This is a genomic window from Caulobacter sp. Root1472 (assembly GCF_001426985.1).
Taxonomy (GTDB): domain Bacteria; phylum Pseudomonadota; class Alphaproteobacteria; order Caulobacterales; family Caulobacteraceae; genus Caulobacter; species Caulobacter rhizosphaerae.
In genome coordinates this window covers 1-55,326 of the sequence record NZ_LMFX01000017.1, presented here as the reverse complement: position 1 = coordinate 55,326, position 55,326 = coordinate 1, and the positions used below count along the sequence as shown (strand labels likewise).

Below are 55,326 nucleotides of genomic sequence, written 5' to 3'. Positions count from 1 at the left end.
GGCGTAGAGGCGGGCGGCCTCGGCGAACGACACTCCGAACTTGTTCTCGGACTTGCCGGTGGCGATCTTGGCGTGGCCGCCGGCCGCGACGTCGGGATTGACCCGGAACGCCACCTTGGCCTTGACGCCCAACTCGGCGGCGACTTCGGCGATCAGGTTCAGCTCGGGCTCGGACTCGACGTTGATCTCGGCCACGCCGGCCCGCAGCGCGAAGGCGATCTCGCCGCGCTTCTTGCCCACGCCCGAAAATACGATCCGCTCGCCGGGGATGCCGGCGGCCAGGGCGCGGCGCACCTCGCCCTCCGACACCGTGTCGGCCCCGGCCCCCAGTTCGCCCAGCACCTTCAGCACCGCGACATTGGAATTGGCCTTCACCGCATAGGCGACCAGCGGATCGACGATCCCGGCGCCGACCAGGGCGTCGCGGAACACCGTGAAGTGCCGCTCCAGCGTGGCGCGGGAATAGACATAGACCGGCGTGCCGACCTCGGCCGCGATGCGCGCCAGCGGGACGCCTTCGCAGGCCAGGCCCTCGGGGCCGTATTCGAAATGGTTCACGTTGAATGCTTTCTAGGCGGCTGTTCGCCGATGCGCCTTGAGTCCTTCGAGGCCCTCCTGCGGAGGGCGCCCAGGATGAGGAACGCTGTACTGAATTCCTCATCCTGAGGTGCGAGCCTCAGGCGAGCCTCGAAGGACGCATGCGGTGGTCAGTTGCCCTGGGCGCTGGGGAAGCCGGCGCCGGAGGGGCCGCCGAACGGGTCGTGCGTGCCGGCCAGCGGCGCGGCCCGGGTCGTGCGGTTGCTCGAGGCCGGGTCGATGTTCTCCTGCGTGCCGTTGGCGCGGGCGGGCTGGTTGGCGGTGGCCGAGCCCTTGCGCCGTTCGGCCTCGTAGGCGGCCTTCTTCTGAGCGTTCCACAGTGGCGCGGGGCGTTCCAGCTCGGCCTGCTTGCCGCAGGCGGCCGCCGACAGGGCCACGGCGGCCAGGACGACGAGGGTGAGAGGGCGACGGATCATCCGAGCAGTTCCTTCCAACGCGCGATCTGGGCGCGAACCTGGGCGGGAGCGGTCCCGCCATAACTCATCCGGCTGGCCGCCGAGGCGGCCGGGGTCAGCACGGCGTAGACCGCGTCGGTGATCCGCGGCTCGATGGCCTGGAACTCCGCCAGCGACAGCTGCGCCAGGTCGAGACCCCGCGTCTCCGCCGCCTTGACGGCCGAGCCTGTCACGTGGTGGGCGTCACGGAAAGGCATGTTCAGCTCGCGGACCAGCCAGTCGGCCAGGTCCGTGGCCGTCGAGAAGCCCGCGCCGGCGGCGGCGGCCATCTTCTCGGTGTTCGGCGTCAGGTCCGACACCATGCCGGCCATGGCCAGCAAGCTCAGTTCGAGCGCGTCGAAGGCCTCGAAGGTCGGGACCTTGTCCTCCTGCATGTCCTTGGAATAGGCCAGCGGCAGGCCCTTCATCACCACGGTCAGGGTGGTCAGGCTGCCCAGGATCCGGCCGACCTTGGCGCGGATCAGCTCGGCGGCGTCGGGGTTCTTCTTCTGCGGCATGATCGAACTGCCGGTGGTGAAGGCGTCGGTCAGCTTGATGAAGCCGAACATCGGCGTCGTCCACAGCACGATCTCCTCGGCCAGGCGCGACAGGTGGGTGGCGGTGATCGAGGCGGCCGACAGGGCCTCCAGGGCGAAGTCGCGGGCCGAGACGCTGTCCAGCGAATTGGCGGTCGGCCGATCGAAGCCCAGCGATGCGGCGGTGGCGTGACGGTCGATCGGGAATGGCGAACCGGCCAGGGCCGCGGCGCCCAGCGGGCACTCGTTCATCCGGGCGCGCGCGTCGCGGAAGCGGCCGGCGTCGCGGCCGAACATCTCGACATAGGCCATCAGGTGGTGGCCGAAGGTCACCGGCTGGGCCGGCTGCAGGTGGGTGAAGCCCGGCATCAGGGCGTCGGCGTGGGCCTCGGCCTGGGCGACCAGCGCCTTTTGCAAAGCTTCCAGCTGGGCTGCAGAACGATCGCAGGCCTCGCGCACCCACAGGCGGAAGTCGACGGCCACCTGGTCGTTGCGCGAGCGGGCGGTGTGCAGCCGGCCGGCCGTCGGGCCGATCAGCTCGCGCAGCCGCGCCTCGATGTTCATGTGGATGTCTTCGTATTCGTCGCGGAACGGGAAGGGCCCGGCGATGATCTCGCCCTCGACCGCGTCGAGCCCCTTGAGGATTTCCTCGCCGTCCTCCCTTGCAATCACGCCTTGGCTGATCAACATCCGCGCATGGGCGCGGGAGCCCGCCAAGTCCTGCGCCCACAGGCGCTTGTCGAAGCCGATGCTGACATTGATCGCCTGCATCAGCTCCGCCGGCTTGGCCGAGAACCTGCCGCCCCACATGGCTTGGCCCTGGCCGTTCGCGGCGGGCTTATCAGAGGCGTTGTCGGTCATATGAGCGAATTCCAGTCGGACAGGGAAGAAGCCGCGCGCAAGCTCGGCCCGCTGAAGTGGGTGATCGGCGCCGTTCTGCTGATCGGCGTCGCGGCGGTTCTATACGTCATCGCTCAGGCTTCGTTCAAACCCGCAGGCGTGGTCGACCTCAAGGAATTCAAGAAAGCGTCCTTAGAGAAGCTGGACGTGCCGGCCCAGCCGCGCGCCGCGCCGCTGACGGTGTTCACCGATGGGGCTGGCAAGGAACTGACCCTGGCCGATTTCAAGGGCCAGGTGGTGGTCATGAACCTGTGGGCCACCTGGTGCGCGCCCTGCAAGAAGGAGATGCCCACCCTGGGCAAGCTGCAGGCCGCCTACGCCACCCAGCCGCTGAAGGTGCTGCCGATCAGCGTCGACAAGGACGTCGACCTGAACCTCGTCCAGGCCGAGATGGCCGCCAACCCGCCGCTGCAGGTCTATCGCGACAAGAACTACAAGATGTCGTTCGACCTGGAGCCGCGCGCCGCCGGCTATCCGACCACGGTCGTCTACGACAAGCAGGGCCGCGAGCGGGCGCGGATGTCGGGCGAGGCCGACTGGTCCAGCCCCGAGGCCCGCGGCCTGGTCGAGGCCCTCCTGCGCGAGCATTGAGGTCCCGGGCTGAAAAGAAACGCGGCGCACGTCGAAGGATATCGCTGTTTTTTGAATTGACCCCTCAACGATCGCGTGTCCACTCTGGCCTGCAATCCTGGATTTGGGCTGCCAACGCTACCCGGACGACTGAGATTGTTACCCGCCCGTTTGTCCGGGCATTGGCTCGGCATCTCTAGGAGACACGCCATGGCGACCGGCGTAGTGAAATGGTTCAACGGCACCAAGGGCTTCGGCTTCATCCAGCCCGATGACGGCGGCAAGGACGTGTTCGTCCACATCAGCGCCGTCGAACGCGCGGGCCTGCGCAGCCTGGACGAAGGCCAGAAGGTCAGCTTCGACACCGCCGAGGAGCGCGGCAAGATCGCGGCGAACAATCTGAAGCCGCTCTAGGCGCGCGGCCTTTCGTTCGATAGGCGAGCTTCGCGGGCGCCGGTTCCAACGAGCCGGCGCCCGTCCGCTATGGAAGATCTATGACCGTCGATCCCCGCCTTCTCGAAATCGTCGCCGACCGCGCCTGGCCGGCCCGCCAGAGCGGGGCGCTGGGCGGCTGGCGGCTGAACGCCTCGGACGGCTGGTCGCTGCGGATCAACGCCTGCTGGCCGCTGGGCGAGCCCGACCGGCCGATCGACGAGGCCATCGACGCGGCCGAGGCCTTCTACGCCGGGCGCGGCCTGCCCGCCCGCTTCAAGCTGTCGGACGGGGCGGTGGTCCCGGCCAACCTGTCCGAGCACCTGCGGGCCCGCGGCTACCGGCCCACCCACGGCACGGTGGTGATGGTGGGCGAGGCCTCCGGCGTGATCGCGGGCGCGACGGACGCGGCCGTGACCCTGTCCGACACGCCGGATCCGGCCTTCGAGGCGGTGCTGACCGCCAGCGCCGCCGGCAACGCCGCCGACGCCCGCGAGCGCCTGGACGCCCTGGGCCGCATCCCCGCGCCGGCCCGCTTCGCGCGGCTGGAGGTCGACGGCGAGGTCGCGTGCCTGGGGGCGACGGCGGTCGATGGCGAGTGGGCGGGGATCTTCGGCATGCGCACCTTGCCTGGTCATCGCCGCAAAGGCCTGGCCCGCCGGATCCTGGCGGCCCTGCTGGGCGAGGCCCAGGCGCTGGGCGCTCGCCGCGCCTACCTTCAGGTCGAGGCTGACAACGCTCCGGCCATCGGGCTCTACAGCGGCCTGGGGTTCGTGCCGGCCTATGGCTATCGGTATTGGGTGGTGGAGTAGGAGGGCCGGGACGCGCGTTCCTTCCGGATAGCTCAGTCGCGCCAATCAGATCCTGCCCTGTGGGGGAGGTGTCGGCGAAGCCGACGGTGGGGGGAGTGATCGGCAGGCGACCACAATCCGGATCGTCGATCCCAACACTCCCCCCACCCGCCTTCGGCCGCCTCCCCCACGGGGGAAGGACCATCCAACGGCGTCCGTAGGAGGCAAGTGATCCTGCTAGTTCAGGTCGAACTCGAACCGGTCGTGCTCGGGATGCAGGCAGCTCTGGTCGATCGGGGCGGTCGGGTCGGCCAGGAAGCCGCGGATCATCTTGCGGGCGCAGGCGCTGCCGCGCGAGACGCCGTGGGTGGTGTTGGGGACGATGCTCAGCTGGCCCTTGGGGAAGCGGCCGACGGCGGCCTTGGCCACGGCGGGCGGGCAGCCGGGGTCGATCTCGGCGGCCAGGAACAGGGTGGGGATCGGGCTGGAGATCGGCTGGGCCTCGACGGGATCCGGCGCGCCGACCGGATAGGCCTGGCAGACCTGGAACAGGCGGTCGAACGACTTCTCGGCCAGACGGCTGACCGGGTCGCGCTGGGCGCCCTTGCGGGTCGCCTCCCGGCTCTCGAACGGCAGTTCCTCCTTGCACAGGTGGGTGAAGAACTGGGCCTCGCGATAGCCCGCCCCGGCCCGGGTGTCGTCCAGGGCCGACAGGTCGCCGGCCGCGAACCTGGCCGCGGTGGCGGGCAGGGCGCGGGCGTCGGGGCCGCTGTAGGCGGCGTCCATCAGGAAACCACCCAGCAGGTCGGCGGTGTAGGTCTGGCCGTTCTGGACCACCGGCCCGGCCAGCAGCTTGGCCGCCACGCCATCCAGGTCGGCGCCGGGGTGCGGATATTTGGCGTTGCAGGCGGCGTCCTCGGCGCAGCGTTTGAAGATCACCTTCACCGCGTCCGAAATCATCTCCGGTCCGCCCTGCGCCCACTTGGCCTCCGGCGTCCAGGGCGAGTCCAGCACCACGGCGCGCACGCCGGTCGGGTCGTGCCTGACCACGTCCAGGGCGATGCGGGTGCCGTAGGAAACGCCGAACAGGTCGACCTGCTTGAGGCCCAGGGTCTTGCGCAGGTCCTGGATGTCCTTGACCACCTCCTCGGCGTTATAGCGCGACAGGTCGACGCCGGAGGCCTTCAGGCGCCGGCCGCAGGCGATCAGCTGCTGGGCGGCCGCGTCGCTCAGCGGACCCGCGTCGTTCAGGGCCACGCCGCCGCAGTCGAGGGTCGGCGAGGCCACCCCGCCGCCGCGCTGGTCGAAATAGATCCAGTCCTGGTCGACGGCGATCAATTCGCGGCCGGGCACGCCGCGCAGGGAGCGGCCGAGGGTCTCGACCACCCCGCCGCCGGGGCCGCCGTGCAGATAGATCACCGGGACCGCGCCGGGCCGGGGGGCGCTGGCCTTGACGATGGTCACCGGCAGGGCGACGCGGCGCGGGCTCGGCCCGCCCCGGGTCTCGTCGACGGTGAGCGTTCCGCACTGGATCTGGTTGGCCACGCCCGAATAGTCGCCCGCGCACGGGCCGGGCGTGAACTTCGGCTCGGCGGCCTGGGCGGCGCCGACGGCCAGGGCGAGGGCGGCGAGGGCGCCGGAAACGGCGGCGCCCCAGATCATCTTACGCATGTGAGTCCCATGGTGCTGAGGCTGGCAGTGAGCACGGCGGCGGGGAGGGGGCAAGGGCGGCCGAGGAGCGCGGCGCCGCCGCCTCAGTGGAAAGGATGGCGGGACACCCGGTCATAGGCCTGGCGCTTTACGGCGGCCCGGATGGCGCACCAAATCCCCGCCAGCAGACAAACGCCCCCGATGATCGCGCCGTTGACCCAGAACTGGATCGAAAAGCCGTCGCTTCCCCCGCGGGATGCGACCAGGAGGTGGACCAGGACGGGCGCGCCCATCACGCCGGCCGCGCCGCCCACGCCCTTGAGGAAGGCGACCCACGGGGCGTCCGGTTCCTTGAGTATCCGCCCCAACGCCCTTGTCCCGTAGCGGCCTTCCAGAGCCCGACCTTAGGCGGCGGAGAGCGGCCAGGCAACGCCACGCGCCTCCGGAACGGCGCCGGCCTGAAAAAGACGCGGGGCTATCAACAAGTTTACAAAACAAACAAGTTGATCCATGGTGCGGCCATCGCAACGGAGCCCGGCCATGCACGCGCCTCTGAAGTCCCTTCAAACCGTCATCCCGGCGGACGTCTCGGCCCGCAACGCGCCGATCGGCGCCGTGCGCGCCTTCCTGACCCTGCTGGTCGTCGCCCACCACGCGGTGCTGACCTACCACCCGTACGCGCCGGCCCCGAAGGCCTTCGCGGCCCCGCCGATCCTGTGGACCGCCTTTCCGGTGGTGGACCCGCAGCGGTTCGGAGGCTTCAGCCTGCTGACCCTGGTCAACGACCTGTTCTTCATGTCGCTGATGTTCCTGGTCTCGGGCCTGTTCGTCGCCGGCAGCCTCCGGGCCAAGGGCGCGGGCGGGTTCCTGCGGGGACGGGCGCTGCGGCTGGGCGCGCCGTTCGTGGTCGGGGCCGGGCTGCTGGCGCCCCTGGCCTATTATCCCGCCTGGCTGCAGTCGGGCGGCGCGCCGTCCCTGGCCGCCTATGCCAAGGCCTGGACCCACCTGCCGTTCTGGCCCAGCGGCCCGGCCTGGTTCCTGTGGGTGCTGCTGGCCTTCGCCGCGGTCGCCGCGGCGCTGGACCGCCTGTTTCCGGCTCTGGTCCCGGCGCTGGGCCGCTGGACCCAGGGCGCCGCCCGGCGGCCCGGCCGCGCTTTCCTGGTCCTGATCGCCGCCAGCGCCCTGGCCTATGTCCCGCTGAACATGGCGCTGCCGTTCGGCCACTGGACGATGGCGGGGCCGTTCCTGGTCCAGACCGGCCGCATCGGCCACTACCTGGTCTATTTCCTGGCCGGCCTGGCGTGCGGCGCGGCGGGCGTCGGCCAGGGCCTGACCGATCCGCAAGGGGCCCTGGCCCGCCGCTGGTGGGTTTGGCAGATCCTGCCGCTGCCGGCGGTGGCCGCGGCGGTCGCCACGTTCATCATCGCCTTCTCGCCCAACCCGCCGCCCAAGCCGGTGCTGGACGTGGCCGGCGGCCTGGCCTTCGTCCTGGCCTGCGCCAGCCTGTCGTTCGCGGTGCTGGCGGTGTTCCTGCGCTTCGTCCGCAAGACCGGTCCGGTCGGCGCCAGCCTGCAGGCCAACGCCTACGGCGTTTACCTGACCCACTACGTCTTCACCGCCTGGCTCTCGTGGCTGCTGCTGCCCCAGGTCTGGGGCGGGCTGGCCAAGGGGCTTGCGGTGTTCGGCGGGGCGATGGCGCTCAGCTGGCTGACGACCATGGCGCTGCGCCGCATGCCGCTGTTGGGACGAATCCTATGACCGGCCATGATGCCGCAACGAAGGGGGCCTTGCCCGTGAACCACGAGATCAAGTCGGTCCAGGACGACCTGGCGTTCCTGCGGACCATCGCCGAAGGCCGGTCGGGCGGCGGGATGGGCGTCGCGGGCGGCGCGCTCTACGGCTCGGCCGGGGTGCTCTACGGGATCCAGTGCCTGAGCTACTACCTCCAGGAGGCCGGGATCGTCCGCCTGTCGCCGACCGCCAACATCGTCATGGCCTGGGCGCCGACCTTGATCTTCCTGGTGCTGATGACGATCGTGATCATCATCGACCGCAAGCGGCCGGCGGTCGGGGTGACCAGCCGAGCCGTCAATTCCGCCTTCGCGGGCGCGGGGATCGCCAACCTGGCCCTGGTGCTGGTCTTCGCCAGCGCCGCCGAGCGCCACCACGACTTCCACTACTGGCTGTTCCACCCGGCCGTGGTCTTCGTGCTGCAGGGCGCGGTCTGGTACGTGATCTTCATGCTGCGCAGGCGCTGGTGGACGGCGCTGGTGGCCGCCGGCTGGCTGGTCTCGGGCGTGGCCCTGGGCATGCTGATCGAGCGCGCGGACCTCTATCTGCTGATCGCCGCCGCCAGCCTCTTCCTGCTGATGGCGGTCCCGGGCTTCGGGATGATGCGCCAGGCCCTGCGGGCCTCGGCGGCCTGACGAGCGTGACCGGCAAGTTCGACATCAGCGGATTGGACGACGTCATCCACGGCCGCGTGCGGCTGGGGATCGTCGCCTACCTGGCCAGCGCCGAGGTCGCCGACTTCACCGAGCTGAAGGCCCTGCTGGAGGTCACCCAGGGCAACCTGTCGGTCCACCTGCGCAAGCTGGAGGACGCCGGCTACGTGGCCATCGACAAGAGCTTCGTGGGCCGCAAGCCCCTGACCCGCGTGCGCCTGACCGACCTGGGCCGCGCGGCGTTCGCCGCCTATCTGAAGGCCATGGGTCAGCTGGTCGAGCAGGCGCGGGGCGGCGGGGCCTAGGGCCTTTGGGCATTGACGGTTCTGGGGCCGAATTCCTCGTCCTTCGACAGGCTCAGGATGAGGAATTCTACTGAACCGCCTCGCCAGCAGCCCTCATCTTGCCATTGGCCCTCATCCTGAGCCTGTCGAAGGACGAGGGCGGCGCACCGGCGCTAAACGCTTACTGTCCAGAGCGCCTAAAGCCCCATCTCCGCCCGCAACTGGGCCGGCGTCACGCCCGCCGCGCGCAGCTCGCGCAGCGTCTGGGCCCGGTCGCGCTTGGCGTAGCGCTTGCCGTCCGGACCGACCAGCAGGCGGTGGTGGCGGTAGGTCGGGGTCGGCAGGTCCAGCAGGGCCTGCAGCAGGCGCTGGATGTGGGCGGCCTCGAACAGGTCCTGGCCGCGGATCACGTGGGTGATCCCCTGCAGGGCGTCGTCCAGCACGACCGCCAGGTGATAGGCCACCCCGACATCCTTGCGGGCCAGGACGATGTCGCCGGCGGTTTCGGGACGGGCCCGCACCTGGCCGGTCTCGCCGTCTGGTCCGGCGCCCTCCTCGACGAAGCCCAGGCGGTCGAAGCCGCCCAGCGCGCGGCGGGCCGCGTCCAGCGACAGGCGCCAGGCGAAGGCCTCGCCCCGCGCCAGCCGCGCGGCCTCCTCGGCGGGCGCCAACGGACCGCCGGCGAAAGGCCGGGCCGGCTCGTGCGGCGCCCGGCCGATGTCCAGCTCCTTGCGGGTGCGGAAGCAGCGATAGACCAGGCCCCTGTCGCGCAAGGCGTCGATGGCCTGGTGATAGTCGGCCAGGTGCTCGGACTGGCGGCGGACGGGCTGTTCCCAGGCCAGGCCCAGCCAGGCCAGGTCCTCCAGGATCGCGGCCTCGAACTCCGGCCGGCTGCGGGTGGCGTCGATGTCCTCGATCCGCAGCACGAACCGGCCGCCGGCGGCCCGGGCGGCGTCGAAGGCGGTCAGGGCCGAGAAGGCGTGGCCGCGATGCAGATGGCCGGTCGGGGAGGGGGCGAAGCGGGTGGCGAAGCGCAAGCGGACCTAGGCCTGGTCGAGCTTGGCGAACATGCCCAGATGTTCGAACACCGCGCGCAGGAAGGCCTCCTCGCCGCCCAGGGCCTCCTTCAGGGCATCGAACTGCTTGAAGCTGGCCATCTCGGCCAGGCCGTGGGCGGCGCACCAGGCGGCGATGGTCGCCAGCTCCAGGTCGATCGGCGAGACCGTCCCGCCGCTGCGCTCGCCGATGGTGTTGCGCACCTGGCAATAGGCGCCTTCTTCCTTCATCTGCTCGGGCAAGGCGTCCTTGTCGCGCGAGCAGTCGTACATCACCCGATAGAGGGCGGGGTTCTCGCGGGCGAAGCGGACATAGGCCACGCCCAGGCCGGTCATCCGCTCCTTGCTGTCGACCGCCTTGCAGCGCGCCTCGGTCAGGGCCGTGTCCAGCGCCGCCCAGCCCTCGTGGGCGACGGCGTCCAGCAGTTCGCCCTTGTCCTTGAAGTGATGATAGGGCGCGGCCGGGCTGACGCCCGCCTCCCGCGCCACCGCCCGCAGCGACAGCGCCGCCGGGCCCTCGGTCTCGAGGATGCGGCGCGCCGCCTCGACCAGGGCGCGGCTGAGGTCGCCGTGGTGGTAGGGGCGGGCTTCGGAGGCGGCGGTCTGTGTCATCTCGGACACTGTAACCGTTCCCGTTCAAAAATCCATCCTAACGGCGTCAAGATTATCTTGACGCCGTTAGGATTGGTGTTATCTAAGCATCGTCCAGATCGAAACGGATCGGACCGGGGCGGCCTTCCCAATCGCCGCGCCCGCAACAAACTCAAGGATGTGTGTGATGACCAATACCTTCTTCGCCTTCGAAACCGTTCTCGACCGCATGGCCGTGGGCTTCTTCCTGGCCGCCGCCGTCGGCGTCGCGGGCGCCCTGATCGGCATGGGCTTCTAGGCCTCGGCAGCTTTCGTGGCCGACGGGACTTGCGGATCCCCCCGCTGTCCCGCGGACATGATCGCCGCCAACGCCTTTGCCGAAGTGTTCGAAGCCGCCCGCGCTTTTTCGCCGGCGGCTTTTGCATGTCTTGATCCAGGCGGGCCGCGCGCCTAGGTCGGATGCTCCCGAGGCGGAACATCCCGCGCCGGGCCGGATTTTCCAGACATGACCTTTTCGCCCTCCATCGTCGAGATGCGCGCCGAGACGTACGCATGAGCGTGGCCTTCACCAAGGAAGGCGACAGCGAGGCCTTTGCCGCCGACCTGCTGGACCGCCCGATCTCGCCGCATCCGAACCTGGTGACGCCGGAGGGGCTGGCCCAGATCGAGGCGGCCCTGGCCCAGGCCCGCGCCGCCTACAGCGCCGCCCAGGCCGGCGGCGACGTCGCCCAGGACCGCACGGCCATGGCCCGCGCCACCCGCGACCTGCGCTACTGGTCCGCCCGCCGGGCCAGCGCCCAGCTGCGCGAGCGCGATCCGGCCGTCGAGGGCCTGCAGTTCGGCGGGACCGTCACCTTCGACCGCGAGGACGGCCGCCGCCAGACCTTCCGCATCATCGGCGAGGACGAGGCCGACCCGGCCCAGGGCTCGGTGTCCTATGTCTCGCCCGTGGCGCGGGCCCTGCTGGGCAAGGGCGTGGGCGACACGGCCGTCGTGGCCGGCGGCGAGGTCGAGGTCGTCGCGATAGGCTGAGCCTCAGGGCGTCGGCGCGGGGACCTCGAAGATGTCCATCCGCCCCGGACCCAGGGCCGGGCAATAGGCCGAATAGTACAGCGCCTCCGGTCGTTTCGGATCAATAGCGGGGCCGTTGTTGATCGCCTCCGAACAGTTGACCGGCGCCGCCAGCACGTGGCGCGGGCCAAAGCGCCCGTCGTCGCTGCGCCGCGCGCTGTGCAGGGCCACCCGGGTCTCGGCCTTCAGGTCGCCCGAGGCGAACACCAGGGTGCGGCCGTCGGCCAGGAGAGTGGCGTCGAAGTCGTCCAGCGGTCCGTTGACGCCCGGGCCCAGGCCGCGCACCGGGGCGTCGCCCGCCAGGTCGCCCTCGAACAGGTCCTGCCGGCCCAGGCCGCCATGGCCGTCGGACGAGAAGATCAGCTTGCCGTCGACGGTCGGGGCGGGCGCCCACTCGTCGCCGGGGGTGTTGAAGCGCGGGCCCAGATTGCGCGGGACGCCGAACGCCCCGGTCGCCGGATCGCGATCCACCGCGTAGAGGTCGTCGCCGCCCTGGCCGCCCGGGCGGTTTGAGAAGAAGTACACCGTGCGGCCGTCCGGCGAGAACGCCGGGTCGAAGTCGTTGTCGGGACCGTCGAACGACACCGCCGCCGGCTTGGACCAGCCTGCGCCGGCGCGGCAGGTCTGCAGGATGCGCCAGGCGGTCTTCGGCGCGCCGATCGAGCCCCACAGCACGCAGCGGCCGTCGGGGCTGAAAGCGGGACGGACCTCGGTGTCGGGCGAGTCGATCACGCCCGGCAGCAGCGGCGCGGGCGATCCGGCTCCTGGCGAGCCCGCCGCCAGGGCCTGGGCCAGGGCGATCGCGACGAGGGCGGGGGACGGCATGGCGAAAGGCTCCCGAATGTCGGTCGCCGACCATAGCCGCGATCCACCGCGCGCCAAATGCAACGGATGTCTTGGTTCTGTCGCCGAGTTGGCTCATCCTTTCCCTGCGTTCGGGAATGAATGGCGATTCCTGAGAATGCGTAGGAAGGAGGCCCGTCTTCAGTCCGATCGCGTACCCGCTTCATAGGAGCCCATCCGGCTCCCAAGTTCGCTGGAGCCCTCCGGGCTCCTCCCAAATTGACTGGAGCCCTCCGGGCTCCGGGGGGAGGCCCTGATGCAGGTGCTGTCCCGCCCACCGTCCGGCATGCCGGCGCTCGTGCTCAACGCCGACTACCGGCCCCTGAGCTACTACCCGCTGTCCCTCTGGCCCTGGCAGGAGGTGATCAAGGCGGTGTTCCTGGAACGGGTCGACGTGGTCTCGACCTATGACCACGTGGTGCATTCGCCCTCGTTCGAGATGAAGCTGCCCAGCGTGGTGTCGCTGAAGCAGTACGTGCCGCAGGATCGTCCCCCGGCCTTCACCCGCTTCAACCTGTTCCTGCGCGACGCGTTCAGCTGCCAGTATTGCGGCTCGCCCGACGACCTGACCTTCGACCACGTGATTCCCCGCTCGCGCGGCGGCCGAACCACCTGGGAGAACATTGTCACCGCCTGCGCGCCTTGCAACCTGCACAAGGGCGGCCGCACGCCGCGCGAGGCCGGCATGCAGCCCTTCCACGCCGCGCGCCGCCCCAGCATGCACGAACTGCAGGACCGCGGCCGCCGCTTCCCCCCGGGACACCTGCACGCCAGCTGGCTGGACTATCTGTACTGGGACATCGAGCTGGAGGCGTAGCGGCCAATCGATACTCGACCCCGTGCATGGTCCTCGTCCTTCGGCAGGCTCAGGATGAGGTCCATTCACAGGGCCAGGCCGTAGAAACCTCATCCTGAGCTTGCCGAAGGACGAGGTTTTCGGCCCTGGGGAGCTGGATATCGATCCACCGGAGGCCGCGCCGCCGAGTCGCGAAAAATGTCCAGGAAACAAAGCCTTCCGGCTCCGCTTGCTTCGACTCATCGCTGAGCAGACCCCAGGATAGGGGGCTCTCGACGGGAGGGTTCGATGCTTGCCAGTCCTTCAGCGCCTGCCGGCCCGACGCTGCACGAGCACGGGCGGGCGCTGTGCGTCAGGCGACGGTTGCGGTGGCTTTTGGCGGCCCTGGCGGTGGCCAATCTCGCGCTCTGGTCGGTGGTGTTCGGGCTGTCGGGCGCAACCTAGGCGCCGCTTCACGGGTTCTTCTTTCCAACGCCTCCGGGCGAAATTCGGGAGAGACCCCATGAACTTTGGCCGCAAGAAGGAAGAAGGCGGTCGCCACTTCACCCATGGCACCAGCGTCTCGACGGCCGACATGGCCAGCGACGGCAAGGTTCGCCACGAGGACAAGCATTTCGATGCGCCGCACGCTCGCGAGGCCGAGACCCCGCTGGCCGAAGGCGAGAAGCACGATCAGCTGGCCGAGAAGGTCGAGTGCTCGGAAAGCCGTCAGGAAGCCCTGCTGGACGAGGGGCTGGAGGAAAGCTTCCCGGGCAGCGACCCGGTCAGCGTCAAGCGCATCACCTGACGGCGAGGCTTTCAGGCCTGTCGCGGAAAGCGCCGCGCCGCCCGGCTGGCGAAGGTGGTCGAACCCTCGGCCTGCGGCTCGCCGGCCGGCGGCGGGAACGCGGCCTGGATCACCGGCGCCAGGCGGCGTCCGCCCCGGCGGCGGTCCTGGGCGGCGATCTCGGCGAAGCTGGCCCGGCCGCGCTGGCGGGCCAGGGACCGCAGGCTCTCGATATGGCTGGCCAGGTAGACCACGGCCACGCCGGCGGTGTCGGCCAGCAGGTCGCTGATCGAGGCGCTGCGGTCGGCGGTGAACATCTGGGCCACCTCGACGCTGGCGCCCAGCAGGACGGCGGCCAGGGCCAGGTCGTTGCGGCGCATCCGGGGGAAGGCCAGGAACGAGACGGCGACCAGGCCGCCGAAGGCGATGGCGTGGGCCGTCTTGTCGCTCAGGCCGAACACCTGCTCCAGGCCCGGCCAGGGGCCCAGCATCAGCACCGCGGCGGTCAGGGCGCCGGCGATCAGGACGGCGCGGGCGGTGGTCACGACATGGTTGGGCGTCAGCATCGGCTTCCTGGCTCGCAATGAGCCCAAAGCCTTAGGGCGCCTTGGCGTACAAGCCGTGAAGGAACAGGGTCAACGGAAGATGACCGGGCGCCGCCGCCATTCCGGGCGAGGCCCGGGCGCTTCGCACCCTTCCCATCACGTTCGGCGGGTTCCGCGTGAGGACGAGATGTCGTGCATCCAAGATCCTCCCCCTGTGGGGGAGGTGTCGGCGAAGCCGACGGAGGGGGGAGTGATCGGACGATGACTGTAACCCCGGATCGACGTCCCTAAAACTCCCCCCACCGATCGCTGCGCGATCGCCTCCCCCACRGGGGSAGGGGCTGGATTAGCCGGGTCTCGGCCAAATCGGATGACGTCCCGCCTCCTCAGCCGCTAGGGTCGCGGCGCCCCTGAAGGAGAATCCCATGCGTCCTGGACTGGTGCTGGCCGTGGTCGCCGTGCTCGCCGCCTCTTCGGCCTTCGCTCAGGACAAGTCCGCCGCCCCCACGCCCTATGACGCGGTCGACCCGTTCATCGGCACGGGCGGCGACGGCCACACCTTCCCCGGCGCGGTCGCCCCGTTCGGCATGGTCCAGCTCAGCCCCGACACCGACATCCTGCCGTTCAAGCAGAGCTATGCCCGCGCCGCCGGCTATCGCTACAGCGACCCGACGATCCTGGGCTTCTCGCACACCCACTTCTCCGGCTCGGGCCACTCCGACCTCGGCGACGTCCTGCTGGCCCCGGTCAGCGGCGAGGCGAAGCTGGAGCCCGGCGAGGCCGACAAGCCCGGCTCGGGCTACCGCTCGCGCTTCAGCCACGACGGCGAGGTGGCCCAGCCCGGCTACTACGCCGTGACCCTGACCGACAGCCAGGTGCGGGCCGAGCTGACGGCCGGCCTGCGCACCGGCCTGCACCGCTACACCTTCCAGAAGGGCGCGCGAGCCCAGGTGCTGCTGGACCTGCGCACCTCGATCTACAACTACCCGGGCAAGGTCAGCTGGTCGCGGATCCGCGTCGCCGAGGACGGCACGATCACCGGTTTTCGCGAGACCCGCGGCTGGGCGCCGGGCCGCCAGCTCTATTTCGCGATCCGCTTCAGCAAGCCGCTGGTCGGCAAGGCGCTGTACAACAAGGAAGCGGACGTCCCCTACAAGGGCTTCGCCCAGCCGGGCCGCACGCCGGGCGACCGCGCCCAGGTGGAAGGCCGGGCCCTGGTCGGCGTCTTCGACTTCGGGACGATCGACAGGCCGCTGGTGGCCAAGGTGGCGATCTCGTCGGTCAGCGAAGCCAACGCCGTGCTGAACCTTTCCAGCGACGAGAAGGCTTTCGACTTCGACGGCCTGCGGGCCCGGACCCGGGCCGACTGGGAAAAGGCCCTGGGGGCGGTCGAGATCTCAGCCCCGGCCGACACGCGAACCAATGTCTACACCGCCCTCTACCACGCCCTGCTGGCCCCCAGCGTGTTCAGCGACGTCGACGGCCGCTATCGCGGGCCCGATAACGAGGTGCATGAGACCAAAGGCTTCACCTTCCACTCGACCTTTTCGCTGTGGGACACCTTCCGGGCCGAGCACCCGCTGCTGACCCTGGTCCAGCCGGAGCGGCGCACCAGCGACGTGGTCAATTCGCTGATCGCCTCGCAGCAGGAGAGCCCTTACGGCATCCTGCCGGTCTGGCAGTTCCACGGCCAGGAGACCTGGACGATGATCGGCTATCACGCCGTGCCGGTGATCGCCGACGCCTGGCTAAAGGGCATCCGGGGCTTTGACGAGAAGGCGGCGCTGGACGCCATGGTCAAGAGCGCCACCTACGCCCCCTATGGCGGCCTGGGCGACTACATGACCCTCGGCTACGTGCCGATCGACAAGGAGCCGGAGGCCGCCTCCAAGACCGTCGAATACGCCTATGACGACTGGACCATCGCCCGCATGGCCAAGGCCATGGGCCGAAGCGACGTCGCCGCGACCTTCGAGAAGCGGGCGGGGAACTGGCGCAACAGCTTCGACGTCAAGACCGGCTTCCTGCGGGCCCGCAAGAGCGACGGGACCTTCCGCACGCCGTTCGACCCGACCGCGATCAACTATGGCTCGGACTACACCGAGGGCAACGCCTGGCAATATTCGTGGTTCGCGCCGCAGGACCTGGGCGGGCTGGTGGGGCTGATGGGCGGCGACGCGGCTACGGTGAAGAAGCTGGACGCCATGTTCGACTTCGACAATTCCAAGCTCGACTATTCGCACGCCGAGGACATCGCCGGCCTGATCGGCCAGTACATCCACGGCAACGAGCCCAGCCACCACGTGGCCTATCTGTACGACTACGCCGGCGCCCCGTGGCGCACCCAGGCCCGGCTGACCCAGATCGTGAAGTCGCAGTACCGGCCCGCGCCGGACGGCCTGTCGGGCAATGACGACCTGGGGCAGATGTCGGCTTGGCTGGTGTTCACGAGCCTGGGCTTCTACCCGGTGGCGCCGGGCTCGAACGAGTACGTGATCGGCCGGCCGTTCGTGGAGCGGGCGGTGCTGAACCTGCCGAACGGCAAGCGCTTCACGGTGCGGGCCGTGGGGCTTTCGGACGCCGCGCCCTATGTCGCCGCCGTGACCCTGAACGGCAAGCCGCTGCCCAGGAGCTTCCTCCGCGACGCCGAGATCCGGGCCGGCGGCGAGTTGGTCTTCACCATGGGCGCCACGCCGAACAAGGCCTGGGCGACAGGGGTGAAGGACCGGCCGATGTCGATGACGGGGTATGAGAAATAGGGCGGGGTCACGGAGCCTTGAAGTTGGCGCAGGCGGTTGCGCCATGCGCCTGGTATTCCGCTATGGGCGGCAGGGCCACGGCCGCGCGCCGGGCGTCCAGGCCGTCAGGGTCCTTGACCGGGAGCGGCTCCCAGCGACCGGGCGCGACGCAGTCGCCCTGGGTGCCGTAGGTCTGCAGCGCCTTGGCGTTCACCGCCACCCGGTCGGTGAGATAGGCGTAGTTGATCCGCGCCCCCACACCGGTCTCCCCGGCCAGGAGGGGGAGGACGGCGCGCTGGAAGGCGGGGTCGCGGTCGGCGTGCTGCAGGATCAGCCAGGCGCGCTGGTTGGCGACTTCACCGTCGCGGGCGGTGGTGAACCAGCCGGAGGTGCGCCACTCGGCCTTCAACCAGGCGGTGTTTTCGGCGTCGACGCCGCAGGTCTTGGCCGACAGGGGGCGGATGACCATCTGACGCCGCGGTCCCTGGGGCATGGCCTCGACGTCGTGGAAGGTATGACGCCAGGCCTGGTCCCGGGCGACGCGGGCGAAGAGCTGGCGATGGCGGGGATCGCTGGCGGCGACGGCCGCCTTGGCGTCGGCGCGCACGCCGTCATAAGCCCGGCCGACGTCCTCGCCGTTCAGGGCCTTGGCGACGCGGGCGTAGATCTGGTCAAGCTGGTCGTTGGCGGCCTTCCAGTCGGCCCGCCAGGCGGCGGCGTCGCGGGCCTGGAGGGCGCTGGCCAGGCCACCGCGCACGAAGGCCTCGGCCTCGGTCTCGCAAGCGTCGGGCGCGGCGGCCAGGCGCGCCGCGAACGCTTCGTCCAAGGTCTTGCTCAGGGCCGCCGTCTGCTCGTCGCCCAGTCGTTCACGCAGGGCGGCGTAGTCGAAGGCGCGGGCCGCGGCCGGGTCCTCCAGCAGGGACGCCACCGGCGAGGGGGCCGCGGTCGCCGCGACCAGGACCAGGGCGCCGGCCGCACCGGCCAGACGAAGAAACGCAGTCACCGTCACGCCCTCATCCTCGATCAACTCTCGGTGGCAGGCTCCCTCACGGCGCGATCCAGGTCAAGCTTCGGCCGCTCAGCGGGGCTTGAAGGCCAGGGCGTCGACCAGGACGCCCGGCTCGCGGGCGGTCAGCACCACCCGGTGGGGACCGCCGGCCAGGCTCAGGCCGCTGGCGGCGCCCAGACGCCCGTCCAGCACGCCCTGGGCCCAGACCGCGTCGCCGGGTTCGCGCCGGACGGCGATCTCGACGGGGGCCCCGCCGTCGACGGCGACCGCCAGGCGCAGGGCGCCGCCGGCCGTCAGCGGGAAGGTGGGGATCAGATCGACCGACAGGCTCCAGTCGCCGGGCGGCAGGGTCACCGCGCAAGCCAGGGACGAAGCCGCCGCGCCCGACTGCATCGCGCCCTGGCCGCGGCCCAGGCCGTCGACGCGCGTCCAGCCGGCGCCGGCCGCGACGGACTCGGCCTGGATGACGATCGGAGCGGCGGCGTCGGTCTTGGCCGAAGGGGGCGGTGCGGCCGGTTCCGGCCCGGCCCCGACCAGAGACGCGGCGGGCAGCACCGGCGGGGTCAGGCGGAACGACTTCCACTGGCCGTCGGCCGGCTCCACGGCCATCAGCCCGCGCCACTTGCCGCCGGCGATTTCGGCGTTGTAGCGCTCGGTCAGGGCGGCCAGCTCCGCGTCGGCCCGACGGGCCAGGGCTCCGCGTCGCCGCGCCTCCAGCGGGGCGGCGTCGGCCAGGCGGTCGTGGGCCTCGGCGTCGAAGAAACGGTGGTTGGCCGCCGCCGCGGCCTTCACGGGATAGGCGACCAGCTCGAAGAAGGCGTCCTGCTGGTCCGGCTTCAGCCGCGCGGCGACGGCGTCGACCCGGGCGGACAGGGCGTCGAAGGCGGCCAGGCGCGCCGCCGCGGCCTCCAGCGACAGGTCGCTCATTCGCGGCTTTTGGCCGGGCAGCTGCCATTGCAGGTGCTCGGGCTTGCGCTCGAAATTGAGGCCGTACCAGCGGGCCATGAGGTCGGCGACCTCCGGCCCGGCCTCGGCCCCGAACTCCCGCGCCGCCCAATCGGCCAGGAACCCCCGCCAGCCGGCCTTGCGGAAGCCGTCGACGTCCCAGGCCAGGGCCAGGAACAGCTCCGTATTGATCTCGGCCGGCTTGAGGTCACCGACATTGGCCACCCACAGCCGCCGGGCGCCCAGGTCGTAGGCCTGGCCCATCTGCTGCTGGATCAGGGCCGGCGGCGTGGTCGACAGCCAGATGTAGGACAGCGGCGCGCCCAGATAGGACAGGTGATAATAGACGCCCGAGCCGCCGGCCCGCTTCCGCTCGGCCGCGTCCGGGAACTGGCGGATGTAGCCGAAATTGTCGTCCGGCCAGACCAGGGTGACGTCGTCGGGAACCTTGAGCCCGCCGCGATGGACGTCCAGCACCTCCTTGTAAGGGGTGAACACCTGCGGCGCGCCCTCGAGGTCACGCTCGGTCAGCAGTCGGCGCTGGTCGGCGAAGATCTTTTCCAGCAGCGCCTTGCGGCCCTCCAGACTGTCGGCTCCGACCATGCCGCTGTCGTGGATGCCGCGCATACCCAGGGTGTAGAGGTTCTCGTACCCGCCATTGGCCTGAACCCGCTCGCGCCAGTAGCCCAGCACGCCACCGCGATTGCGCGCGTAGTCATAGTCGGCGGCCGGGGCCTTCCACTCGCCGACATTGTTGCGCAGCATCGGCTCGGCGTGGGACGAGCCCATGACGATGGCGTAGCGATCGGCCAACCTGGCGTTGGCCGGGTCGCCGTTGAACGGCGCGGTGGTCGGATGCATGGCCGGCCACAGGGTGTTGGCCTTCAGCCGCAGCAACAGGTCGAAGACCTTGGCGTAGGTCTTGGGCCCGATATTGCCGGTCTCAGGCTCGAAGGTGTGGGCGGCCCAGGGCTGCAGGCCCCAGTCCTCGTCGTTGAGGAAGACGCCGCGATACTTGACCGAGGGCGGACCAAAGCGGCGGGTCCCGGCCGCCACGTACAGGCGATCGCGGCGCGGCGGCGCCACGTCGGCCCACCAGCGCCAGGGCGAGACGCCGATCGCCTGGGACAGCTCGTAGACGCCATAGGCCGTGCCCCGCCGGTCGGACCCGACGATGAGCAGGGCGCGGGGCACGCCCGGCGCGGGCCTGTCCACGACGGCGATGACGAAGCTTTCCCAGGCGCCCTTCAGGTGGCGGACGTCGAGACGGCGGTCGGCGACCAGGCGGTCGATGGCGGGGTTGCGGCCCAGCGTCCCGATCCAGACCTGGGGGCGGCCCGGGGCGCCGCCGTCGGCGCGGACCTGGGCCGACTGCCCGCTTACGGCGGCTAGGTCGTCGGCGAAGCCCTGGGCGGCGAGGCCGGCAACCGGGGCGTCGTCCGGGCTAACGACCAAGTCGGCGACGGCGTCGGGCGCCAGCAGCGGAAAGGCGCCGGCCGCCGGACGGTCCAGGATCCAGGGCGAGGGCGGAGCGGCCAAGGCGGCGGAGGCCCAGAGGCCGGAGATCAGGAGCGTCGCGATCCGGGCGATCGATGCCAGCAAGTCTGCCTCCCAGGCCGCCTACGCGAACTGTTCACAAAATGAGAGGAAAGTTCACATCATGCAATGAAGTCGCGGGGAAGGGCCGCTTAGAGCGGGACCTAGAACCCCAGACAGACCGGCTGCGTGACGATCATCACCGCCTCCTGGGAGAAGCGGGCCTTGTACGCCGCCCGCACCGCCTCCAGCCGGTCCTCGCCGCCGGTGCGGCCGGGCAAGGCGAGGATCACCACCTTCGACGGCTCGCGGACGATCGGCCCGGCCTTGGAGCGCCACTGGCCGGCGGCGTCCAAAATGGTCAGGCCGTCGGGGAAACGCGGGGTCAGCTCCTCGTCGACGAAGCGGGCGAAGTCGGCGTCCGACACGCCGACCTGGTCGCCGATGTCGCGGCCGAAGAATAGCTGGGCGGTGCGGCCGTGACTCTGGCCGGCCGGGCAGGCCGCCGGCGCCAGGCTGGCGCAGCCGCAGAGCAGCGTCGCGCCGGCCAGCAGGAGCGCCAGCGCGGTCCGCATCTAGCCCCCTACCGCCAGGTCGTCGGCGTGGATCATCGGACCTTCGGTGAAGCCCAGCTCGGCCTCGATGGCGTCGGAGCGCAGGCCGGCGATGCGGTGGGCGTCGGCGCTGTCGTAGCGGACCAGGCCCCGGGCCACTTCGCGGCCGGTTTCGTCGCGGACCCGGACGGCGTCGCCCTTGTCGAACGGCCCCTCCACAGCGCGGACCCCGGCGCAGAGCAGGCTCTTGCCGCTGGCCAGGGCGACGGCCGCGCCGGCGTCGACGGTCAGCCAGCCCTGGGGCGCCAGCGAACCGGCGATCCAGGCCTTGTAGGCGGCGGCGGGCGAGGCGCCGGCCTCGATCACCGTGGCCGGGGCCCCGTCCTCGATGGCCTGCAGCGGCGCCGGGCGCGAGCCCAGGGTGATCACGGTGGCGCAGCCGGCGGCCCGGGCGATGCGGGCGGCGGCGATCTTGGTGGCCATCCCGCCGGTGCCGACCCCGGCCGAGGCGTTGGCCCCCTCGGCCATGCCGGCGATCTCGGGGGTGATCTCGGAAACGCGGTCGATATGGGTGGCCGACGGGTCGCGGCGCGGATCGGCGGTGTAGAGGCCGTCGATGTCGGACAGCAGCACCAGCAGGTCGGCGCCGACCATCTGGGCGACCCGGGCGGCCAGGCGGTCGTTGTCGCCGTAGCGGATCTCCTCGGTCACCACGGTGTCGTTCTCGTTGACCACGGGCACGACATTCAGGGCGATAAGGGTCTCGGCCGTGGCGCGGGCGTTCAGCCAGCGGCGGCGAACCTCGGTGTCGTCGCGGGTCAGCAGGATCTGGGCGGCGCCGATCCCGTGCGGCTCCAGCGCCTCCTCCCAGGCCCGCATCAGCACCGACTGGCCGGCGGCGGCGGCGGCCTGCTTCTCAGGCAGGGTCAGGGACTTGCGTCCCGTCAGGCCCAGGCGCCGACGGCCCAGGGCCACGGCCCCGGACGACACCACCACCACCTGCTGGCCTCGGGCCCGCAGCCGGGCCACGTCGGCGCAGAAGGCCGTCAGCCAGGCGCGGTCCGGCGCGCCGGTGGCGGCGTCGACCAGCAGGGCGGAGCCGACCTTGAACACCACGCGCCGAGCCCTGGCGAGCGCCTCCCCCGAAACGCTCATCTAAGGCTTCCAGCCCCCGGGGGTTTCCTCGACATGGTCCTCGTCGTCCTCGATCTCCTCGATCGCGTCGCCGCGGCGGATGCGCACCTGGGTGTAGGCGGCGCGCAGCAGTTCGGTGACGCCCTCGCCGGACACGCCGGAGACCAGCATCGGCTTCGTGCCGGCCACGGCCTCAAGCTCGGCGGCCTTGGCCGCGCGGGTCTCGTCGTCCAGGGCGTCGATCTTGTTGAGGGCCAGGATCTCGGACTTGTCGGCCAGCTCGTCGCCATAGGCTTCCAGCTCGCCGCGGATCGTGGTCCAGGCCCCGGCGATGTCGTCCTGGGTGGCGTCGACCAGGTGGATCAGCACGGCCGAGCGTTCGACGTGGCCCAGGAAGCGGGTGCCCAGGCCCGCGCCTTCGCTGGCGCCCTCGATCAAGCCGGGGATGTCGGCCATCACGAAGCGTTCGCTGGTGGAAAGGTCCACCATGCCCAGGTTGGGGGTCAGGGTGGTGAACGGGTAGTCGGCGATCTTGGGCTTGGCGGCGCTGGCGGCGGCCAGGAAGGTCGACTTGCCGGCGTTGGGCAGGCCCACCAGGCCGACGTCGGCGATCAGCTTCAGCCGCAGCCAGACCCACAGCTCCTCGCCCTCCTGGCCGGGATTGGCGTACTTCGGCGCCTGGTTGACCGGGCCCTTGAAGTGCAGGTTGCCCCAGCCGCCGTTGCCGCCCTTGGCCAGGCGCAGGGTCATGCCGGCGGTGTCGAGGTCGGCGATCAGGGTCTCCTTGTCCTCCTCCAGCACCTGGGTGCCGACGGGGACCTTCAGGATCACGTCCTCGCCGGCCGCGCCATGGCGCGCCCGACCCATGCCGTGGACGCCCGTCCCGGCCTTGAAGTGTTGCTGGTAGCGGTAGTCGATCAGGGTGTTGAGGCCCTCGACCGCCTCGATCCACACGTCGCCGCCTCGCCCGCCGTCCCCGCCGTCGGGACCGCCGTATTCGATGTACTTCTCGCGTCGGAACGAGACCGCGCCGCCGCCGCCGTTGCCGGAGCGGACATAGATTTTGCACTGGTCCAAGAATTTCATGAGCGTCTTTTGTCCCAAGGCGGCTTTCGCGTCGAGCCGAAACCCGCCTACGGCCAAGCCAGGAAGGGTCTTGGGCGGTCGATTCGGGCCGCGAAGCGTCGCTTTGCCGCGCCGAACCGTGTTCGCCATCGTGACGAAATGTTAAAACTGATCATGCGACAAACGGTCCTATGAACACGGTGACAGGACTATTGCGCGGGGAGGGCTGGCGTTGACGACGATTTCGGACGCCGAGTTTGCGCATGACCTCCAGGATCTGACGCTGCCGACCCTGTGTCGCAAGTACACCCACGAGGCGTCGCTTCATCGCAACATGCTGATGAGCCGGGGCACGGGCCTGGCGCCGGAATGGCGCGATTTCCGCGCCTTCCTGATCGCCGTCGGCCGTCGCCCGAGCGACGAGCACAACTTCATCCTGCTCAATCGCAATGAACGCACCTACGGCCCGGGCCGGGCGCGATGGATGACGCCAGACGAGCAGGCGGTCCACGAGGAAGAATTCGACCGCCAGCAGGCCGCCAAGAGCCGCGAGGCCCATCAGTTGGTGCACCAGGCCGCGGCGATGAAGCGGGCCAGCGCTCCCAACGCCCCGAACTTCGGCCAGTGGACGCCGATGGCCGGCCGGCAGGTGGCCTATACCGACGTGGCCAAGCGCCTGGCGATCCCGATCAACGCGCTGAACAAGACCATGGCCGACGGCCGCACGGCCGACGAGCTGGTCAAGCGCTCGGGCTCGGCCCAGGAACTGATCAATCCGGACCTGCAGTGGCTGCCGCCGGACCCGACCCGCAAGGCCAACTTCTTCGAGGCCTTCCGCATCTGGCACATGCAGGTGCAGCCGCAGTTCGCCCGCGCCGCCACCCCCACCTTCCTGTTCCTCTACATCGCCCTGCCGGTGATGAAGGAGTGCCGGGACGAGCTGATGGGCCTGAACCTGTGGAACCCGCTGGGCCAGCGGGCCATGAACGCCCGCGACACCCACGTGGCGTGGAAGAAGTACTGCGAGTTCATGCCCCGCGCCCAGGTGGCGATGATGGAAATTCCCATCTACGCCACCTATTCGCTGCTCAGCGACCTGGACGCCCTGTGCGAGCGGATCGTGGTCGCCGAGAAGCGCTTCCGCGAAGGCCCGCAGAAGGTCGTCGCGACGCACCGGGCCGCTTAGGGCTCACGCCAGCCAGACCATCATCCGCGTCGGCACGGGCTGGCCCCGGGCCGTCGACGGCTTGTGCTCGACGACGCCCGTATACAGGAAGCCGGTCTTGATCAGCACCTGGCCCGAGGCGGGGTTGTCGGCGAAGTGGCCGGCGACGACCAGCTTCTTGCGCCAGTCCTGCCGGGCCCAGGCCAGGGCGCCGTGGGCGGCCTCGGTCGCCAGGCCGCGGCCCCAGTAGGGCCGGCCGATCCAGTAGCCCACCTCCAGGTGGCCGACCGGCGGCGTGAAGAAGCCCAGCACCCCGACCACGCCCTCGTCTTCGTGATCGATCACGAAGGTGGCGTCCTTGCGCGGGTCCTGGACCTGGCAGCGGGCCACGAAGCCGTCGGCGTCGCCCTGGCTGTAGGGCCACGGCATGCGGGTGGTCATCTTGGCGATCGCATAGTCGTCGCACAGCGCCGCGATCCGCGGCGCGTCCTGGCCGCCAGGAGTCCGCAGCCTCAGGCGCGGCGTCTGAATGATCGGAGCTTTCTCGATCACGCACATGGCGCGTCTCCCGTTCTCGGTCCTTCTAGGTGGGGACCGTGTCGCTCGGATTTCAGGCCTGAGGTCCTTTTGCGGCCAAGAAATTTCAAGCGCGGACAAAACAAAAGCGGGGAGTCCGGCGTCCGGACTCCCCGCTTGGGTTTCGTCTGTCCGGATCGTCTTTCTTTTGGAAAGCGCGACCCGGTTTCTACGCGGTTCGCGCTATTCGGCGGCCTGGGCCGGAGCAGCTACGTTCACGTAGGTACGGTTGTTGCGCTTGGTGACAAAGCCCACCGCGCCCTCGATGAGGGCGAACAGGGTGTGGTCCTTGCCCATGCCGACATTGGCGCCCGGGTAGAACTTGGTGCCGCGTTGACGGATGATGATGTTGCCGGCGGCGACCTTCTGGCCACCGAACTTCTTCACGCCAAGGCGGCGACCGGCCGAGTCGCGGCCGTTGCTGGACGAACCGCCAGATTTCTTGTGAGCCATGGTGGCCTCCTAGTTCCTTTGATCTGGTATCTCGAAAGAGACCTGGATCAAGCTAATCGTTCATCGAGCCCCGTGAGGGTCTCAGGCTTCGGCTTCCGGAGCGGTCTCGGCGGCGGCCTTCTTCGGCGCGGCCTTCTTCTTCGGAGCGGGGGCGGCTTCGGCCTTCACCGGAGCGGTCGGGATCGTCGCCGGAACGGCGGCGTCACCCAGGCCGCGGGCGCGGGCGTTCAGGATCACCTTGGGGGTCAGGTCGATGGCGCCGTCCCACTTGGTTTCCTTGCCGCCGCCGGCGACCGAGGTCACGCGGATGACCGACTCGGTCTGGCGGTGGCCGCGGGTGCGGCGATAGCCCTGGCGACGGATCTTCTTGAAGATCTTCACCTTCTCGCCCTTGCGGGTTTCGAGCAGGGCGCCGGTAACGACAGCCCCTTCAACGAGGGGGGCGCCGACCGTCACGGCCTCGCCTTCGCCAAGCATCAGGACTTCGCCGAAAGCGACTTCCGCGCCCGGTTCACCGTCGAGCTTTTCGACAACCAGCAGGTCGCCGGCTTGGACCCGGTACTGCTTGCCGCCGGTTTTGATCACCGCGTACATAGGTTAGCGCCTTAAGAAACGTGCGTTCGCAAAATAGGGAACGCCCGCGAGGAAACCCTGCGGGCGAGAGGGGCGCACTTATACCGTCGAAAGTCGTTGAGTCAACGGCAACGGGACAGGCGGCTTGACTAAAATCGCGGCGCAACCCTAGCCCCGCCAAACCTCGGGATAGGGCGGCATCGGACCATCCAGGGCCTGTCGCAAGCGCCAGGCTTCCTCGTCGTCGTCGATCTCGCTAGCCAGGCACTCCAAACGCTCCCGTACAGAGGGGCCGGCTAGCCAGGCGGAATAGGCTTCGTACGGGACATATTCATCGCTCGACCCGAACGGTGGCCGGGCGTCTTTCCGCCTGAGGATTTCCGAGCAGACAGCATCGGCCAGATGCAGCCCCGCCAGCGGAGCGCTGGTCTCCAGCCAGGCGGTCAAACGCGTCTGGATCGGTTCACCCAGCGTGATCAGGCCGCGCAGCCAGTCCTCGGCTTCTTCTTCCTCCAGCGAGGTGCGCAGCGCCTGGCGCCAGGCCGCGTCAAACGCTGTGACGATCGCGGCGCGCTCATCCGCCGGCCAATCGGAGAATTCACCGTAGGCGATCTTCCCCGCCAGGCTCTCGGGATCGCCGCCCACATGAACCCGCCCGGTTCCTTGCACCGCCAGTTCCAGAATGCGCGGCAGGAAATGCTTGTAGTCGTTCACGCCGCCGATCGTCGTCATGGCCCAGCCCATGTAGCCATTGATGTCGTCGCTGGTCAGTTCGGCCAAGTTCCTGGCGGAAAGCCGGGCCAGCACGCGCTTGGGATCACGGGTGGGCGCCGCTTCGAGAGTCCCTGGGCGGGAATAGTGGCGGAAGGCGGCGTAGACCGCGTCCAGCGCGGTTTGCAGATCGGGTTCCGGCGTCATGGCCGCGCTTCATAACATGACGGACGAGATGCCGCGCGCGAAGCGAAGAGAGATGCTGGCGTGTTATTTTATAACAGTATATAGCCGGTGGCGTGAACACGACCTTCTTCGCCTCCGTCGCCGCCACCGGTTTCGCCGTGGCCTTCCTGCACGCCGCCCTGCCCACGCACTGGCTGCCGTTCGTGCTGGTCGGACGCGCCCAGAGGTGGACCACCGGTCGCACCCTGGGCGTCACCCTGCTGGCGGGGCTGGGTCATGTGGGCCTGACCATCCTGCTGGGTCTGGCCGTCGTGGCCGCGGGCCTGGTGGCTCAGCCGCACCTGGGCGACTCCTTCCACTGGATCGTCGGAGCGCTGATGGCGGCGATCGGCGTCTTCTATCTGGTGCGCGGCCGCCATCGGCACGCGACGATGGACGGAACCCGCAAGTTCGCCTCTGACAAGGCGGCGATCACCGCTCTGGTCGTGCTGCTGACCCTGTCGCCGTGCGAGGCCTTCCTGCCTTACTACCTGGCGGGGATGGAGCACGGCGTGGTCGGCTTCGTCGTGCTGAGCGCGGTGCTGATGACGGCCACGGCGGCGGGCATGCTGGTGTTCACGGGCCTGAGCCTGGCGGGCTTCAACCGCCTGGGCCTGGAGCGTCTGGAGCAATATGAGGAACTCATCCTCGGCGCCGCCCTGATCGTGATCGGCGCGGCCGTGGCGTTCCTGAAGACCTGAGGGCGTTTCCGTCCGCCGGGATGAGCGGTTTACAGGATGGAATAGAGCCCCGCTTCCCCCGACGCCTCTTCGCTCCTAAATAGCGCGCATGACCCAGACCTCCGCGCAAACCGGCAAGATCCCCGTCACCGTGCTGACCGGCTATCTCGGCGCCGGCAAGACCACCCTGCTCAACCGCATTCTCACCGAGGAGCACGGCAAGCGCTACGCCGTGATCGTCAACGAGTTTGGCGAGGTCGGCATCGACAACGACCTGGTGGTCGGGGCCGACGAGGAAGTGTTCGAGATGAACAACGGCTGCGTCTGCTGCACGGTGCGCGGCGACCTGATCCGGGTGCTGCAAGGCCTGATGAAAAGGAAGGGCGGTTTCGACGCCATCGTCGTCGAGACCACCGGACTGGCCGATCCGGGGCCGGTGGCCCAGACCTTCTTCGTCGACGGCGACGTCAAGGCTCGCACCTATCTGGACTCGGTCACCGCCGTGGTCGACGCCAAGCACATCCTGCTGCGCCTGGGCGACAGCAAGGAGGCCGTCGAGCAGATCGCCTTCGCCGACCAGATCGTGCTGAACAAGACCGATCTGGTCTCGGAAGACGACCTGCGCCATGTCGAGGCCCGCATCAAGCGGATCAACCCGCTGGCCCCGATCCACCGCGCCCAGCGCTCGAACGTCCCGCTGGACGCCATCATCGGCAAGCACAGCTTCGACCTGGAGCGGATCACCGAGCTGGAGCCGGAGTTCCTGAACCCGGCCCATGGCGAGGACGGCCACGTGCACGACGAGCACTGCGGCCACGACCATCACCATCACGATCATGACCATCATCATCATCATGGCCACGACCACCATCACCACGACGCCAAGAGCGACATCCACGACGACGGGGTGAAGGGAATCTCCCTGACGCTGAACAAGCCCGTCGACGGCCAGAAGATCACCACCTGGCTGAACGAGCTGCTGGCCCGTCGCGGCCCCGACATCCTGCGGGCCAAGGGCATCATCGATGTGCGGGGCGAGGAGCGCCGCCTGGTGTTCCAGGCCGTGCACATGATCCTGGAAGGCGACTTCCAGCGCCCGTGGACCGACAAGGACAAGCGCTACAGCCGCATGGTGTTCATCGGCCGCGACCTGGACGAGGCCGAACTGAGAGCGGGGTTCGAGGCGACGGCGGCTTGATCCGCAACTTGCCCGCACCTGACCGCTCCGCGGTTTGTCGCGGGGAGGGGGCGGAACCTTCGCTTAAGGCTCTTCCCCTATGGGGGAAGACGGCCGAAGGCCCGTAGGGGGCAAGTGATCGCGCTTCCACGTCGATCTTTAATGCAGGTCCTCGTTGACGATCCCGATCTGGGTCCAGCCTTCGGTGTGGACCCGGTCGATCACCCCCATCAGCGCCTCGTAGGGCACGTCCGCCTGGGCGCTGACCATCAGGCGCTGATCCTTGCGCGGGCCCTGTTGGCCGCTCGCGGCGAAGCTGGCGCTCAGGTCCTGGGCCAGGGTCCCCAGGCTGGTGGGCCGCCCCGCCAGATAGAGGGCGCCGGAGTTCTGGATGGTGATCAGAACGGGCGGCTTGGGCGGGATGGCGGTGTCCCTGGCCGGCGGCATGTCCAGCTTGATGGAGGTCGTCGCCATCGGCACGGCGACCATGAAGATGATCAGCAGCACCAGCAGGATGTCGACGAACGGCGTGACATTGATGTCCGCGTTCTGCCGGATCGCATAGGCTCCGCCGCCGCCGCCCGCGAGTTTCGCCGCCATGACCTGTCTCCTCCTTTTGCCCAAGTGTTGGGGACCGATTGAAGTTACAGGTGTAGTTTCTCTGCTTTCTTACATTTGTAAAGCGCCGACGCGACGGGCCTGAAACGACGGGCATGAAAAAGGGGCCGGACGCTTGGCGTCCGGCCCCTGATTTCTCGCCGATCGGCGAAGACCTAGTGGATGTCTTCGTTGATCAGGCCGACCTTGTACCAGCCGGCGGTCTGCAGGGCGTTCAGCACGCCCATGAAGTCGGCGTAGGTCACGTCGGCGTCGGCGCGGACCATGACGCGCTGGTCGTCCTTCGGGCCGGCTTGGCCGGTGGCCGTGAACTTGGCGTCCAAGTCGAATTGCAGGTTGTCGAGGCTGGTCTGCTTTTCAGCGACGTACAGCGCGCCCGATTTCTGGATCGAGATGAACACCGGCTCCTTCGGCTTCGGAGCGTTCGGCGGCGGCGGGGTCGCGGGGGGCAGGTCGACCTTGATCGCCACGGTCGCCATCGGCACGGCGACCATGAAGATGATCAGCAGCACCAGCAGGATGTCGACGAAGGGCGTGACGTTGATTTCGGAGTTCTGGCCGAGCGAATAACGACCGCCCCCACCGCCAGCAAGTTTAGCCGCCATAGCCTGACTGTCTCCCAAGGGCCGCGTCTGTCGCGGTCCCGAAAAATGTTAGATCGCCACGTCTGGCGCAGACGGGCGCGGAAGTAAAGCCCGACGACGCGGCGCAATGGCAACCCCTTTTGTGAGTCTTTTTGGCGGAACGGCGTTCAAATGCCGGGTTCTCCGCACCCTGCTCGCGCCCAACGCGCATTGACGCGCGACTAGGCGCCCGGAGCGCGGCGCGGTATGGCGCGCGGATGATCTATTCCTTCGACGCCTATGTCACCGCCGCCCTGTTCGACCGCGCCGGCCGCGCCGCCTTCGCTCTGGGCGACGGCACGGTCAGATTCGAATCCGAAGGCGGTTTCGTCACCGTGGAAGCCCATGCCGGCGCCATCCTGGCCGCCGCCGTCCACCCGTCGGGCCGGGGGATCGTCACTGGCGGCGACGACGGCAAGGTTGTCTGGAGCCGGGTCGAGGGCGACGAGGTGGCCGCCACCCTGGTGGCCGAGGTCAAGGGCCGCTGGATCGAGCACGTGGCCGCCAGCGCCGCCTCGGGCCTGATCGCCTTCACGGCCGGCAAGGAGGCCCACGTCCGCGACTCGGCCGATCCGACGTTCCTGCGCGTCTTCCCGCACGAGCGGACCGTCTCAGGCCTAGCCTTCGACCCGAAGGGCCGGCGCCTGGCCACGGCCGGCTATGGCGGCGTCTCGCTGTGGTGGGCCAGGATCGAGGGCCAGAAGCCGCAGGTGATGAAATGGGCCGGCAGCCACATCGCCGCGGTGTTCAGCCCCGACGGCAAGTTCCTGGTCTCGTCGATGCAGGAGAACCAACTGCACGGCTGGCGCCTGTCCGACGCCAAGGACATGCGGATGGGCGGCTATCCGGCCAAGATCAAGAGCCTGGCCTTCTTCGACAAGGGCAACCTGATGGTCACGGCCGGCGCCAACGGCGCGGTGGTCTGGCCGTTCGCCGGCGCCAACGGCCCGATGGGCAAGGAAGCCGCCGAGATCGGCTTCTCGCGCGATTCGATGGTCGTGCGGGTGGCCGGCGTTGAGGCCCTGCCCGTGGCCATCGCCGGCCAGGACAACGGCAAGATCTGGGGCGCCCACATGCGCTCCGGCCGGATCGAGACCCTGAAGGCCGAGAAGGGCGCGGCGATCAGCGCCCTGTCGGTCTCGGCCGACGGCGGCCGCCTGGTGTGGGGCGACGAGGACGGCGAGGCGGGAATCATCGCGATTCCGGCGATGGACACGCGGTTCTAGGGATCAAATCCGCTCATCCCGGCGAATACCGGGACCCAGATCCCATAGCGGTGTGGCGGGCTGGATGCGCTCGGAGCTTATGGAACTCACCTCAAAGCCATTCCATCTGGGTCCCGGCATTCGCCGGGATGAGCGGAATTATTGTATCCCTGCCAGCGCTTTCACCACCGCCGCCACCGTCTCCTGGTCTGTGTCCCGCAGCCCGTCCTGTACGAAGCCCAGCTTGTAGGCGCGGTCTTCGTGCCCCTGGCCCAAGCCGTAGGTCATCGGTCCGCTGCACGAGCCGTGCACCTCGCCCACGCCGGTCCGCGCCACCAGCTCGGCGACGTTCGACGGATTGACCCCGCCGCCGGCCAGGATGGCGATGCGGCCGGCCGCGCGTTCGACCAGCAAGGCGATCGTCTCGGCCCCGGCCATGGCGTTCAGGGCGCAGCCCGACGTCAGGATCCGCTCGAAGCCCAGGTCGATGGCGGTCTCCAGCGCCGCGAACGGGTCCGGCGTCAGGTCGAAGGCGCGGTGCAGGGTCACGCCCAGGCCCTCCGCGTGGGCGACCAGCATGGCCAGGGCGTCGACGTCCAGCTCGCCCGATGGGGCGTTGGCGCCGATCACCACGCCCGCCAGGCCGGCGTCCCGAGCGGCGTCGATGTCCCGCAGGATGGCGTCGAGGTCCTCGCCGCCGTAGACGAAGTCGCCGTTGCGCGGCCGGATCATCGGATAGATCGGGATTTCCGCCTCCGCCGCGATCGCCATCAGCCCCGGCGCCGGGGTCAGGCCCTGCAGGGCTAGGGCCGAGCACAGTTCGATCCGATCCGCGCCACCCGCGATCGCCGCCGCCAATCCGGCGGGCGTATCGACACAGACTTCCAGGATAATGCGGTCGGGCATCTTCGCCTCTTCCAGGCTCGTGCTAGGGGATTCGCGGACAAGGTTGTCGGCAGCGTTCTTGGAGCACACCCATGCTGAATCGCAGAGGCCTAATCGGCGCGTCCTTGATCGGATCGGGGCTGGTGGGCGCCCGTGCGGCGTCCGCCGCCGAGCCGACCGGCGGCGCGGGGATCCAGCTGACCCGGCCCTGCGTGATCTCCACCTGGGACTTCGGCGTGCCGGCCAACCAGGCGGCCTGGGCGATCCTGAGCAAGGGCGGGCGGGCGCTGGACGCCGTCGAGGCCGGGGCCCGGGTCCCCGAGCAGGACCTTAAGAACCACAGCGTCGGTCGCGCCGGATATCCCGACCGCGACGGCCACGTGTCGCTGGACGCCAGCATCATGGACGAGCAGGGCAATTGCGGCGCCGTCGCCGCCCTGGAGCACATCGCCCACCCGATCTCGGTGGCCCGGGCGGTGATGGAGAAGACTCCGCACGTCCTGCTGGTCGGGGCCGGCGCCCTGCAGTTCGCCCAGGAGCAGGGCTTCCCGCGCGAGGAGCTGCTGACCCCCGAGTCGCGGGCCGCCTGGGAGGCGTGGAAGAAGGACGCCAAGTACGCCCCCAAGGCCAACAGCGAGGTCGGCGACTACGGCAAGACCTCGGGCCAACTCGGCACGCCGGGCGGAGCGGGCAATCACGACACCATCGGCATGCTGGCCCTCGACGCCCAGGGGAACCTGTCGGGCGCCTGCACCACCAGCGGCATGGCCTGGAAGCTGCGCGGCCGGGTCGGCGATTCGCCCATCGTCGGGGCCGGGCTCTATGTCGACAACGACGTCGGCGGGGCCACCTCGACCGGGGTGGGCGAGGAGGTGATCCGCAACGTCGGCAGCTTCCTGGTGGTCGAGCTGATGCGCCAGGGCCGCTCGCCCCAGGACGCCTGCAAGGAAGCCGTCGCCCGGATCCTGAAGAAGAAGCCGCAGGCCAAGGACATCCAGGTGGGCTTCCTGGCCGTGAACAAGCAGGGCCAGGTCGGGGCCTGGGCGATCCAGAAGGGCTTTACCTACGCCCTGTGCGACGGGGCGCGGCAGGACCGGCTGGTCGCGGGCCAGAGCTTCTATTGAGGAGGCTGCTGAGCGGCGGGCCGTTCCGATCCGCCGCTCAGTACCAGCCGGCCTCGCGCAGCACGCGGGCGTAGGCGCGGCTGACCGGCGCCTCGACGCCGTTGGCCAGGATCAGGGTGGCGCGGCCGTCGCCTCGCCGGGCGTCGCGGACCGCCGCCTTGGCCACCCACCAGGAGCGATGGGTCTGGGCGCCTTCGATGCCCTCCAGTTCGGCCACGGCGTCGGACAGGCGCAGCAGGATCAGGTCCTGGCCCTTGGAGGTGTGCAGGCGCAGATAGTGGTCCTCGGCCTCGACGGCGTAGATCTCGCCGCCGCGCAGGCGAGGGGGCAGGCGCTCGAGGAAGCGGGGCGGCGGCGCTTCCGGCGGCGCGGCGTGGGTCTCCACCGGGCGGCGCGTGGCCAGGGTCATCAGGGCGGTCATGCCGCTGGTCATCAGCAGGGTGACGCCGAAATAGGTCGCCGCGACCCGCGGGGTCAGGGGCGAGCGGCCCCCGGCCAGCCAGACCAGCACCGTGAACAGCGGGGTCAGCACCACGACGATGATCAGGGCGCGCCACCAGGTCGAGGCCAGGCCCGGCCACAGTCCGCCCACCGCCTGGGCCACGGTGGTGCCCAGCACAGCGCCCAGCGTGGACAGGCCGATCCAGTAGCCCAGGCGCGGTACCAGGGGCGTGTCGCTGGTGCCGAGCGCGCCGACCAGGGCCAGGAAGACGCCGGCGATCACGGCCACCGCCAGCGGCCGCAGGTAGCTGCGCAGGACGGCCGGGATGGGCGTGTCCGTTGGCGCTTCGCCAATGGCGGCGGCCCGCCGTTCACGAACTGCCGACGCTTTCTCACGCACCTTCGGATGACCCCCGTCGCCGCCGATCCTAAGCCGGATCCGACCTTGATCGCCCCGGTACGGCGCGATCGCTTCGGGAGAAACAAGATGTCCGACACCAGCCTGTCAATCGGCCCCGCCCGCTTTATCCGCGTGGTCGCCATCGGCCTGGCCGTCACCGTGGGGCTGATCCTGGCGACCGGCGCCACCCAGGGGCATGGGCCGGGCGCGGTGCTGGGCGGCCTGGCGCACCTCAAGGGTCACCTGCATGCGCCCCATCTGGGCCTGCTGGCGTCCGCGCCGATCCAGATCCAGGTCCACGTGGCGGCCGTGACCACCGCCCTGGCGATCGGCGTCGTCCTGATGCTGGGCCTGAAGGGAACCACCGTGCACCGCACGCTGGGCTGGGCCTGGGTGATCGCCATGGCGACGGCCGCGGTCTCATCGCTGTTCATCCACCGGTCCAATCCCGGCGGCTACAGCTTCCTGCACCTGTTCGCCGGCTGGACCCTGATCGCCCTGCCCATGGGCGTGTTCGCCGCCCGCAAGCACAATGTCCGCCTGCACGGCCGGACGATGACGGGCCTGTTCGTCGGCGGCCTGCTGATCGCCGGGGCCTTCGCCTTCCTGCCCGGCCGGCTGATGTGGCAGATGGTGTTCGGCTGAGAGCCTCCCGCTTGCCAGATCCGCGCCCGCAGGCCTACGAACGGTCAAGCAAAGCGCGGACCACGGAACATGACGCAAGTTCGAGCCTCTCGCGCCCAGCCCGCCCCCCGCGCCAAGCCGGCCGGACGCGGCCGACCGTCCAAGGCCGCGGGGCGGGACCTGAAGGAGACCATCCTCGACGCCGCCGAGGGGCTGTTCGCACGTCACGGCTTCCACGGCGTCACGATCCGCCAGGTGGCCGCCGAGGCCGGCGTCGACACCGCCCTGATCCACTACTATTTCGGCGCCAAGCGCGAGCTGTTCGACTCGGTGTTCCTGCGCCGGGCCGAGATCCTCAACACCGCCCGCAGCGTCTCCATGGACGCCTACGAGAAGAGCCATGCCGGGACCATGACGGTCGAGGGGGTGATCGAGGCCTTCATCGAGCCTCTGCTGCGCATCTCCCAGGACGGCGGCCAGGGCTGGAAGAGCTATTTCGCCCTGGTGGCCCAGGTGAACAACACCCCGGCCTGGGGCGGCGAGACCATGGCGCGGTTCTTCGATCCCGTCGTCCATCGCCTGGTCGAGACCCTGAAGGTGGTTCGTCCGGACGCGGCCTATCGCGACCTCTACTGGAGCTACCAGTTCCTGACCGGCTCGATGATGCTGGCCCTGTCGGAGACCGGCCGTATCGATTCCCTGTCCAACGGCGAATGCCATTCCAGCGACCTGGGCGCGGTGCGGGCGCGATTGTTCGCCTACTGCGCCGCCGGCTTCGAGGCCGTGATCGCCCGCGCCCCCCAGGGCTGATTTCCCAGCCTTTCCCAAGCCTTGCGGCGCCGGACGCCTTCATTTCATCAGGTGATGAAAAAAGGCTGGCGCAAACCGCAACTCTGGGTGACAGTGTTTTCCAATTCGCGAACGCATGAATTCGCGAAAGCCGGGAAATGCGTCCGTTCAACGGAGCTGTCCGGCACGGGACGGAACGCATAGGGGAAGGGGAAAACCCATGAAGACGATGCTCAAGCTCGCGCTGCTAGCCGGCGCGGCCTGGTCGGCGGCCGCGACGACCGCGATCGCCCAGGACGCCGCGCCCGCCGGCGCTGACGCCGCTTCCGGCCAAGTGGCGGTCGACGAACTGGTCGTCACCGCCCGTCGGCGGGAGGAAACCCTCAAGGACGTGCCGATCGCCGTCTCGGCCTTCAGCGCCGAGACCCTGGAGCGCCAGGCCGCCAACGACATCACCACCCTGTCGCAGACCACGCCGAATATCACCGTGCAGACCGCGCGGGGCTCGAACTCGACCCTGATCTCCTACATCCGCGGCATCGGCCAGCAGGACCCGCTTTGGGGCTACGAGCCCGGCGTCGGCCTCTATGTCGACGACGTCTACGTCTATCGTCCGCAGGGCGCGGTGCTGGACGTGTTCGACGTCTCGCGGATCGAGGTGCTGCGCGGTCCGCAGGGTACGCTGTATGGCCGCAACACCATCGGCGGGGCGATCAAGTACGTGACCAACCGCCTGGGCGACGAGGCCGGCGGCAAGATCCGCGGGACCTACGGCAGCTACAACCAGACCGACCTGCTGGTCGAGGGCCACGCCCCGGTGGGCGGTGGCCTGTCGGTGGGCGGCGCCTACGCCCTCTACAAGCGCGACGGCTACGGCAAGAACCTGACCACGGGCGCCGAGCACTATGACAAGGACGTCCAGGCCTATCGCCTGAGCGCCGAGTACAAGCCGAACGACGACCTGTTCTTCCGCCTGGCCTACGACAGGGTGGAGGACGACTCCAACCCCCGCCACGGTCACCGCGAACTGCCGGCCCTGGTCGGCGGCTACAAGGTGCTGGACGCCTACGACACCCAGGCGGGCCTGGGCGACAAGAACGCGGTCAAGACCGAGGGGCTGTCGCTGACCGGCGAATATCACGCCAGCGAGTTCCTGACCTTCAAGTCGATCACCGCCGGCCGCAAGGGCCACACCCAGACCCTGATCGACTTCGACGGCACGCCGCTGCCGACCCTGGACGTACCGGCCACCTATGACGACCGCTCGTTCTCGCAGGAACTGCAGGCGGTCTATTCGGACGACACCGTCCAGGGCGTGTTCGGCCTCTACTACATGAACAGCCAGGCCTCCGGTGAGTTCGACACCATCGCCGGCAATCTGGGCGTCTCGATCGCCGACGGCGGCAAGGTCAGCACCCAGAGCTTCGCGGCCTTCTTCGACGTCTCCGCCAACTTCACCGACCGCTTCAAGGTCTCGCTGGGCGCGCGGGCCACCCGAGACCACAAGCGCAGCAACACCTTCCGGTTCTTCTATCTCGGCGCCACGCGCTCGCCCTACCAGGGCGGGACGCCGCGGCCGATCCTGCAGGTGCGCACCAACTACAGCGCCGAGAAGACCTTCGAGGAGTTCACGCCGCGCCTGTCGGCGTCGTACGAGCTGACCGACGACCTGAACACCTACGTCTCCTATTCGAAGGGCTACAAGTCCGGCGGCTGGGACATGCGCGGCGACGCCTTCCTGACGCCCCAGACGGTCGAGGGCTACGATCCCGAGACGGTCAACGCCTACGAGGTGGGCCTGAAGGGGAACCTGTTCGACCGCCGAGTGTCGTTCGCCACGGCCGCGTTCCTGTCCAAGTACAAGGACCAGCAGGTCACCACCCAGGTGGTCGTGCCCTCGGGCATCGCCAGCTCGGTCGACAACGCCGGCGCCTCCACCCTGTACGGCGTCGAGTTCGAGGCCAACGCCCGGTTCAGCCAACACCTGTCGGGCACGGTGGCCGTGGGCTACATCCACGCCAAGTACGACACCTTCAGCCGCTTCGTGCCAGGCGGCGCGCCGAACCCGGTGAACCCGTCGCAGACCATTCCGGCGGGCGGCCAGGTCGTCAACGTGGCCGATCTCTACGGCTTCCAAAACACCCCGGAATGGACGGGCAACGCCAGCCTGACCTGGCGCGGGACCGTCGCCGGCGGAGAGCTGCAGGTCACCCCGATGGTTAGCTATCGCGACGACTACCAGCAGTTCGAGCAGCCCCTGCCGCTGCTGGACCAGAAGGCCTTCACCCTGGTGGACCTGACCGCCAGCTGGGCCCCGGAAGGCGGCCGCTACAAGATCTCGGTGGCCGGCAAGAACCTGACCGACGAGCGCTATCGCACCGGCGGCTACAACTTCGGCGTCGCGACCTACAACAACTCGGTGATCGGCTTCTACGGCCCGCCGCGCACCTATTCGGCCTCGATCGAGGTCAAGTTCTAGGCCTTTTCGACCTTCGCCCTGACCGGCGACGGCTTGTTGCAACAGGCCGTCGCCGTTTCCTTGTCCACCTTGACGATTCGCGGCGGGAACGATGAGCAACCTACAGATCCAGAAAGCCCAACCCGGCCCGCGCTACCGCTATGTCGTGCTGGCCATGCTGATCCTGGTCTACACGCTCAACTTCCTGGACCGGCAGATCCTCGGCATCCTGGCCAAGCCCATCAAGGAGGAGTTCGGCCTGACCGACGGCCAGTTCGGCCTGATGAGCGGTCTGGCCTTCGCCCTGCTGTATACGACCCTGGCCATTCCGATCGCCTGGCTGGCCGATCGCTTCAGCCGGGTGTGGATCATGACCGCCGCCCTGACCCTGTGGAGCGGCTTCACCGCCCTGTGCGGCTTCACCGGCGGGTTCTCGCAGCTGTTCCTGGCTCGGATGGGCGTGGGCGTCGGCGAGGCGGGCGGAGTGGCGCCGGCCTATTCGATGCTGGCCGACTATTTCCCCAAGTCCCAGCGAGCCCGCGCCCTGGCGGCCTATGCGTTCGGCATTCCGCTGGGCACGGCGGCCGGCGCCCTGGTGGGCGGCCTGCTGGCGGTGCATTTCGGCTGGCGAACCGCGTTCATCGCCGTGGGCGCGGTCGGGGTGCTGCTGGCCCCGGTCTTCCGGCTGGTGGTCCGCGATCCGCGCCGCGGCGGCGCCGACATGGCGCCGGGCGACACCACCACGGTCCAGGCGCCGGCCGCGCCGCTGGGCGAGGTCGTGCGGGTGCTGGCCGCCAAGCCCAGCTTCTGGCTGCTGTCATTCGGCGCGGCGTCGTCCTCGGTCTGCGGCTATGGCGTGGCCCTGTGGCTGCCGTCGTTCTTCATGCGCAGCCTGGGCCTGACCCTGCGCGAGACGGCCTGGTACTATTCCGGCATCGCCTTTTTCGGCGGCCTGTTGGGTATCTGGCTGGGCGGGGTGGTGGCCGACCGGCTGGGCGCGAAGTCCAAGGCCGGCTACCCGCTGACCCCGGCGGTGGCGTTCCTGATCTCGGTGCCCTGCTTCCTGCTGGCCATGAACAGCGGCTCGCTGGTCGGGGGGATGGGCGGCGGCGCGGCCCTGGCCCTGGCCTTCGCGATCTTCCTGATCCCCACGGGCCTGAACCTGGCCTGGCTCGGCCCCATCACCGCCGCCGTCCAGCACCTGGCCCCCGCACCGATGCGCACCACGGCCTCGGCCCTGTTCCTGCTGATCAACAACCTGCTGGGGATCGCGGTCGGCACCTATTATTTCGGCCTGGTCTCGGATCTGCTGAAGCCGGCGTTCGGCCAGGAATCCCTGCGCTGGTCGATCTATACCGGCATGGGCTTCTACCTGGTCGCGGCCCTGCTGTTCTTCCTGGCCTCGCGCCGTCTGGCCCGTGACTGGGTCGACTAGGCGGAACGCCAGGCAAGGAACCGGATGGGGCGATTGACCGCACCTGAAGAAGCGCCACTGTTCCGACACGTTCAGGTTACAAGAGCCGGCTGACGAACGCGGGACTGCGACCATGGGCGGCGACGACCGGCATATCTTCCACGACCCCACCGGCCGGCGGGACAGGAGGATGCGACTGATCCTGGGGATCACCCTGTCCGCCCTGGCCGCGATCGTGGCGGCGTTCCTGGCCACCCTGGCCTTCGCGCCGCGCCTGCCGGCCGTGACCCTGAAGGACCCGCACGTCCTGTCGTCGCTGCACAAGGAGACGGCGCACCGGCTGAAGCCGAACCTGGACTGGCGCAAGGTGCCGCGCCCCACGGCGACGCGCGGCGCCGGCGGGGCCGCGGTCCAGTCGCGGCCCATCAGCGTCGGCTTCTATGTCAGCTGGGACGAGGATTCCCGCGAGTCCCTGCGCCGCAATATCGACAAGCTGGACGTGGTCTCGCCGCAATGGGTGGCCTTGCGGGGGCCCGGCGGCGACATCGCCGTCGACGACGACCCGCAGGGCGTGGCCCGGATCGCGGCCGCGCCCAACCATCCGGCCGTGCTGCCCCTGGTCCACAACTCGGCCAACGCGGCCTTCAACGGGCCCCTGGCCGACGCCCTGCTGGCCAATCCGCAGGCCCGGGCCAAGCTGGTCGCCGGCCTGGCCGACCTGGCGGTCAAGCGCGGCTACGGCGGCTATGTCTTCGACCTGGAGAACCTGTCGCCCGCGGGCCTGGCCAACTATCCCAAGCTGCTGGCGGAGGCGCGCGCGGCCTTCAAGCCGCAGGGCCGCGAGGTGTGGGTCACTGCGCCGTTCGACGGCCAGGGCTGGCCGCTGAAGGCGCTGCAGGATGCGTCCGACACCCTGGTGCTGATGGCCTACGACCAGCACTACGGCGGCGGCGACCCGGGGCCCAACGCCGGCCAGGACTGGTACGAGGGCGAGCTGGCCAAGCGCTTCGCCAAGCTGGACCCGGCCCGCACGGTCATGGCCTTGGGGGCCTATGGCTACGACTGGACCCTGAACAAGGCGGGCAAGACCGTGGCCGGCTCGCCGGCCACCTTCCACGAGGCGATCCGCAACGCCCAGGACGCCGGCGCCAATATCGACATGGACGACGACGCCCTGAACCCGACCTACGACTATGTCGACGACAACGGCGACAGCCACGAGGTCTGGTTCCTGGACGCTGCCACCCTGTTCAACCAGGTCAAGGTCACCGACGGATGGAAGCCGCGGGGCTATGGCCTGTGGCGGATGGGCATGGAGGATCCGGGCGTCTGGAGCGTGCTGGGCAAGCCTTACGGCCAGGCCTCGGCCGCCGGCCTGACCCGGATCCCGGCCGGAACCAGCGTCGACTTCGATGGCGGCGGCGAGGTGCTGCGGGTGGCCAACCTGCCGACCCCGGGCAAGCGCAGCGTGACGTTCGATCCGGACACCGGCCTGATCTCGGACCAGACCTACGACGTCCTGCCCAGCTCGTACGTGATCGAGCGCTACGGCCAGAAGCCGGGCCTGGTGGCCCTGACCTTCGACGACGGTCCCGACGCGCGCTGGACGCCGAAGATCCTCGACATCCTCAAGGCGAAGAAGGCTCCGGCCACCTTCTTCGTGATCGGCGAGAACATGCAGACCCGGCCCGACCTGGTGAAGCGCGAGGTCGCCGAGGGCCACGAGGTGGGCGGCCACACCTGGACCCACCCCAATATCGGCGAGATTCCGATCGCCCAGACGGACGTCGAGCTGAACGCCACCCAGCGCCTGTTCGAGGTGATCACCGGCCGCTCCATGCGCCTGTTCAGGCCGCCGTTCTTCGGCGACGCCGAGCCGTCGACCCCGCATGAGGTGGCCCCGCTGGTGATCGCCCAGGAGCTGGGCTACCTGATCGTCGGCCTGCGGATCGACACGGACGACTGGCAGAAGCCCGCGCCGCAGACGATCATCGATCGCACCCTGGAGCGCCTGGACCATCCGGGCGACCGGCCGGGCCAGGTGGTGTTGCTGCACGACGCCGGCGGCAACCGCTCGCGCACCGTGGAGGCCTTGCCGGGCCTGATCGACGCCATCCGGGCGCGAGGCTATCGCCTGGTCACCGTCGGCGAGCTGGCCGGCCTGACCCCGGCCCAGGCCATGCCGGTCAGCGATCGCGATCCCGTGGCCCTGGCCCTGGACCGCGTGGGCTTTGGCCTGTTCCGCGGCCTGAAGTTCATGCTCAGCGCGCTGTTCATCACCGCCATCGCCCTGGGCCTGGCCCGGCTGGTGTTCCTGGCCGGCCTGGCCCTGGTCCATCGCTGGACGCACCAGAGCCCCGCCAACCTGGATCCGGAGTCTGGTCCGCTGGTCAGCGTGCTGATCCCCTGCTTCAACGAGGAGAAGGTGATCGCCGCCTCGGTGTCGCGGATCCTGGAGTCGGAGTGGAAGAACATCGAGGTCCTGGTCCTCGACGACGGCTCCAAGGACGGCACCGCCGAAGCGGTGCGCCGGGCCCACGGCGCCGACCCGCGCGTGACCCTGTTGAGCTTCGAGAACGGCGGCAAGGCGCGGGCGGTCAATCGCGGCCTGGCCGTGGCCAAGGGCGACTACGTGGTGGCGCTGGACGCCGACACCCTGTTCCCTCCGAAGACGATCGGCCGGTTGGTGCGCTGGTTCCAGGACCCGACGATCGGGGCGGTGGCCGGCAACGCCATCGTCGGCAACCGCCTGAACATCGTCACCCGCTGGCAGGCCCTGGAATATGTCACCGCCCAGAACCTGGAGCGCCGCGCTCTGGCCGCCCTGGGGGCGGTCACCGTGGTGCCGGGCGCCGTGGGCGCCTGGCGCAAGAGCGTGCTCGACGCCCTGGGCGGCTATCCGGCCGACACCCTGGCCGAGGACCAGGACCTGACCATCGCCTGCCAGCGCGCGGGCTGGAAGGTGGCCTTCGATCCCGCGGCCCAGGCCTTCACCGAGGCTCCCGACACGGTCGGCGGCCTGCTCAAGCAACGGTTCCGATGGTCGTTCGGCACCCTGCAATGCGTCTGGAAACACCGCGCGGCCCTGTTCAACCCGAAGAACCCGGCGCTCGGCTTCGTGGCCCTGCCGCAGATCTGGCTGTTCCAGATCCTGTTGGCCGTCGCCGCGCCGCTGGTCGACCTGGCGGTGGTCTGGAGCCTGGTCTCCGGCCTCTACGGCGCGCTGGCCCACCCGGTGGAGTGGTCGCCCGACGACACGATCCGGGGCCTGCTCTATTGGGGCGTGTTCATCCTGGTCGACCTGTCGGCGGGCGCCCTGGGCATGGCCCTGGAGAAGCGCGCGCCCTGGGCCGACCTGCCGTACCTGCCGGTCCAGCGCTTCGGCTACCGACAGCTGATGTACTATGTGGTGGTCAAGTCGGTGCTGACCGCAGCGCGGGGCGGACGCGTGGGCTGGGGCAAGCTCGAGCGGCGCGCCACCGCCACGCTTAAGTAATGAGCAGATGGTGGGCAACGGATGAGCAGGCGGGCCGCGTGGCGTCGGCGTGACAAGGCTGTCATTCGCCCTGGGCAGTGGTAGCGGTACCTTTTTTCGGCCGGTCGGGGGTTGGCCTGACCCCCTTGAAGCCCCGCGTTCGGTGAAAAAGTCCAATGGGTTCCGGGCTCGCGTGAGTCCGCCCCACTTTTTCGCCTGAGCGGAACAATCGGGCCCAGCGCGGTTGCGCCTGCGAAATCACGCTCCTATAACCCGGCCACAATTTTCAGAAGCCGTCGTCGAGACCGGTCCCTCATGAACATCCACGAACACCAAGCCAAAGCCGTCCTCGCAGAGTTCGGCGCTCCCGTTCCGCGCGGCTATCCCGCCTTTACCGTCGAGGAGGCCGTCGCCGCCGCTGAAAAGCTGGGCGGACCGGTGTTCGTCGTGAAGTCCCAGATCCACGCCGGCGGGCGCGGCAAGGGCAAGTTCGAGGGCCTGGGCCCCGACGCCAAGGGCGGCGTCCGCGTCGTCAAGTCGGTGGAAGACGTCAAGACCAACGCCGCCGAGATGCTCGGCCGCGTGCTGGTGACCCACCAGACCGGCCCCAAGGGCAAGCAGGTCAACCGCCTCTACATCGAAGAGGGCGCGGCGATCGCCAAGGAATTCTACCTGTCGCTGCTGGTCGACCGCGAGACCTCGATGGTCTCGGTGGTCGCCTCGACCGAAGGCGGCATGGACATCGAGGACGTGGCCCACGCCACCCCCGAGAAGATCCATAGCTTCTCGATCGACCCGGCGACCGGCGTGTGGCCCACCCACACCCGCGCCCTGGCCAAGGCCCTGGGCCTGACCGGCGGCCTGGCCAAGGAAGCCGCGACCCTCCTGGGTCAGCTCTATACGGCGTTCCTGGCCAAGGACATGGCCATGCTGGAGATCAACCCGTTGATCGTCACGGGAGACGAGCACCTGCGGGTCCTGGACGCCAAGCTGTCGTTCGACGGCAACTCGCTGTTCCGCCACCCGGACATCCGGGCCCTGCGCGACGAGAGCGAGGAAGACCCCAAGGAAATCGAAGCCAGCAAGTACGACCTGGCCTACATCGCCCTGGACGGCGAGATCGGCTGCATGGTCAACGGCGCCGGCCTGGCCATGGCCACCATGGACATCATCAAGCTGTACGGCGCCGAGCCGGCCAACTTCCTCGACGTCGGCGGCGGCGCCAGCAAGGAGAAGGTCACCGCGGCCTTCAAGATCATCACCGCCGACCCGGCCGTCAAAGGCATCCTGGTCAACATCTTCGGTGGCATCATGCGCTGCGACATCATCGCGGAAGGCGTCATCGCCGCCGTCAAGGAAGTCGGCCTGAAGGTTCCGCTCGTCGTCCGCCTGGAAGGCACCAACGTCGAGCTCGGCAAGAAAATCATTTCGGAAAGCGGCCTGAACGTCATCGCCGCCAACGACCTGTCGGACGGGGCCGAGAAGATCGTCGCCGCTGTCAAAGGGGCTGCGTAACTCTCATGTCCATCCTCATCGGTTCTGAAACCAAGGTCATCTGCCAGGGCATCACCGGCGCCCAGGGCACGTTCCACTCGGAACAGGCGATCGCCTACGGCACCAAGATGGTCGGCGGCGTGACCCCCGGCAAAGGCGGCCAGACCCATATCGGCCTGCCGGTGTTCGACACGGTCGGCGAAGCCAAGGAAGCCACCGGCGCCGACGCCTCGGTGATCTATGTCCCGCCGCCCTTCGCGGCCGACTCGATCCTGGAGGCCATCGACGCGGAAATCCCGCTGATCGTCTGCATCACCGAAGGCATCCCGGTGCTGGACATGGTGCGCGTGAAGAAGGCCCTGCAAGGCAGCAAGTCGCGCCTGATCGGCCCGAACTGCCCCGGCGTCCTGACCCCGAACCAGTGCAAGATCGGCATCATGCCGGGTTCGATCTTCTCGAACGGCTCGGTTGGCGTCGTCTCGCGCTCAGGCACCCTGACCTATGAAGCCGTGTTTCAGACCACTAACGCCGGCCTGGGCCAGACCACGGCCGTCGGCATCGGCGGCGACCCGGTCAAGGGCACCGAGTTCATCGATATCCTGGAGCTCTTCCTGGCCGACGAAGCCACCAAGTCGATCGTCATGATCGGCGAAATCGGCGGCTCGGCCGAGGAAGAGGCCGCCCAGTTCCTGGCCGACGAGGCCAAGCGCGGCCGCAAGAAGCCCATGGTCGGCTTCATCGCCGGCCGCACGGCCCCTCCCGGCCGTCACATGGGCCACGCCGGCGCGATCATCTCGGGCGGCAAGGGCGGCGCGGAAGACAAGATCGCCGCGATGGAAGCCGCGGGCATCCGTGTTTCGCCGTCGCCGGCCAAGCTGGGTGAAACCCTGCTCGAGGTGCTCAAGGGCTAACTAGACACCGAAACCCCGCCCCGCGCGGGGCCCAGGTTTTTTGCGACCGCCAGTCGACGATCCGAAAAAATCACCTGGGCCCCGTTCGTTCTACGGGCGTCCGGTGATTGAGAGACTATATTTACGCAACGCCGGTAGCGGTGGCGTAAAAGGATCGTAAGGCAAAGACGATGGCGGACGACGCAGGCATCATCAATCAGGTCTTGACCGAGACCTCGTTCCTCTACGGGGCCAACGCGGCCTTCGTGGAAGATCTCTACGCCCGGTGGGCGGAGAATCCCGGATCGGTCGAGCCCTCTTGGGGCGCCTTCTTCGCCACGCTCTCGGACCAGGCCGACCAGGTCAAGGCGGCGGCCAAGGACCCGGCGTGGACGCCGCGCCAGGCGCCGGCCGTTCGCCCCGAGTGGCTGTCGGCCATCGACGGTCAGTGGCCGACCGTGGCTCCCGCCGTCGAAGCCAAGATGACCAAGGCCATCGAGGCCAAGGCCCCCGGGACCTCGGCCGAGGCCGTCCGCGCCGCCACGCTGGACAGCCTGCGCGCCATCATGATGATCCGGGCTTACCGGATGCGCGGCCACCTGGCCGCCAACCTCGACCCGCTGGGCCTTGAGCCCAAGCAACCGGCCCCCGAACTGGATCCGGCCACCTACGGCTTCTCCGAGGCCGACTACGACCGCCCGATCTTCCTGGACTTCGTGCTCGGCATGGAGACCTCGACGATCCGCGAGATCCTGTCGATCCTGCGCCGCACCTACTGCGACAATGTCGGCGTGCAGTACATGCACATCTCGGACCCGAACGAGAAGGCCTGGCTGCAGGAGCGTATCGAGGGCCGCGACAAGGAGATCGTGTTCTCCAAGGAGGGCAAGGTCGCCATCCTCAAGAAGCTGATCGAGGCCGAGGGCTTCGAGCGCTTCCTGCACAAGCGCTTCCCCGGCACCAAGCGCTTCGGCCTGGACGGCGGCGAGGCCACGGTTCCGGCGCTGGAGCAGATCATCAAGCGCGGCGGCGCGCTGGGCGTGAAGGAAATCGTCATCGGCATGCCGCACCGCGGCCGCCTGAACACGTTGGCCGCCGTGATGGGCAAGCCGTATCACGTGATCTTCCACGAGTTCCAGGGCGGCTCGTCGGTGCCCTCGGACATCGAGGGTTCGGGCGACGTGAAGTACCACATGGGCGCCTCGTCGGACCGCGAGTTCGACGACAACAAGGTCCACCTGTCGCTGACCGCCAACCCCTCGCACCTGGAAATCGTCAATCCGGTGGTGATCGGCAAGGCCCGCGCCAAGCAGGCCTTCACCCTGCGCGAACAGCCCGACGCCGGCCGCGGCCACGTGCTGCCGCTGCTGCTGCACGGCGACGCGGCCTTCGCGGGCCAGGGCGTGGTGGCCGAGTGCTTCACCCTGTCGGGCCTGAAGGGCTACCGCACGGGCGGCACCATCCACTTCATCGTCAACAACCAGATCGGCTTCACGACCAGCCCGCGCTATTCGCGCAGCTCGCCCTATCCGTCAGACGTGGCGCTGATGGTCGAGGCGCCGATCTTCCACGTCAACGGCGACGATCCCGAGGCCGTGGTCTTCGCGGCCAAGGTCGCCACCGAATATCGCCAGATGTTCGGCAAGGACGTGGTCATCGACATGTTCTGCTATCGCCGGTTCGGTCACAACGAAGGTGACGATCCGACGATGACCTCGCCCTTGATGTACGCCAAGATCAAGGACCACATCTCGACCCGTGAGCTCTACAGCCAGCGCCTGGTCGGCGAGGGCGTGATCACCCAGGCCGAGTCCGACGCCTGGGTCGGCGAGTTCGAGACCTTCCTCGACAAGGAATTCGACGCCGGCAAGAGCTACAAGGCCAACAAGGCCGACTGGCTGGACGGCAAGTGGAAGGGCTTGGCCCTGCCCGGCGACGAAGAGCGCAAGGGCAAGACCGACGTGGCCAGGACCAAGCTCCTGGAGCTGGGCCGCCAGATCACCACGATCCCCGACCGCATCAACGCCCACAAGACCGTCAAGCGGGTCATCGAGAACCGTCGCGAGGCGATCGAGAAGGGCGAGAACATCGACTGGGGCACGGCCGAGCACCTGGCCTTCGCCACCCTGCTCGACGAGGGCTTCCCCGTCCGCCTGTCCGGCCAGGACAGCGTGCGCGGCACCTTCACCCAACGCCATTCGGACATCATCGACCAGACGACCGAAGAGCACTACACGCCGCTGAACAACCTCCGCCCGGGCCAGGCCCACTACGAGGTCATCGACTCGGCCCTGTCGGAAGAGGCGGTGCTGGGCTTCGAGTACGGCTTCTCGCTGGCCGATCCCAACACCATGACCCTGTGGGAAGGCCAGTTCGGCGACTTCGTGAACGGCGCCCAGGTGGTGATCGACCAGTTCATCAGCTCGGGCGAGCGCAAGTGGCTGCGGATGAGCGGCCTGACCATGCTGCTTCCGCACGGCTACGAAGGCCAGGGCCCCGAGCACAGCTCGGCGCGCCTGGAGCGCTTCCTGCAGTCGTGCGCCGAAGACAACATGCAGGTGGTCAATTGCACCACCCCGGCCAACTACTTCCACGCCCTGCGTCGCCAGATGCACCGCGAGTTCCGCAAGCCCTTGATCGTCATGACGCCCAAGAGCCTGCTGCGCCACAAGAAGGCGGTCTCGAACCTGTCGGACATGGCCGAGGGCTCCAGCTTCCACCGCGTGATGATCGACGGGGCGGAAGCCGGCTGCGACGTCGGCGGGATCACCCTGAAGAGCGACGACAAGATCACTCGCGTCATCGCCTGCTCGGGCAAGGTCTATTTCGACCTGATCGACGCCCGGGCCAAGGCTGGCCGCGACGACGTCTACATCGTGCGCCTGGAGCAGTTCTATCCGTGGCCGCTGAAGTCGGTGCTCGCCGTGCTCGGAAGGTTCAAGAACGCCGAGCTGGTCTGGTGCCAGGAAGAACCCAAGAACATGGGCGGCTGGACCTTCGTCGATCCGTGGCTGGAGCTGAGCCTGGCCAAGCTGGACGTCAAGGCCAAGCGCGCCCGCTATGTCGGCCGTCCGGCCTCGGCCTCCACGGCCGCCGGCATGATGAGCCGCCACCTGAAAGAACTCGAGACCTTCCTGAACGAAGCCTTCGCCTGATCGCTTCCTTCAGAGTCTGAACCGAAACCGCCCGGACCAAACAAGAGACATCGGAACCCCACATGGCCGACATCATGACCCCCGCCCTCGGCGAATCCGTCACCGAAGCGACGGTGGCCCGCTGGACCAAGAAGGCCGGGGAGGCGGTGAAGAAGGACGAACTGCTCGTCGAGCTGGAAACCGACAAGGTCAGCCTCGAAGTCGTGGCTCCGGCCGACGGCGTCCTGGCCTCGATCAGCGCCGAGGAAGGCGCCACCGTGGTTCCAGGCACGGTCCTGGGCGTGGTGACCGAAGGCGGCGCCGCGACCGCCGCTCCGGCCGCCCCGAAAGCCGCCGAGCCCGCCAAGGCCGCTCCGGCGCCGGCTCCGACCCCCGCGCCCGCCCCGGTCGCCGCGGCTCCCGCTCCCGCTCCGGCCGCCGCCGCCCCGGTTAGCCCGGCCCCGGCCCGCGTCGCCGCCGAGAACAACCTGGACCTGTCGAAGGTGGCCGGCACCGGCAAGGACGGCCGGGTGACCAAGGGCGACGCCCTGGCCGCCCTGGAAGCTCGCGCCAACGCTCCGGCTCCGGTCGCCGCCCCGGCCGCGCCGCGCCCGATCCACGAGCGCGAAGAGCGCGTGAAGATGACGCGTCTGCGCCAGACGATCGCCCGCCGCCTGAAGGAAGCCCAGAACAACGCCGCCATGCTGACGACCTTCAACGAGGTCGACATGACGGCGGTCATGGCCCTGCGCAATGCGTACAAGGACGTGTTCGAAAAGAAGCACGGCGTGAAGCTGGGCTTCATGTCGTTCTTCACCAAGGCGGTCGTCGCCGCCCTGAAGGCCGTGCCGGACGTCAACGCCGAGATCGACGGCCAGGACATCGTCTACAAGAACCACTACGACATTGGCGTGGCCGTCGGCACCGACAAAGGCCTGGTGGTTCCGGTGGTCCGCGACGCCGACGTGCTGAGCCTGGCCGAGATCGAGAAGGCCATCGGCGGCCTGGGCAAGAAGGCCCGTGACGGCCAGCTGGCCATCGAGGACATGCAGGGCGGCACCTTCACCATCACCAACGGCGGCATCTACGGCTCGCTGATGTCGACCCCGATCCTCAACGCGCCGCAGTCGGGCATCCTGGGCATGCACGCGATCAAGGAGCGGGCCATGGTGGTCGGCGGCAAGATCGAGATCCGCCCGATGATGTACCTGGCGCTGAGCTATGACCACCGCGTGGTCGACGGCCAGGGCGCGGTGACCTTCCTCGTGAAGGTCAAGGAAGCCCTGGAAGACCCGCAGCGCCTGCTGCTGGAGCTGTAGTCGCTTCGCGATCGACGAATACGGGAAGGGGGCCGCACGAGCGGCCCCTTTTTCATTGTCGGCGGCGGCATTGAACGATGGTCGTTCATGTTGTATCTATGTCGTGTAGATACAGAGGTCGTGATGACCAAGCTCGACATACAACTGCCCCGCGCCAAGCTCTTCACCCATGGCGGTAGCCAAGCCGTCCGCCTGCCCAAGGCCTTTCGGTTCGAGGGCACGGAGGTGACGATCCGCAGCGAGGGGGATCGTGTCATTCTCGAGCCCGTGCGTCGGCGCCCAAAGCCGACACCGGAAGATATGGCGGCCTTCTGGGCGCGGTTGGACGGATTGACGGACGAGCCGTTTCCCGAACGCGAGCCGCAATCGCCCCTGCGCGACGTTGATCTCGACGAATGAGTCTGTCGTTCGACACTTGCGTGCTCATCGACATCCTGCGTGGCCGTCGCCCCGAGTTCCGCGAACAGCTGCGCTTGCTGCTGGTGGACGAAACGCCGTTGCACCTCTGCACCTTCGCCTTTCACGAGCTCATGTACGGCGTAGAAATCAGCGCGCGGCCGAACTTTCAGCGCGAACGCGCGCTTGAAGTCTGTGGGTTCTTCAAGATGGCGGACTGGACGATCGACGACGCCTGGGCGACGGCGCGCCTGCGGACCGAGCTGAGAGGACGAGGCCAGCCGATCGGCGCCATCGACGCCTTGGTCGCCGGTCAGGCCTTGGCGCGGGGCTGGACACTGGTCACGTCCAATGTGCGCGAGTTCGCGCGGGTTGAGGGTCTGGACATCCAGGACTGGAGCCGGCCATGACCGCCACCCGCGACCGCCTGTTCCTCCTGCGCCCCGACTGGATCGACCAGGACCGCCCCTGGTTCTGCGTGGCCTGCGCGGCCGTGGAGGGATTCCTCGGCTACTATCCTAAAGTCCGCGACGCTCTCGACATCGTCTACCTGCCCTACGAACGGCCGCGCCACCCCATGGTCGGCCTGCTGGGCGAGGCGCATCAGAACCTGCCGACCCTGGTTCTGGCCGAGCCGTTCGAGCATCCCGACCTGCGCGAGGATGACCTTCAGCGGGCCGGCGACCTGTGGTTCGCCACCAACGAGGGGCCGATCACCCGCGTGCTGGCCGCCCGTTACGGGGTCTCGCCGCCGCACCCTTGAGGTCGCGTCATTTCTCGACCAGGCTTCGCCGACGGAGGCGCCCATGAGCCTGAAGGAAATCGCCCGCTTCGCCGATCTGGCCGAGGCTCAGATCGCCGCCTCGCGCCTGAGGGCCGAGGGCGTCCAGGTCCTGGTCCAGAATGAATACTGGGGCGGCGCCGATTTCATCATGACGATCGCCATGGGCGGCTTCCGCCTCTGGGCGCCTGAGGGGCAGGCGGCGGAGGCCAGGGCCCTGATCGGCGCGCTGCGCGCCGCCGCCCCGCCACCTCTGGAGGCCGAGGACGGCGAGCGGGAAGAGCCGGTCGTCGCGCGCGCCCAGCCGGCGCCCGCGGCTGGCCTGGCGGGGACGGGATTGGCCTTGCTGTTGACTCTGTTCTTCGGCTGGGCGGCCGGCTTCCTGGTCGTCGGCCGCCGTCGCAGCGCCGCCGTGACCGGCGTCATGATGCTGCTGGTCGTGGTCAGCGGCCTCAGCCTGCTGAGCCTGATCTGGTCGTGGCTGACCTATGCCGGGATCGGCGCGACGCCGGCCCTGCCCTGATCGACCCTGGGCGCGAGGCGACCGAAGCGGGCAAAACCCCACGAACTGGGCCTTTAACCCACCTGTTGGGTTGATCCCTGAGGCAGAGACGCTAGGAGTAGCCGCGCGCCCAGTCACCCTCCCGAGCCACCCTTGGGAAACCGGGGGACAGGCCCCATTTTCTGTCCGGCGCCGAACGCGGCGCGTCTCAAGGCGAAGATCCATGGCTGAATACGACGTCGTCATCATCGGGGGCGGCCCCGGCGGCTACAATGGCGCGATCCGCGCCGGGCAGCTGGGTCTGAAGACCGCCATCGTCGAAGGACGCGGCAAGCTGGGCGGCACCTGCCTGAACGTCGGCTGCATGCCGTCCAAGGCCCTGCTGCACGCCTCGGAGATGTTCGAAGCCGCCAGCGGCGGCGAGTTCGCCAAGCTGGGCATCGAGGTCAAGCCGAAGCTGAACCTGGTGCAGATGATGGCCCAGAAGGCCGAGAGCGTCGAAGCCCTGACCAAGGGCGTCGAGTTCCTGATGAAGAAGAACAAGGTCGACTACATCAAGGGCTGGGGCCGCATCGACGGGCCCGGCAAGGTGGTCGTGAAGGCCGAGGACGGCAGCGAGACCGTGCTCGAGACCAAGAACATCGTCATCGCCACGGGCTCGGAGCCCACCCCGCTGCCCGGCGTGACCATCGACAACAAGCGCATCGTCGACTCGACCGGCGCGCTCAGCCTGCCCGAGGCCCCCAAGAGCCTGATCGTGGTCGGGGCCGGCGTCATCGGCCTGGAGCTGGGCTCGGTCTGGAAGCGCCTGGGCGCCGAGGTGACCGTGGTCGAGTTCCTGGACCGCATCCTGCCGGGCACCGACACCGAGGTGGCCAACGCCTTCCAGAAGATCCTCACCAAGCAAGGCTTCAAGTTCAAGCTGGCCTCCAAGGTCACCGGCGCGACCGCCACCGACAAGCAGGTGCAACTGACGCTCGAGCCCGTGGCCGGCGGCGACGCCGAGACCCTGCAGGCCGACTACGTGCTGGTGGCCATCGGCCGTCGCCCGTTCACCCAAGGCCTGGGCCTGGAGACGGTCGGCATCGTCCCGGACAAGCGCGGCGTGATCGCCAACGACCACTACAAGACCACCGCCCCGGGCGTGTGGGTGATCGGCGACGTGACCAGCGGCCCGATGCTGGCCCACAAGGCCGAGGACGAGGCCGTGGCCTGCATGGAGCTGATCGCGGGCAAGGCCGGCCACGTGAACTACGACATCATCCCGGGCGTGATCTACACCAAGCCGGAAGTCGCCACGGTCGGCAAGACCGAGGAGGACCTGAAGGCCGCGGGCGTCGCCTACAAGGTCGGCAAGTTCCCGTTCCTGGCCAACAGCCGCGCCAAGATCAACCACGAGACCGACGGCTTCGTGAAGGTGCTGGCCGACGCCAAGACCGACCGGATCCTCGGCGCCCACGCCGTGGGTCCCAATGTCGGCGACATGATCGCCGAGATCTGCGTGGCCATGGAGTTCGGCGGCGCCTCGGAAGACGTGGCCCGCACCTGCCACCCGCACCCGACCCGCTCGGAAGCCTTCCGCCAGGCAGCGATGGGCGTCGAAGGCTGGACGATGCAGGCCTAGGGCTTCGAGGATGGGGCCGACCATGATCTTGCTTCTCGGAGCAATGACGCTGGTCGGTCCCGATCGGCCCGGCGCGCTGTTGGGAACCGCCTCCGCGGAGACCTATTCGGCCTGGCTCGCGAAGACCGCCATCGAAACCGAAGACATGGCGAACGGCGCCGGTTCAGAGGTTTGCGCCAGCGCGGCGGCGAAATCTCTTGGTTGGCGAGCTACCGAAGACCCCTATCTCGCGCCGATAGTGGCCCGCTATGGAACCGCCAGCATCATTGAAAAGGTGCGGGTTACGGGGTGTGGGCGCGATCACGTCCAAACCCTGGTTGTCTATCGGAGCGAAGGCAGTCGGTTCGCCGTCGTCCGTCTGGCGCAGGGGGAATCCATCGCACCGATCCGGCCGACATGGGACGCGACCCATGTGGTGGCGGAACAAGCCTGGTCCGTTGCGGATCGATACGGTTGCTCGACTGAGGACAGTCTTCGGATGGGTGAGACACATCTTCTGTCGCCGGTGCGCGACGGCGAATGGACCGAGCTTTGGCCGCTGACGGTTTGCGGCGCACCGCAAGCTTTCGCCGTGACATTCAAGATGAAATCCCCCGACAATGTCGAATTCCGAGTCGAACGCCGACAATGAACGATTGGTCGAGGGCGCGGTGACGCGGCCCCAGGATGTCCAAGAGTTAATGCGCGCGTTCGAGCCATCGGACGTAGAATGGCGGGGTCTCGGAAACGGAGCCCGGCCATGCTTTTATCCGCCCTGCTGTTGGCCGCCGCCGTCCACGCCGCGCCGCCGCCCTCGTTGAAGGCGAGTCTGGCGCGGGGCGGACAGGTCACGGTCCATGGCTCGAAGGAAGAGGTTCTCCAGGCGATCAAGACCGAGGAGGCCTGCCGGACATCGGGCCTGCAACTGGCCGAGTCCGCGCCGGCCGCGAACCCGAAGGTCCAGCGTCTGGGCGACCTGCCGCCGGCCAATCACACCCTGACCGTGCTGCGCAGCGTCGACGGCTGCCCGGTGTCGTCGACCATCCGCTTCAACGTGGATCGGCCGGCCGGGCGGCGTTAGGTCCGCTCCCCTCTCACCGGGCCTTGTGCCCGGGACCCCTCTCTCCGCCACAGGCGTGGCGCGCCATTTTGCTTCACCGTCGGCTGAACCAGGGTTCCCGGGCACAAGGCCCGGGATGACGGTGGAAGGAGCGGAGACGGAGCTACTCATGACCACGCAAAAGCCCCGCCGGGGGCAAATCCGGCGGGGCCTACGCTCGCTAGGTCCTCGAGGGGAGGAGACGCTCTCCGAAACGCGAGGGCGCTACGCTACTAAAACCTAGAACTCTTCCCAGTCGTCGCTGCTCGGCTGGGCCGAGCCGGCGAAGGCGGCGAGCTTGGCTTGCGCCGCGGCGACGGGGTTTGCGCCGGGGCGGTTGGCGGCGGTCGCCGGGGCGACGGCGGGCCGCGGGGCCGGACGCGTCACCTGGGTCGGCGGCGCGGCGCGGCGGGTGCTGGAGCGCACCGCGGCGCTGGCGCCGCTCACCTGGAAGCGCCCGATCATCTGCATCAGGCCGTTGGCCTCGCCCTTCAGCGCATGGCTGGCGGCGGTGGACTGCTCGACCATGGCGGCGTTCTGCTGCACCGTCTGGTCCATCTGGTTGACGGCGGCGTTGACCTGGTTGAGGCCGGTGGCCTGTTNTGGCTGGCGGCGGTGGACTGCTCGACCATGGCGGCGTTCTGCTGCACCGTCTGGTCCATCTGGTTGACGGCGGCGTTGACCTGGTTGAGGCCGGTGGCCTGTTCCGAGCCGGAGGCGGCGATCTCGCTGACCAGGCCGTCGATCTCGCTGACCTTGCCGACGATGGCCTGCAGGGCCTCGCCCGTCTGGCCGACCATCGACACGCCCTGGCTGACCTGCTGCGACGAGGTCGAGATCAGGGTCTTGATCTCCTTGGCGGCGTCGGCCGAGCGCTGGGCCANTCGCCCGTCTGGCCGACCATCGACACGCCCTGGCTGACCTGCTGCGACGAGGTCGAGATCAGGGTCTTGATCTCCTTGGCGGCGTCGGCCGAGCGCTGGGCCAGGGCCCGCACTTCCTGCGCAACGACGGCGAAGCCGCGGCCAGCGTCCCCGGCCCGGGCGGCCTCGACTCCGGCGTTCAAGGCCAGCAGGTTGGTCTGGAAGGCGATCTCGTCGATGACGCCGATGATCTGGCTGATCGACTGCGACGACTTCTCGATCTGGTTCATGGCGTCGACGGCGCCGCGCACCACCACGGCCGAGCGCTCGGCGTCCGAACGGG

At 69.0% G+C, this 55,326-nt stretch carries 54 protein-coding genes and 2 pseudogenes (1 of these 56 only partly in view); 32 read left to right on the top strand and 24 right to left on the bottom strand.

Translation table 11 applies throughout. From position 1 onward, the window contains the following. The 3 genes from lysA to argH form a co-directional block, all read right to left on the bottom strand. A protein-coding gene (lysA, locus tag ASD47_RS13280) for a diaminopimelate decarboxylase (protein WP_056757112.1) crosses the window boundary here: on the bottom strand, positions 1–558 show its 5' portion. It extends 708 nt beyond the left edge of the window; only the first 558 of its 1,266 coding nucleotides appear in the window; it begins with the start codon at positions 556–558; its stop codon lies beyond the left edge, outside the window. Between the two features lie 149 nt (positions 559–707). Beyond that, the gene (locus tag ASD47_RS13275; protein ID WP_162251643.1) at positions 708–1,013 is read right to left on the bottom strand and encodes a hypothetical protein; all 306 of its coding nucleotides are present in this window, start codon (positions 1,011–1,013) and stop codon (positions 708–710) included. Then, complete coding sequence (gene argH / locus ASD47_RS13270; RefSeq protein ID WP_156402239.1) at positions 1,010–2,428, bottom strand: argininosuccinate lyase; 1,419 nt, start codon at positions 2,426–2,428, stop codon at positions 1,010–1,012. The genes ASD47_RS13275 and argH overlap by 4 nt, the downstream gene beginning before the upstream one ends. Between argH and ASD47_RS13265 the strand changes: the two genes are divergently transcribed. The 3 genes from ASD47_RS13265 to ASD47_RS13255 all read left to right on the top strand — a co-directional run bounded on the left by ASD47_RS13265 (position 2,429) and on the right by ASD47_RS13255 (position 4,281). Next, entirely contained in the window at positions 2,429–3,058 is a 630-nt protein-coding gene (locus tag ASD47_RS13265) for a TlpA disulfide reductase family protein (protein ID WP_056757105.1), read from the top strand. It abuts the gene before it with no gap. A gap of 189 nt (positions 3,059–3,247) precedes the next feature. Beyond that, the gene (locus tag ASD47_RS13260; RefSeq protein ID WP_056723728.1) at positions 3,248–3,451 is read left to right on the top strand and encodes a cold-shock protein; all 204 of its coding nucleotides are present in this window, start codon (positions 3,248–3,250) and stop codon (positions 3,449–3,451) included. Positions 3,452–3,531: 80 nt separating this feature from the next. Next, positions 3,532–4,281 (top strand): GNAT family N-acetyltransferase, encoded by a 750-nt coding sequence (locus tag ASD47_RS13255; protein WP_056757103.1) that lies wholly within the window; start codon positions 3,532–3,534, stop codon positions 4,279–4,281. A 216-nt stretch (positions 4,282–4,497) separates the two neighbouring features. On the opposite strand, the gene ASD47_RS13250 is transcribed toward ASD47_RS13255, so the two are convergent. Next, positions 4,498–5,931, bottom strand: a complete 1,434-nt coding sequence (locus ASD47_RS13250; protein ID WP_056757100.1) for an alpha/beta hydrolase — start codon at positions 5,929–5,931, stop codon at positions 4,498–4,500. A gap of 83 nt (positions 5,932–6,014) precedes the next feature. Continuing rightward, positions 6,015–6,278 (bottom strand): hypothetical protein, encoded by a 264-nt coding sequence (locus ASD47_RS13245; RefSeq protein WP_056757096.1) that lies wholly within the window; start codon positions 6,276–6,278, stop codon positions 6,015–6,017. 172 nt (positions 6,279–6,450) lie between these two features. Here ASD47_RS13245 and ASD47_RS13240 point away from each other — a divergent pair, with 172 nt between their 5' ends. The 3 genes from ASD47_RS13240 to ASD47_RS13230 are packed head-to-tail and all read left to right on the top strand — an operon-like array spanning position 6,451 to position 8,659. Beyond that, positions 6,451–7,668, top strand: coding sequence for an acyltransferase (locus ASD47_RS13240; protein ID WP_156402238.1), 1,218 nt, complete (start codon positions 6,451–6,453; stop codon positions 7,666–7,668). Further along, positions 7,665–8,336, top strand: coding sequence for a hypothetical protein (locus ASD47_RS13235; protein ID WP_056757090.1), 672 nt, complete (start codon positions 7,665–7,667; stop codon positions 8,334–8,336). The genes ASD47_RS13240 and ASD47_RS13235 overlap by 4 nt, the downstream gene beginning before the upstream one ends. Positions 8,337–8,341: 5 nt before the next feature. Then, positions 8,342–8,659 carry a transcriptional regulator gene (locus ASD47_RS13230; RefSeq protein WP_056757087.1) on the top strand — a complete coding sequence of 106 codons (318 nt, stop codon included), beginning with the start codon at positions 8,342–8,344 and terminating at the stop codon, positions 8,657–8,659. 176 nt (positions 8,660–8,835) lie between these two features. Here the strand turns inward: ASD47_RS13230 and gluQRS are convergent, their stop codons facing one another. Next, positions 8,836–9,675 (bottom strand): tRNA glutamyl-Q(34) synthetase GluQRS, encoded by an 840-nt coding sequence (gene gluQRS / locus ASD47_RS13225; protein ID WP_056757085.1) that lies wholly within the window; start codon positions 9,673–9,675, stop codon positions 8,836–8,838. A 6-nt stretch (positions 9,676–9,681) separates the two neighbouring features. Further along, complete coding sequence (locus ASD47_RS13220) at positions 9,682–10,305, bottom strand: TetR/AcrR family transcriptional regulator (RefSeq protein WP_056757082.1); 624 nt, start codon at positions 10,303–10,305, stop codon at positions 9,682–9,684. Between the two features lie 531 nt (positions 10,306–10,836). On the opposite strand from ASD47_RS13220, the gene greA reads away from it, so the two are divergent. Continuing rightward, on the top strand, positions 10,837–11,316 hold the full coding sequence (gene greA, locus ASD47_RS13215; RefSeq protein ID WP_056757079.1) for a transcription elongation factor GreA: 480 nt from the start codon (positions 10,837–10,839) through the stop codon (positions 11,314–11,316). Positions 11,317–11,319: 3 nt separating this feature from the next. On the opposite strand, the gene ASD47_RS13210 is transcribed toward greA, so the two are convergent. Next, positions 11,320–12,180 carry a PD40 domain-containing protein gene (locus ASD47_RS13210; protein WP_056757076.1) on the bottom strand — a complete coding sequence of 287 codons (861 nt, stop codon included), beginning with the start codon at positions 12,178–12,180 and terminating at the stop codon, positions 11,320–11,322. 271 nt (positions 12,181–12,451) lie between these two features. On the opposite strand from ASD47_RS13210, the gene ASD47_RS13205 reads away from it, so the two are divergent. From ASD47_RS13205 to ASD47_RS13200, 3 genes are all read left to right on the top strand, one after another. Continuing rightward, positions 12,452–13,015, top strand: coding sequence for an HNH endonuclease (locus tag ASD47_RS13205; protein WP_132090956.1), 564 nt, complete (start codon positions 12,452–12,454; stop codon positions 13,013–13,015). Positions 13,016–13,282: 267 nt separating this feature from the next. After that, positions 13,283–13,438, top strand: a complete 156-nt coding sequence (locus tag ASD47_RS26655) for a hypothetical protein (protein ID WP_156402237.1) — start codon at positions 13,283–13,285, stop codon at positions 13,436–13,438. A gap of 58 nt (positions 13,439–13,496) precedes the next feature. Continuing rightward, positions 13,497–13,781 (top strand): hypothetical protein, encoded by a 285-nt coding sequence (locus ASD47_RS13200; RefSeq protein WP_082564606.1) that lies wholly within the window; start codon positions 13,497–13,499, stop codon positions 13,779–13,781. Positions 13,782–13,792: 11 nt separating this feature from the next. On the opposite strand, the gene ASD47_RS13195 is transcribed toward ASD47_RS13200, so the two are convergent. After that, positions 13,793–14,326, bottom strand: coding sequence for a VanZ family protein (locus ASD47_RS13195; protein ID WP_056757071.1), 534 nt, complete (start codon positions 14,324–14,326; stop codon positions 13,793–13,795). Between the two features lie 404 nt (positions 14,327–14,730). Between ASD47_RS13195 and ASD47_RS13190 the strand changes: the two genes are divergently transcribed. Beyond that, a complete protein-coding gene (locus tag ASD47_RS13190; RefSeq protein WP_056757068.1) occupies positions 14,731–17,064 on the top strand; it encodes a GH92 family glycosyl hydrolase in 2,334 nt (777 codons plus the stop codon). A gap of 7 nt (positions 17,065–17,071) precedes the next feature. On the opposite strand, the gene ASD47_RS13185 is transcribed toward ASD47_RS13190, so the two are convergent. The 5 genes from ASD47_RS13185 to obgE form a co-directional block, all read right to left on the bottom strand. Next, positions 17,072–18,046 carry a DUF6624 domain-containing protein gene (locus tag ASD47_RS13185; protein ID WP_156402236.1) on the bottom strand — a complete coding sequence of 325 codons (975 nt, stop codon included), beginning with the start codon at positions 18,044–18,046 and terminating at the stop codon, positions 17,072–17,074. A 75-nt stretch (positions 18,047–18,121) separates the two neighbouring features. After that, a complete protein-coding gene (locus ASD47_RS13180; protein ID WP_056757063.1) occupies positions 18,122–20,599 on the bottom strand; it encodes a glycosyl hydrolase 115 family protein in 2,478 nt (825 codons plus the stop codon). Positions 20,600–20,697: 98 nt separating this feature from the next. Then, a complete protein-coding gene (locus tag ASD47_RS13175) occupies positions 20,698–21,108 on the bottom strand; it encodes a DUF3574 domain-containing protein (protein ID WP_056757059.1) in 411 nt (136 codons plus the stop codon). Beyond that, positions 21,109–22,242, bottom strand: a complete 1,134-nt coding sequence (gene proB, locus ASD47_RS13170; protein ID WP_056757055.1) for a glutamate 5-kinase — start codon at positions 22,240–22,242, stop codon at positions 21,109–21,111. After that, on the bottom strand, positions 22,243–23,307 hold the full coding sequence (obgE, locus tag ASD47_RS13165) for a GTPase ObgE (protein ID WP_056757052.1): 1,065 nt from the start codon (positions 23,305–23,307) through the stop codon (positions 22,243–22,245). Positions 23,308–23,518: 211 nt separating this feature from the next. Here obgE and ASD47_RS13160 point away from each other — a divergent pair, with 211 nt between their 5' ends. Continuing rightward, positions 23,519–24,472, top strand: coding sequence for a hypothetical protein (locus tag ASD47_RS13160; protein WP_230983747.1), 954 nt, complete (start codon positions 23,519–23,521; stop codon positions 24,470–24,472). A 3-nt stretch (positions 24,473–24,475) separates the two neighbouring features. Here ASD47_RS13160 and ASD47_RS13155 read toward each other — a convergent pair whose 3' ends face one another. The 4 genes from ASD47_RS13155 to ASD47_RS13140 all read right to left on the bottom strand — a co-directional run bounded on the left by ASD47_RS13155 (position 24,476) and on the right by ASD47_RS13140 (position 26,971). Further along, positions 24,476–25,009, bottom strand: coding sequence for a GNAT family N-acetyltransferase (locus tag ASD47_RS13155; protein WP_056757048.1), 534 nt, complete (start codon positions 25,007–25,009; stop codon positions 24,476–24,478). 201 nt (positions 25,010–25,210) lie between these two features. Then, positions 25,211–25,480 carry a 50S ribosomal protein L27 gene (gene rpmA, locus ASD47_RS13150; RefSeq protein ID WP_028038841.1) on the bottom strand — a complete coding sequence of 90 codons (270 nt, stop codon included), beginning with the start codon at positions 25,478–25,480 and terminating at the stop codon, positions 25,211–25,213. Between the two features lie 81 nt (positions 25,481–25,561). After that, complete coding sequence (gene rplU, locus ASD47_RS13145; protein WP_056757044.1) at positions 25,562–26,074, bottom strand: 50S ribosomal protein L21; 513 nt, start codon at positions 26,072–26,074, stop codon at positions 25,562–25,564. Between the two features lie 147 nt (positions 26,075–26,221). Next, positions 26,222–26,971: a hypothetical protein gene (locus ASD47_RS13140; protein ID WP_056757041.1), complete on the bottom strand. Its 750-nt coding sequence runs from the start codon at positions 26,969–26,971 to the stop codon at positions 26,222–26,224. Between the two features lie 92 nt (positions 26,972–27,063). On the opposite strand from ASD47_RS13140, the gene ASD47_RS13135 reads away from it, so the two are divergent. Beyond that, a complete protein-coding gene (locus tag ASD47_RS13135; RefSeq protein WP_056757038.1) occupies positions 27,064–27,690 on the top strand; it encodes a hypothetical protein in 627 nt (208 codons plus the stop codon). An 88-nt stretch (positions 27,691–27,778) separates the two neighbouring features. After that, positions 27,779–28,867, top strand: coding sequence for a GTP-binding protein (locus ASD47_RS13130; RefSeq protein WP_056757036.1), 1,089 nt, complete (start codon positions 27,779–27,781; stop codon positions 28,865–28,867). A gap of 138 nt (positions 28,868–29,005) precedes the next feature. Here ASD47_RS13130 and ASD47_RS13125 read toward each other — a convergent pair whose 3' ends face one another. Next, positions 29,006–29,446, bottom strand: coding sequence for a biopolymer transporter ExbD (locus ASD47_RS13125; protein ID WP_056757034.1), 441 nt, complete (start codon positions 29,444–29,446; stop codon positions 29,006–29,008). Between the two features lie 173 nt (positions 29,447–29,619). Continuing rightward, positions 29,620–30,069: a biopolymer transporter ExbD gene (locus ASD47_RS13120; RefSeq protein ID WP_056757031.1), complete on the bottom strand. Its 450-nt coding sequence runs from the start codon at positions 30,067–30,069 to the stop codon at positions 29,620–29,622. Positions 30,070–30,305: 236 nt separating this feature from the next. On the opposite strand from ASD47_RS13120, the gene ASD47_RS13115 reads away from it, so the two are divergent. Next, on the top strand, positions 30,306–31,313 hold the full coding sequence (locus tag ASD47_RS13115; RefSeq protein ID WP_056757029.1) for a WD40 repeat domain-containing protein: 1,008 nt from the start codon (positions 30,306–30,308) through the stop codon (positions 31,311–31,313). 138 nt (positions 31,314–31,451) lie between these two features. Here the strand turns inward: ASD47_RS13115 and ASD47_RS13110 are convergent, their stop codons facing one another. Beyond that, entirely contained in the window at positions 31,452–32,198 is a 747-nt protein-coding gene (locus tag ASD47_RS13110; RefSeq protein WP_056757027.1) for a copper homeostasis protein CutC, read from the bottom strand. Positions 32,199–32,269: 71 nt separating this feature from the next. Between ASD47_RS13110 and ASD47_RS13105 the strand changes: the two genes are divergently transcribed. Continuing rightward, entirely contained in the window at positions 32,270–33,301 is a 1,032-nt protein-coding gene (locus ASD47_RS13105; protein ID WP_056757024.1) for a N(4)-(beta-N-acetylglucosaminyl)-L-asparaginase, read from the top strand. 37 nt (positions 33,302–33,338) lie between these two features. Here ASD47_RS13105 and ASD47_RS13100 read toward each other — a convergent pair whose 3' ends face one another. Next, the gene (locus ASD47_RS13100; protein ID WP_082564605.1) at positions 33,339–34,142 is read right to left on the bottom strand and encodes a LytTR family DNA-binding domain-containing protein; all 804 of its coding nucleotides are present in this window, start codon (positions 34,140–34,142) and stop codon (positions 33,339–33,341) included. Positions 34,143–34,229: 87 nt separating this feature from the next. On the opposite strand from ASD47_RS13100, the gene ASD47_RS13095 reads away from it, so the two are divergent. The 16 genes from ASD47_RS13095 to ASD47_RS13020 all read left to right on the top strand — a co-directional run bounded on the left by ASD47_RS13095 (position 34,230) and on the right by ASD47_RS13020 (position 54,102). Next, positions 34,230–34,787, top strand: a complete 558-nt coding sequence (locus tag ASD47_RS13095; RefSeq protein ID WP_056757195.1) for a DUF2306 domain-containing protein — start codon at positions 34,230–34,232, stop codon at positions 34,785–34,787. A gap of 69 nt (positions 34,788–34,856) precedes the next feature. After that, positions 34,857–35,576 (top strand): TetR/AcrR family transcriptional regulator, encoded by a 720-nt coding sequence (locus tag ASD47_RS13090; RefSeq protein ID WP_056757021.1) that lies wholly within the window; start codon positions 34,857–34,859, stop codon positions 35,574–35,576. 199 nt (positions 35,577–35,775) lie between these two features. Then, positions 35,776–38,034, top strand: a complete 2,259-nt coding sequence (locus tag ASD47_RS13085) for a TonB-dependent receptor (protein WP_056757019.1) — start codon at positions 35,776–35,778, stop codon at positions 38,032–38,034. 91 nt (positions 38,035–38,125) lie between these two features. After that, positions 38,126–39,448 carry an MFS transporter gene (locus ASD47_RS13080; RefSeq protein WP_056757016.1) on the top strand — a complete coding sequence of 441 codons (1,323 nt, stop codon included), beginning with the start codon at positions 38,126–38,128 and terminating at the stop codon, positions 39,446–39,448. A 169-nt stretch (positions 39,449–39,617) separates the two neighbouring features. After that, positions 39,618–42,923, top strand: a complete 3,306-nt coding sequence (locus ASD47_RS13075; protein ID WP_235525870.1) for a glycosyltransferase — start codon at positions 39,618–39,620, stop codon at positions 42,921–42,923. Between the two features lie 294 nt (positions 42,924–43,217). Beyond that, entirely contained in the window at positions 43,218–44,417 is a 1,200-nt protein-coding gene (gene sucC, locus ASD47_RS13070; protein WP_056757011.1) for an ADP-forming succinate--CoA ligase subunit beta, read from the top strand. A gap of 5 nt (positions 44,418–44,422) precedes the next feature. Continuing rightward, on the top strand, positions 44,423–45,307 hold the full coding sequence (gene sucD, locus ASD47_RS13065; RefSeq protein WP_028038794.1) for a succinate--CoA ligase subunit alpha: 885 nt from the start codon (positions 44,423–44,425) through the stop codon (positions 45,305–45,307). A gap of 170 nt (positions 45,308–45,477) precedes the next feature. Continuing rightward, positions 45,478–48,441, top strand: coding sequence for a 2-oxoglutarate dehydrogenase E1 component (locus tag ASD47_RS13060; protein WP_056757008.1), 2,964 nt, complete (start codon positions 45,478–45,480; stop codon positions 48,439–48,441). A 62-nt stretch (positions 48,442–48,503) separates the two neighbouring features. After that, a complete protein-coding gene (gene odhB, locus ASD47_RS13055) occupies positions 48,504–49,739 on the top strand; it encodes a 2-oxoglutarate dehydrogenase complex dihydrolipoyllysine-residue succinyltransferase (RefSeq protein ID WP_056757005.1) in 1,236 nt (411 codons plus the stop codon). A 123-nt stretch (positions 49,740–49,862) separates the two neighbouring features. After that, a complete protein-coding gene (locus ASD47_RS13050; protein WP_056757192.1) occupies positions 49,863–50,138 on the top strand; it encodes an antitoxin in 276 nt (91 codons plus the stop codon). A gap of 20 nt (positions 50,139–50,158) precedes the next feature. Continuing rightward, positions 50,159–50,545 carry a type II toxin-antitoxin system VapC family toxin gene (locus tag ASD47_RS13045; RefSeq protein WP_162251641.1) on the top strand — a complete coding sequence of 129 codons (387 nt, stop codon included), beginning with the start codon at positions 50,159–50,161 and terminating at the stop codon, positions 50,543–50,545. Continuing rightward, positions 50,542–50,898, top strand: a complete 357-nt coding sequence (locus ASD47_RS13040; protein ID WP_056757001.1) for a DUF3088 family protein — start codon at positions 50,542–50,544, stop codon at positions 50,896–50,898. The genes ASD47_RS13045 and ASD47_RS13040 overlap by 4 nt, the downstream gene beginning before the upstream one ends. Before the next feature lie 43 nt (positions 50,899–50,941). Next, positions 50,942–51,439, top strand: a complete 498-nt coding sequence (locus ASD47_RS13035) for a putative signal transducing protein (protein ID WP_056756998.1) — start codon at positions 50,942–50,944, stop codon at positions 51,437–51,439. Positions 51,440–51,641: 202 nt separating this feature from the next. After that, positions 51,642–53,042, top strand: coding sequence for a dihydrolipoyl dehydrogenase (gene lpdA, locus ASD47_RS13030; protein ID WP_056756995.1), 1,401 nt, complete (start codon positions 51,642–51,644; stop codon positions 53,040–53,042). Positions 53,043–53,064: 22 nt separating this feature from the next. Continuing rightward, positions 53,065–53,673: a hypothetical protein gene (locus ASD47_RS13025; RefSeq protein ID WP_156402235.1), complete on the top strand. Its 609-nt coding sequence runs from the start codon at positions 53,065–53,067 to the stop codon at positions 53,671–53,673. Between the two features lie 108 nt (positions 53,674–53,781). Further along, the gene (locus tag ASD47_RS13020; protein WP_056756990.1) at positions 53,782–54,102 is read left to right on the top strand and encodes a hypothetical protein; all 321 of its coding nucleotides are present in this window, start codon (positions 53,782–53,784) and stop codon (positions 54,100–54,102) included. A 621-nt stretch (positions 54,103–54,723) separates the two neighbouring features. Here ASD47_RS13020 and ASD47_RS13010 read toward each other — a convergent pair. Further along, a pseudogene (locus ASD47_RS13010) lies at positions 54,724–55,003 on the bottom strand (methyl-accepting chemotaxis protein); the annotation flags it as partial. A gap of 1 nt (position 55,004) precedes the next feature. Next, positions 55,005–55,326 (bottom strand): annotated as a pseudogene (locus ASD47_RS13005) (methyl-accepting chemotaxis protein); the annotation flags it as partial.

What these genes read in the sequence shown, in the direction of transcription:
- ASD47_RS13125 (WP_056757034.1), bottom strand. Translation starts at nt 29,446, where the DNA reads ATGGCGGCGAAACTCGCGGGCGGCGGCGGCGGAGCCTATGCGATCCGG.
- ASD47_RS13155 (WP_056757048.1), bottom strand. Translation starts at nt 25,009, where the DNA reads ATGTGCGTGATCGAGAAAGCTCCGATCATTCAGACGCCGCGCCTGAGG.
- ASD47_RS13200 (WP_082564606.1), top strand. Translation starts at nt 13,497, where the DNA reads ATGAACTTTGGCCGCAAGAAGGAAGAAGGCGGTCGCCACTTCACCCAT.
- ASD47_RS13195 (WP_056757071.1), bottom strand. Translation starts at nt 14,326, where the DNA reads ATGCTGACGCCCAACCATGTCGTGACCACCGCCCGCGCCGTCCTGATC.
- ASD47_RS13110 (WP_056757027.1), bottom strand. Translation starts at nt 32,198, where the DNA reads ATGCCCGACCGCATTATCCTGGAAGTCTGTGTCGATACGCCCGCCGGA.
- ASD47_RS13190 (WP_056757068.1), top strand. Translation starts at nt 14,731, where the DNA reads ATGCGTCCTGGACTGGTGCTGGCCGTGGTCGCCGTGCTCGCCGCCTCT.
- ASD47_RS13120 (WP_056757031.1), bottom strand. Translation starts at nt 30,069, where the DNA reads ATGGCGGCTAAACTTGCTGGCGGTGGGGGCGGTCGTTATTCGCTCGGC.
- rplU (WP_056757044.1), bottom strand. Translation starts at nt 26,074, where the DNA reads ATGTACGCGGTGATCAAAACCGGCGGCAAGCAGTACCGGGTCCAAGCC.
- ASD47_RS13140 (WP_056757041.1), bottom strand. Translation starts at nt 26,971, where the DNA reads ATGACGCCGGAACCCGATCTGCAAACCGCGCTGGACGCGGTCTACGCC.
- ASD47_RS13255 (WP_056757103.1), top strand. Translation starts at nt 3,532, where the DNA reads ATGACCGTCGATCCCCGCCTTCTCGAAATCGTCGCCGACCGCGCCTGG.
- ASD47_RS13060 (WP_056757008.1), top strand. Translation starts at nt 45,478, where the DNA reads ATGGCGGACGACGCAGGCATCATCAATCAGGTCTTGACCGAGACCTCG.
- greA (WP_056757079.1), top strand. Translation starts at nt 10,837, where the DNA reads ATGAGCGTGGCCTTCACCAAGGAAGGCGACAGCGAGGCCTTTGCCGCC.
- ASD47_RS13050 (WP_056757192.1), top strand. Translation starts at nt 49,863, where the DNA reads ATGACCAAGCTCGACATACAACTGCCCCGCGCCAAGCTCTTCACCCAT.
- ASD47_RS13275 (WP_162251643.1), bottom strand. Translation starts at nt 1,013, where the DNA reads ATGATCCGTCGCCCTCTCACCCTCGTCGTCCTGGCCGCCGTGGCCCTG.
- ASD47_RS13035 (WP_056756998.1), top strand. Translation starts at nt 50,942, where the DNA reads ATGAGCCTGAAGGAAATCGCCCGCTTCGCCGATCTGGCCGAGGCTCAG.
- ASD47_RS13085 (WP_056757019.1), top strand. Translation starts at nt 35,776, where the DNA reads ATGAAGACGATGCTCAAGCTCGCGCTGCTAGCCGGCGCGGCCTGGTCG.
- argH (WP_156402239.1), bottom strand. Translation starts at nt 2,428, where the DNA reads ATGACCGACAACGCCTCTGATAAGCCCGCCGCGAACGGCCAGGGCCAA.
- ASD47_RS13090 (WP_056757021.1), top strand. Translation starts at nt 34,857, where the DNA reads ATGACGCAAGTTCGAGCCTCTCGCGCCCAGCCCGCCCCCCGCGCCAAG.
- ASD47_RS13020 (WP_056756990.1), top strand. Translation starts at nt 53,782, where the DNA reads ATGCTTTTATCCGCCCTGCTGTTGGCCGCCGCCGTCCACGCCGCGCCG.
- ASD47_RS13130 (WP_056757036.1), top strand. Translation starts at nt 27,779, where the DNA reads ATGACCCAGACCTCCGCGCAAACCGGCAAGATCCCCGTCACCGTGCTG.
- ASD47_RS13250 (WP_056757100.1), bottom strand. Translation starts at nt 5,931, where the DNA reads ATGCGTAAGATGATCTGGGGCGCCGCCGTTTCCGGCGCCCTCGCCGCC.
- ASD47_RS13210 (WP_056757076.1), bottom strand. Translation starts at nt 12,180, where the DNA reads ATGCCGTCCCCCGCCCTCGTCGCGATCGCCCTGGCCCAGGCCCTGGCG.
- odhB (WP_056757005.1), top strand. Translation starts at nt 48,504, where the DNA reads ATGGCCGACATCATGACCCCCGCCCTCGGCGAATCCGTCACCGAAGCG.
- ASD47_RS13175 (WP_056757059.1), bottom strand. Translation starts at nt 21,108, where the DNA reads ATGCGGACCGCGCTGGCGCTCCTGCTGGCCGGCGCGACGCTGCTCTGC.
- ASD47_RS13095 (WP_056757195.1), top strand. Translation starts at nt 34,230, where the DNA reads ATGTCCGACACCAGCCTGTCAATCGGCCCCGCCCGCTTTATCCGCGTG.
- lpdA (WP_056756995.1), top strand. Translation starts at nt 51,642, where the DNA reads ATGGCTGAATACGACGTCGTCATCATCGGGGGCGGCCCCGGCGGCTAC.
- ASD47_RS13075 (WP_235525870.1), top strand. Translation starts at nt 39,618, where the DNA reads ATGCGACTGATCCTGGGGATCACCCTGTCCGCCCTGGCCGCGATCGTG.
- sucD (WP_028038794.1), top strand. Translation starts at nt 44,423, where the DNA reads ATGTCCATCCTCATCGGTTCTGAAACCAAGGTCATCTGCCAGGGCATC.
- proB (WP_056757055.1), bottom strand. Translation starts at nt 22,242, where the DNA reads ATGAGCGTTTCGGGGGAGGCGCTCGCCAGGGCTCGGCGCGTGGTGTTC.
- ASD47_RS26655 (WP_156402237.1), top strand. Translation starts at nt 13,283, where the DNA reads ATGCTTGCCAGTCCTTCAGCGCCTGCCGGCCCGACGCTGCACGAGCAC.
- ASD47_RS13240 (WP_156402238.1), top strand. Translation starts at nt 6,451, where the DNA reads ATGCACGCGCCTCTGAAGTCCCTTCAAACCGTCATCCCGGCGGACGTC.
- ASD47_RS13260 (WP_056723728.1), top strand. Translation starts at nt 3,248, where the DNA reads ATGGCGACCGGCGTAGTGAAATGGTTCAACGGCACCAAGGGCTTCGGC.
- ASD47_RS13025 (WP_156402235.1), top strand. Translation starts at nt 53,065, where the DNA reads ATGATCTTGCTTCTCGGAGCAATGACGCTGGTCGGTCCCGATCGGCCC.
- ASD47_RS13220 (WP_056757082.1), bottom strand. Translation starts at nt 10,305, where the DNA reads ATGACACAGACCGCCGCCTCCGAAGCCCGCCCCTACCACCACGGCGAC.
- ASD47_RS13105 (WP_056757024.1), top strand. Translation starts at nt 32,270, where the DNA reads ATGCTGAATCGCAGAGGCCTAATCGGCGCGTCCTTGATCGGATCGGGG.
- obgE (WP_056757052.1), bottom strand. Translation starts at nt 23,307, where the DNA reads ATGAAATTCTTGGACCAGTGCAAAATCTATGTCCGCTCCGGCAACGGC.
- ASD47_RS13040 (WP_056757001.1), top strand. Translation starts at nt 50,542, where the DNA reads ATGACCGCCACCCGCGACCGCCTGTTCCTCCTGCGCCCCGACTGGATC.
- ASD47_RS13115 (WP_056757029.1), top strand. Translation starts at nt 30,306, where the DNA reads ATGATCTATTCCTTCGACGCCTATGTCACCGCCGCCCTGTTCGACCGC.
- sucC (WP_056757011.1), top strand. Translation starts at nt 43,218, where the DNA reads ATGAACATCCACGAACACCAAGCCAAAGCCGTCCTCGCAGAGTTCGGC.
- ASD47_RS13265 (WP_056757105.1), top strand. Translation starts at nt 2,429, where the DNA reads ATGAGCGAATTCCAGTCGGACAGGGAAGAAGCCGCGCGCAAGCTCGGC.
- ASD47_RS13235 (WP_056757090.1), top strand. Translation starts at nt 7,665, where the DNA reads ATGACCGGCCATGATGCCGCAACGAAGGGGGCCTTGCCCGTGAACCAC.
- rpmA (WP_028038841.1), bottom strand. Translation starts at nt 25,480, where the DNA reads ATGGCTCACAAGAAATCTGGCGGTTCGTCCAGCAACGGCCGCGACTCG.
- ASD47_RS13080 (WP_056757016.1), top strand. Translation starts at nt 38,126, where the DNA reads ATGAGCAACCTACAGATCCAGAAAGCCCAACCCGGCCCGCGCTACCGC.